This is a genomic window from Streptomyces humi, from assembly GCF_001005085.2.
GTDB lineage: Bacteria > Actinomycetota > Actinomycetes > Streptomycetales > Streptomycetaceae > Streptomyces > Streptomyces humi.
On sequence record NZ_LBMU02000070.1, the window covers coordinates 57,072 to 114,206 of the forward strand.

The 57,135-nt window shown below is 72.6% G+C and carries 48 protein-coding genes (2 of these 48 running past the window's edge); 27 read left to right on the top strand and 21 right to left on the bottom strand.

The window, feature by feature from the left end; genetic code table 11:
• The 7 genes from AAW13_RS28455 to AAW13_RS28485 form a co-directional block, all read left to right on the top strand.
• A protein-coding gene (locus AAW13_RS28455) for an exopolysaccharide biosynthesis polyprenyl glycosylphosphotransferase (protein WP_046731517.1) crosses the window boundary here: on the top strand, positions 1–1,095 show its 3' portion. Its footprint begins 327 nt before the window's first position; only the last 1,095 of its 1,422 coding nucleotides appear in the window; its start codon lies off the left edge, out of view; it ends in the stop codon at positions 1,093–1,095.
• Positions 1,096–1,097: 2 nt separating this feature from the next.
• Positions 1,098–2,390 (top strand): O-antigen ligase family protein, encoded by a 1,293-nt coding sequence (locus AAW13_RS28460; RefSeq protein WP_046731516.1) that lies wholly within the window; start codon positions 1,098–1,100, stop codon positions 2,388–2,390.
• 137 nt (positions 2,391–2,527) lie between these two features.
• Positions 2,528–4,156, top strand: coding sequence for a murein biosynthesis integral membrane protein MurJ (gene murJ, locus AAW13_RS28465; RefSeq protein ID WP_240528771.1), 1,629 nt, complete (start codon positions 2,528–2,530; stop codon positions 4,154–4,156).
• 49 nt (positions 4,157–4,205) lie between these two features.
• Positions 4,206–4,895: a polysaccharide deacetylase family protein gene (locus tag AAW13_RS28470; protein WP_046731515.1), complete on the top strand. Its 690-nt coding sequence runs from the start codon at positions 4,206–4,208 to the stop codon at positions 4,893–4,895.
• On the top strand, positions 4,896–6,035 hold the full coding sequence (locus AAW13_RS28475; RefSeq protein ID WP_046731514.1) for a glycosyltransferase: 1,140 nt from the start codon (positions 4,896–4,898) through the stop codon (positions 6,033–6,035).
• A complete protein-coding gene (locus AAW13_RS47045) occupies positions 6,032–6,673 on the top strand; it encodes a YveK family protein (protein WP_046731513.1) in 642 nt (213 codons plus the stop codon). The genes AAW13_RS28475 and AAW13_RS47045 overlap by 4 nt, the downstream gene beginning before the upstream one ends.
• On the top strand, positions 6,670–7,806 hold the full coding sequence (locus tag AAW13_RS28485; RefSeq protein ID WP_046731512.1) for a GNAT family N-acetyltransferase: 1,137 nt from the start codon (positions 6,670–6,672) through the stop codon (positions 7,804–7,806). Before AAW13_RS47045 ends, AAW13_RS28485 begins: the two co-directional genes overlap by 4 nt.
• Here the strand turns inward: AAW13_RS28485 and AAW13_RS28490 are convergent.
• Positions 7,803–9,185, bottom strand: a complete 1,383-nt coding sequence (locus AAW13_RS28490) for a glycoside hydrolase family 26 protein (RefSeq protein ID WP_046731511.1) — start codon at positions 9,183–9,185, stop codon at positions 7,803–7,805. The genes AAW13_RS28485 and AAW13_RS28490 overlap by 4 nt on opposite strands.
• A 123-nt stretch (positions 9,186–9,308) precedes the next feature.
• On the opposite strand from AAW13_RS28490, the gene AAW13_RS28495 reads away from it, so the two are divergent.
• Positions 9,309–10,640 carry a carboxylate--amine ligase gene (locus AAW13_RS28495; RefSeq protein WP_046731510.1) on the top strand — a complete coding sequence of 444 codons (1,332 nt, stop codon included), beginning with the start codon at positions 9,309–9,311 and terminating at the stop codon, positions 10,638–10,640.
• 214 nt (positions 10,641–10,854) lie between these two features.
• Here the strand turns inward: AAW13_RS28495 and AAW13_RS45100 are convergent, their stop codons facing one another.
• The 3 genes from AAW13_RS45100 to AAW13_RS28510 all read right to left on the bottom strand — a co-directional run bounded on the left by AAW13_RS45100 (position 10,855) and on the right by AAW13_RS28510 (position 13,125).
• On the bottom strand, positions 10,855–12,078 hold the full coding sequence (locus AAW13_RS45100) for an LPXTG cell wall anchor domain-containing protein (protein WP_240528766.1): 1,224 nt from the start codon (positions 12,076–12,078) through the stop codon (positions 10,855–10,857).
• A gap of 121 nt (positions 12,079–12,199) precedes the next feature.
• Positions 12,200–12,427, bottom strand: a complete 228-nt coding sequence (locus AAW13_RS28505) for a chaplin (protein ID WP_046731541.1) — start codon at positions 12,425–12,427, stop codon at positions 12,200–12,202.
• Between the two features lie 281 nt (positions 12,428–12,708).
• Positions 12,709–13,125 (bottom strand): rodlin, encoded by a 417-nt coding sequence (locus AAW13_RS28510; RefSeq protein ID WP_046731509.1) that lies wholly within the window; start codon positions 13,123–13,125, stop codon positions 12,709–12,711.
• Between the two features lie 267 nt (positions 13,126–13,392).
• Here AAW13_RS28510 and AAW13_RS28515 point away from each other — a divergent pair, with 267 nt between their 5' ends.
• On the top strand, positions 13,393–13,806 hold the full coding sequence (locus AAW13_RS28515; RefSeq protein WP_046731508.1) for a rodlin: 414 nt from the start codon (positions 13,393–13,395) through the stop codon (positions 13,804–13,806).
• 155 nt (positions 13,807–13,961) lie between these two features.
• Positions 13,962–14,372: a rodlin gene (locus AAW13_RS28520; protein ID WP_046731507.1), complete on the top strand. Its 411-nt coding sequence runs from the start codon at positions 13,962–13,964 to the stop codon at positions 14,370–14,372.
• Positions 14,373–14,473: 101 nt separating this feature from the next.
• Here AAW13_RS28520 and AAW13_RS28525 read toward each other — a convergent pair whose 3' ends face one another.
• From AAW13_RS28525 to iolC, 10 genes are all read right to left on the bottom strand, one after another.
• Positions 14,474–16,414 (bottom strand): AMP-dependent synthetase/ligase, encoded by a 1,941-nt coding sequence (locus AAW13_RS28525; RefSeq protein WP_046731506.1) that lies wholly within the window; start codon positions 16,412–16,414, stop codon positions 14,474–14,476.
• 81 nt (positions 16,415–16,495) lie between these two features.
• Positions 16,496–17,983, bottom strand: coding sequence for a vWA domain-containing protein (locus tag AAW13_RS28530; RefSeq protein ID WP_046731505.1), 1,488 nt, complete (start codon positions 17,981–17,983; stop codon positions 16,496–16,498).
• 168 nt (positions 17,984–18,151) lie between these two features.
• Positions 18,152–19,015, bottom strand: coding sequence for an ABC transporter permease (locus tag AAW13_RS28535; RefSeq protein WP_046731504.1), 864 nt, complete (start codon positions 19,013–19,015; stop codon positions 18,152–18,154).
• Positions 19,012–21,660 carry a CocE/NonD family hydrolase gene (locus tag AAW13_RS28540; RefSeq protein ID WP_046731503.1) on the bottom strand — a complete coding sequence of 883 codons (2,649 nt, stop codon included), beginning with the start codon at positions 21,658–21,660 and terminating at the stop codon, positions 19,012–19,014. Before AAW13_RS28540 ends, AAW13_RS28535 begins: the two co-directional genes overlap by 4 nt.
• 287 nt (positions 21,661–21,947) lie before the next feature.
• Positions 21,948–23,345 (bottom strand): APC family permease, encoded by a 1,398-nt coding sequence (locus AAW13_RS28545; protein ID WP_046731502.1) that lies wholly within the window; start codon positions 23,343–23,345, stop codon positions 21,948–21,950.
• Positions 23,346–23,675: 330 nt separating this feature from the next.
• Positions 23,676–25,178 carry a CoA-acylating methylmalonate-semialdehyde dehydrogenase gene (gene mmsA, locus AAW13_RS28550; protein ID WP_046731501.1) on the bottom strand — a complete coding sequence of 501 codons (1,503 nt, stop codon included), beginning with the start codon at positions 25,176–25,178 and terminating at the stop codon, positions 23,676–23,678.
• Positions 25,179–25,192: 14 nt separating this feature from the next.
• Complete coding sequence (gene iolD, locus AAW13_RS28555; RefSeq protein ID WP_046731500.1) at positions 25,193–27,064, bottom strand: 3D-(3,5/4)-trihydroxycyclohexane-1,2-dione acylhydrolase (decyclizing); 1,872 nt, start codon at positions 27,062–27,064, stop codon at positions 25,193–25,195.
• Entirely contained in the window at positions 27,061–27,876 is an 816-nt protein-coding gene (gene iolB, locus AAW13_RS28560; protein WP_046731499.1) for a 5-deoxy-glucuronate isomerase, read from the bottom strand. Before iolB ends, iolD begins: the two co-directional genes overlap by 4 nt.
• Before the next feature lie 7 nt (positions 27,877–27,883).
• Positions 27,884–28,765 carry a Cgl0159 family (beta/alpha)8-fold protein gene (locus AAW13_RS28565; RefSeq protein ID WP_046731540.1) on the bottom strand — a complete coding sequence of 294 codons (882 nt, stop codon included), beginning with the start codon at positions 28,763–28,765 and terminating at the stop codon, positions 27,884–27,886.
• Positions 28,766–28,830: 65 nt separating this feature from the next.
• Complete coding sequence (iolC, locus tag AAW13_RS28570; RefSeq protein WP_046731539.1) at positions 28,831–29,781, bottom strand: 5-dehydro-2-deoxygluconokinase; 951 nt, start codon at positions 29,779–29,781, stop codon at positions 28,831–28,833.
• Between the two features lie 370 nt (positions 29,782–30,151).
• Between iolC and AAW13_RS28575 the strand changes: the two genes are divergently transcribed.
• Entirely contained in the window at positions 30,152–30,349 is a 198-nt protein-coding gene (locus AAW13_RS28575) for a helix-turn-helix transcriptional regulator (protein WP_046731498.1), read from the top strand.
• Between the two features lie 16 nt (positions 30,350–30,365).
• On the opposite strand, the gene AAW13_RS28580 is transcribed toward AAW13_RS28575, so the two are convergent.
• Positions 30,366–31,409, bottom strand: coding sequence for a zinc-dependent alcohol dehydrogenase family protein (locus AAW13_RS28580; RefSeq protein WP_046731497.1), 1,044 nt, complete (start codon positions 31,407–31,409; stop codon positions 30,366–30,368).
• 33 nt (positions 31,410–31,442) lie between these two features.
• Positions 31,443–33,719, bottom strand: a complete 2,277-nt coding sequence (locus AAW13_RS28585) for an MMPL family transporter (RefSeq protein ID WP_046731496.1) — start codon at positions 33,717–33,719, stop codon at positions 31,443–31,445.
• Positions 33,720–33,900: 181 nt separating this feature from the next.
• Between AAW13_RS28585 and AAW13_RS28590 the strand changes: the two genes are divergently transcribed.
• The 4 genes from AAW13_RS28590 to AAW13_RS28605 all read left to right on the top strand — a co-directional run bounded on the left by AAW13_RS28590 (position 33,901) and on the right by AAW13_RS28605 (position 38,515).
• Complete coding sequence (locus AAW13_RS28590; protein ID WP_420855500.1) at positions 33,901–34,596, top strand: TetR/AcrR family transcriptional regulator; 696 nt, start codon at positions 33,901–33,903, stop codon at positions 34,594–34,596.
• 247 nt (positions 34,597–34,843) lie between these two features.
• Positions 34,844–35,794 (top strand): PrsW family intramembrane metalloprotease, encoded by a 951-nt coding sequence (locus tag AAW13_RS28595; protein ID WP_046731495.1) that lies wholly within the window; start codon positions 34,844–34,846, stop codon positions 35,792–35,794.
• A 73-nt stretch (positions 35,795–35,867) separates the two neighbouring features.
• On the top strand, positions 35,868–36,107 hold the full coding sequence (locus AAW13_RS28600) for a heavy-metal-associated domain-containing protein (RefSeq protein ID WP_046731494.1): 240 nt from the start codon (positions 35,868–35,870) through the stop codon (positions 36,105–36,107).
• 107 nt (positions 36,108–36,214) lie between these two features.
• Positions 36,215–38,515 carry a heavy metal translocating P-type ATPase gene (locus AAW13_RS28605; protein WP_046731493.1) on the top strand — a complete coding sequence of 767 codons (2,301 nt, stop codon included), beginning with the start codon at positions 36,215–36,217 and terminating at the stop codon, positions 38,513–38,515.
• A 593-nt stretch (positions 38,516–39,108) separates the two neighbouring features.
• On the opposite strand, the gene AAW13_RS28610 is transcribed toward AAW13_RS28605, so the two are convergent.
• Complete coding sequence (locus tag AAW13_RS28610) at positions 39,109–40,398, bottom strand: citrate synthase (protein WP_046731492.1); 1,290 nt, start codon at positions 40,396–40,398, stop codon at positions 39,109–39,111.
• A gap of 178 nt (positions 40,399–40,576) precedes the next feature.
• On the bottom strand, positions 40,577–42,859 hold the full coding sequence (recD2, locus tag AAW13_RS28615) for an SF1B family DNA helicase RecD2 (protein ID WP_046731491.1): 2,283 nt from the start codon (positions 42,857–42,859) through the stop codon (positions 40,577–40,579).
• A gap of 171 nt (positions 42,860–43,030) precedes the next feature.
• On the opposite strand from recD2, the gene AAW13_RS28620 reads away from it, so the two are divergent.
• Positions 43,031–43,864, top strand: a complete 834-nt coding sequence (locus AAW13_RS28620) for an isocitrate lyase/PEP mutase family protein (RefSeq protein ID WP_046731490.1) — start codon at positions 43,031–43,033, stop codon at positions 43,862–43,864.
• 369 nt (positions 43,865–44,233) lie between these two features.
• Here the strand turns inward: AAW13_RS28620 and AAW13_RS28625 are convergent, their stop codons facing one another.
• Positions 44,234–44,701, bottom strand: a complete 468-nt coding sequence (locus AAW13_RS28625; protein WP_046731489.1) for an HIT family protein — start codon at positions 44,699–44,701, stop codon at positions 44,234–44,236.
• A 16-nt stretch (positions 44,702–44,717) separates the two neighbouring features.
• On the opposite strand from AAW13_RS28625, the gene AAW13_RS46060 reads away from it, so the two are divergent.
• From AAW13_RS46060 to AAW13_RS28665, 9 genes are all read left to right on the top strand, one after another.
• The gene (locus tag AAW13_RS46060; RefSeq protein ID WP_167391740.1) at positions 44,718–44,891 is read left to right on the top strand and encodes a hypothetical protein; all 174 of its coding nucleotides are present in this window, start codon (positions 44,718–44,720) and stop codon (positions 44,889–44,891) included.
• 151 nt (positions 44,892–45,042) lie between these two features.
• Positions 45,043–45,828: a VOC family protein gene (locus tag AAW13_RS28630; RefSeq protein ID WP_046731488.1), complete on the top strand. Its 786-nt coding sequence runs from the start codon at positions 45,043–45,045 to the stop codon at positions 45,826–45,828.
• 115 nt (positions 45,829–45,943) lie between these two features.
• Positions 45,944–46,837, top strand: a complete 894-nt coding sequence (locus tag AAW13_RS28635) for a 4Fe-4S domain-containing protein (RefSeq protein ID WP_046731487.1) — start codon at positions 45,944–45,946, stop codon at positions 46,835–46,837.
• A 373-nt stretch (positions 46,838–47,210) separates the two neighbouring features.
• A complete protein-coding gene (locus tag AAW13_RS28640; RefSeq protein ID WP_046731650.1) occupies positions 47,211–48,236 on the top strand; it encodes a LacI family DNA-binding transcriptional regulator in 1,026 nt (341 codons plus the stop codon).
• Positions 48,233–49,756, top strand: a complete 1,524-nt coding sequence (locus AAW13_RS28645; protein ID WP_046731649.1) for a sugar ABC transporter ATP-binding protein — start codon at positions 48,233–48,235, stop codon at positions 49,754–49,756. Before AAW13_RS28640 ends, AAW13_RS28645 begins: the two co-directional genes overlap by 4 nt.
• Complete coding sequence (locus AAW13_RS28650) at positions 49,746–51,683, top strand: ABC transporter permease/substrate-binding protein (protein WP_046731648.1); 1,938 nt, start codon at positions 49,746–49,748, stop codon at positions 51,681–51,683. Before AAW13_RS28645 ends, AAW13_RS28650 begins: the two co-directional genes overlap by 11 nt.
• A 103-nt stretch (positions 51,684–51,786) precedes the next feature.
• Positions 51,787–52,689: a ribokinase gene (locus AAW13_RS28655; protein WP_046731647.1), complete on the top strand. Its 903-nt coding sequence runs from the start codon at positions 51,787–51,789 to the stop codon at positions 52,687–52,689.
• On the top strand, positions 52,686–53,075 hold the full coding sequence (gene rbsD / locus AAW13_RS28660; protein WP_046731646.1) for a D-ribose pyranase: 390 nt from the start codon (positions 52,686–52,688) through the stop codon (positions 53,073–53,075). The genes AAW13_RS28655 and rbsD overlap by 4 nt, the downstream gene beginning before the upstream one ends.
• 135 nt (positions 53,076–53,210) lie before the next feature.
• Entirely contained in the window at positions 53,211–54,269 is a 1,059-nt protein-coding gene (locus AAW13_RS28665; RefSeq protein WP_046731645.1) for a hypothetical protein, read from the top strand.
• 225 nt (positions 54,270–54,494) lie between these two features.
• Here AAW13_RS28665 and AAW13_RS28670 read toward each other — a convergent pair whose 3' ends face one another.
• Both AAW13_RS28670 and AAW13_RS28675 read right to left on the bottom strand, forming a co-directional pair.
• Positions 54,495–54,767: a Smr/MutS family protein gene (locus tag AAW13_RS28670; RefSeq protein ID WP_046731644.1), complete on the bottom strand. Its 273-nt coding sequence runs from the start codon at positions 54,765–54,767 to the stop codon at positions 54,495–54,497.
• 111 nt (positions 54,768–54,878) lie between these two features.
• Positions 54,879–55,199 carry a GYD domain-containing protein gene (locus AAW13_RS28675; protein ID WP_046731643.1) on the bottom strand — a complete coding sequence of 107 codons (321 nt, stop codon included), beginning with the start codon at positions 55,197–55,199 and terminating at the stop codon, positions 54,879–54,881.
• A 226-nt stretch (positions 55,200–55,425) separates the two neighbouring features.
• Between AAW13_RS28675 and AAW13_RS28680 the strand changes: the two genes are divergently transcribed.
• A complete protein-coding gene (locus AAW13_RS28680) occupies positions 55,426–56,352 on the top strand; it encodes an ABC transporter substrate-binding protein (protein ID WP_046731642.1) in 927 nt (308 codons plus the stop codon).
• On the top strand, positions 56,349–57,135 hold the 5' portion of the coding sequence (locus tag AAW13_RS28685; protein WP_052768650.1) for an ABC transporter permease. The gene runs 68 nt beyond the window's last position; the window shows 787 of its 855 coding nt (coding positions 1–787); its start codon is at positions 56,349–56,351; the stop codon falls past the right edge of the window. The genes AAW13_RS28680 and AAW13_RS28685 overlap by 4 nt, the downstream gene beginning before the upstream one ends.

A 57,135-nucleotide genomic window follows, 5' to 3' on the forward strand; every position in this document is an offset into this window, starting at 1 on the left:
GTGTGGCTGGGCCTGGCCGCCGTCGTCGCCGCCTGGGACCCGGGCCGTGCGCTGTCCGCGCGGGCCCTGCTGCTGGGCTTCGCCCTGCACGCGGCGGCAGCCGGCACGGGCCGTGGCCTGGTGCACTGGCGCCGTCGGGTCGCCCTGCTGCGCCGGCCGCGCGCCGCGCTGGTCATCGGCCCGGCCACGACCGCCCAGCGGGTCGCCGCCGCGGTACTGCGCCACCCGGACTGCGGGGTGCGTCCGGTCGGGGTCGTCGCCGGACACCCGGAGGGCGCCGGCGGCCTGCCCGTGCTCACCACGGGGCAGGAGGTCGAGCGGGCCCTCATCCAGAACGGGGTCCGGGCCGTTCTCACCGTCGACCCCGCCGTCCGCACCGAACAGGGCCCGCTGCTGCGGGCGCTGGCCGAGTCGGGCTGCGTGGTCTGGGAGGTCGACGCCGACTCGCCGGCGTACGAGATGCGCGACCAGCTCGCCGGGTTCTCCTGCCGCCGTCTGGAGATGGGCGCGCGCCGGCGCGGCAGCGTCGGCAAGCGGATCCTGGACGTCGCGGTGTCCGGGACCGCGCTCGTCCTGGTCAGCCCGTTGCTCCTGGTGTGCGCGGCGGTGCTGCGCCTCACCGACGGACCGGGTGTCGTCTTCCGGCAGGAGCGCATCGGCAAGGGCGGCCGGCCCTTCACCCTGCTGAAGCTGCGCACCCACCGCCCGGTCGACGAGCACGAGGCCGCGACCCGCTGGAGCGTCGCGGGCGAGGTCCGGATGAGCCGCTTCTGCCGCTTCCTGCGCCAGACCTCGCTCGACGAACTGCTCCAGCTGTGGAACGTGCTGTGGGGCGACATGAGCCTGGTCGGCCCGCGCCCCGAACGACCGTACTTCGTGGGTCAGTTCAGCCAGACCTACCCGGGCTACGCGGCCCGCCACCGGATGCAGACGGGGATCACCGGGCTCGCCCAGATCCACGGGCTGCGCGGTGACACCTCCATCGAGGACCGCGCCCGCTTCGACAACGCCTACATCGACGACTGGTCGCTGTGGCAGGACGTCTGCATCCTGCTGCGTACCGCGGCCTCGCTCGTGCGCTCGACGGGGAGCTGACGATGAGCTTCGCACTGTCGCCCGCCAGGCCGCTCCGGCTGCCGCCGGTGCTGGCCGCGGTCGCCGTCCTCGCGGTCCTCGCGCTGCCGCTCGCCCCGGGCGGCGCGGAGGGCGGCGCCGGACCGGCCGACGCGGTGTCCGCGCTGGTCGTGCTGTACGCCGCGCTGCGGGTGGTCCGGGAGCGGCGCCGCCCGCTGTCCGCCACCGCCGTGGTCGTCCTGGGCATGCCGGTCGTGGGGCTGGCCGTGGCCGCGATGGGCGCGGCCTCGCCGGGCGCGGGGCTGACCGGACTCGGCCGCTATCTCCAGGTGTTCGTCCTGGTGCCGGCCGCCGTGCTGCTGCTGGTCCGGGACCGGGCCGACTTCCGGCTGCTGGCCTGGTCGTTCGTGGGGCTCGCCGGCTGGCAGGGCGCGGTCGGGGTGCACCAGTACGTCACCGGGACCGGGGCGTCGTACCAGGGCGAGGAGATCCGCGCGGTCGGCACGTTCGGACCGCAGGACGTGATGGGCATGGCCACGGTGGTGGCCTTCGGCCTGGTGTGCGCGCTGGGCCTGACACTGGGGCGGGCGACGCCGGTACGGCACCGGGTGGTGGCGGGCGCCTGCGCGCTCGGGCTGCTCCTGCCGCTGGCCCTGTCCTTCAGCCGCGGGGCCTGGATCGCGACCGTGCTCACCTGCGGGGTGCAGTTGGCGCTGGCCGGGCTGCGCCGGGCGCTGAAGGTGGTCGCGGCCGCGGTCGCCGCGGGTGTGGTGCTGGTGGGCGGCCTCGGGGTCGGCACGGCGATGCTCCAGGAGCGGATCAACAGCATCGGGCAGGTCACGGACGCGCCCGACCAGTCGGTGACCGACCGGTACACGCTGTGGGCGGCGGCGACCGGGATGTGGCGTGAACACCCCGTCACCGGCGTCGGGTTGAAGAACTTCCCGGCGTACCGGGACGGGCACGCCTCGCTGGCGCTGTCCTCCGGGAGCGACACGGAGGGGGCGGGGGCCGCGTACCGGAAACAGCCGTTGCTGTCGCCGCACAACATGTACCTGCTGGTGCTGAGCGAGCAGGGGCTCCTCGGGCTGCTGGCACTGGCCGGCAGCTGGCTGGCGCTGCTGGTGTGCGGGCTGCGGGGCTGGTGGCGGGTCCGCCGGGACGGCCGCGGGCTCGACTGCGCGCTGGTCGGCTGCGGGCTGCTGGTCTGGCAGCTCGTGGACTTCGCGTACGCCGACATCGGGGGGCCGTCGACGGTGCTCACGGCCGTGGTGTTCGGGGCGGTGGCGTGGTGGGCGTTGGTGGGGGCGGCGTGATTCCGGGGGTGCGGGAGCCGGAGGGGCCGGGAGAGTTGGAGGAGGTGGAGGTCGACCGCAGGCCGGTGGAGTTGGAGGAGTTGGAGGTCGACCGCGGGCCGGGGGAGTTGGAGGAGTTGGAGGTCGACCGCGGGCCGGTGGGGGCTGATCGCGCCCGCGCGGCGGAGCCGCGGGTGTCGCCGCCCCGCGTCCCTGAGGGGGCGCCTCCCTCCCGGGGTTTCCTGGCGAAGGCCGCGTTCGGTACCGCCGTGCTCTCCATTCTCGGGTCGGTGCTCGGGCTCGTACGGGACCAGTCGCTCGCCCGGCTCTTCGGGGCCGGGCGGGACACGGACGCGTTTCTCGTCGCCTGGACCGTGCCCGAGTTCGCCGCCACCCTGCTCATCGAGGACGGGCTGGCCTTCGCGCTCATCCCCGCCTTCAGTCTGGCCCTGGCCCGCCGGGCGCAGGGGGCGTCCGGCGACCCCGTGCGGGCCCTGGTCGCCGGGACGCTGCCCAAGCTCTCCCTCGCCTTCGCGGGCGTCGGCGCCCTGCTCATCGGGGGCGCCCCGCAACTCGTCGAGGTACTCGCGCCCGGACTGGGCGACCCCGGGCTCGCCGTGGGCTGCACCCGGCTCACCGCGACCTGCGTGCTGACCTTCGGGCTGGCCGGGTACTGTAGCGCCGCGCTCCGCGCCCACCGGCGCTTCCTCGCCCCGGCCGCGATCTACGTCGCCTACAACACCGGCATCATCACCGCGATGTTCGCGCTCGGCGGCCACTGGGGCGTGCGGTCGGCCGCGTTCGGGGTCGCGGCCGGCGGCGTCCTGATGGTCGCCGTACAACTGCCCTCGCTGTTACGCCAGTTGCGGGTGAGGAGCACGCCGTCCGACGGAGCGGCCGGCGCCGGGGCGCAGCCGCTGGACGTCGTGCTGATGGCCACCGTGCTGCTGTTCGCGCTGTGCCGGCAGTCGCAGGTGCTGATCGAGCGGTTCCTCGCCTCGCACCTGGACTCCGGGTCCATCTCGTACCTCAACTACGCGCAGAAGGTCGCGCAGATCCCGATGACGATGTCGCTGATACTGTGCACGGTCACCTTCCCGGTGGTGGCCCGGGCACTGGCCGAGGGCGACACCGAGCGGGCCCGGCTCCGGGTGGAGCGGGACCTCGCGGTGGCCGCGGGCGTCGTGCTGCTCGGCACCGCCGTGGTCGTGGCCTGTGCGCCGCAGCTCATCCGGCTGCTGTTCCAGCGCGGGGCGTTCACGGCCGAGGACACCGCCGCGACCGCCGCGGTGATGCGGGTCTACGCGCTCGGGCTGCTCGGACAGACCATGGTCGGCGCGCTGGTCCGCTCCTACTTCTCGGCCGGCCGTGCCACCTGGTACCCGGTGGGCGCGATGATCGCCGGGATCGTCGTGACCACCTGGATCGGCGTGCTGGGCGTCGGCCGGTACGGCGTCACCGGCATCGCCGCCGGGAACGCCACCGGGATCACCGTCACCGCCTTGCTCCTGCTGGCCGGCACCGGCCCGCGCAGCGTCCCGATCCGCGCCCGGCGGGTGCTGGCGGAACTCAGCCGGCCGGTGCGGGCCGCCGTCGTCGCGACGGTGGTCGGGACCTTCGCCGCCGGGCGGCCGGCGGACCCGCTGACCGGCCTGGCCGCCGGGATCACGACCGTGACCCTCGTCTTCGTCCTGCTCGGCTGGGCCCTGGACGCCCAGGGCTTCGCCCCCGCACTCCGCTCCGTAGGCAACGTCACCCGAAGGCTCGCGCATGCCGTGTTCCACTGAGTCCGCAGAGCGGGCCGCAGGCCACACCGGCCCGGTCCCCTGGGTCGCCATGTACCACTCCGTGGGCGACCGTTCCGACGACCCGTACCGGATCACCGTCACCCCCGAACGGCTGGAGAAACAGCTGAGCTGGGTGCGCAGGCGTGGCCTGCGCGGGGTGTCGGTGGGCGAACTGCTGGCCGCCCGGGCGCGCGGCGCGGGGCGCCGGCTGGTGGGGCTGACCTTCGACGACGGGTACGCCGACTTCCTCGACCACGCGCTGCCGCTGCTCGACCGCTGGGGCTGCGGCGCGACCCTTTTCGTGCTGCCCGGCCGGCTCGGCGGCAACAACGCCTGGGATCCGCTCGGCCGGCGCAGACCGCTGCTCACCGCGGACGGGATCCGGCGGGCCGCGGCGGGCGGTGTGGAGATCGGTTCGCACGGGCTGACCCACGTCGACCTGACGCGGGCCGACGCGGACACGGTCCGGGCCGAGGTGGCCGGCAGCCGGGCGTTGCTGGAGGACCTGACCCAGTCCCCCGTGACCGGCTTCTGCTACCCCTACGGCGCCGTCGACCGGCGTGCCGTGGACGCGGTGCGGGACGCGGGATACGGCTACGCCTGCGCCATCGACCCCGGCGACCTGAACGGCGTGCACGCCCTGCCCCGCCTGCACATCGGCCAGAACGACAACGCCCTGCGCCTGTTCCTGAAGTACCGGCTGCACCGGCTGCGGCGCCGCCCGGTGGAGGGGGTGTGAATGAAGGCGCTGCACGTCATCACGGGGCTCGGGGTCGGCGGCGCGGAGCAGCAACTGCGGCTGCTCCTCCGCCACCTGCCGGTCCACTGTGATGTGGTCACGCTCACCAACCCCGGTCCGGTCGCGCACGGGCTGACCGCCGACGGGGTGCGGGTGGTCCATCTCGGGATGGCCGGGAACCGGGACCTGGCCGCGCTGCCCCGGCTGGTCCGGCTGATCCGCCGGGGCCGCTACGACCTCGTCCACACCCACCTGTACCGGGCCTGTCTGTACGGGCGGCTCGCCGCCCGTCTCGCGGGGGTCCGGGCCGTCGTCGCCACCGAGCACTCGCTCGGCGACTCACAGCTGGAAGGGCGTGAACTGACTCCCGGAGTAAGGGCGTTGTACCTCGCGGGCGAGCGGCTCGGCCGGTCCACCGTGGCCGTCACCCCCACCGTCGCCGAGCGGCTGCGCCGGTGGGGGGTGCCGGGGCCGCGGATCGAGGTCGTCCCGAACGGCATCGACCTGGAGCGCTTCCGCTTCGACCCGGCCGCCCGGCGGCGCACCCGGGCCCGCCTCGGGATCCCCGAGGACGCCTATGTCATCGGCGGGGTCGGACGGCTCGCGCCCGGCAAGCGGTTCGGGGTCGCGATCCGGGCGCTGGCCCAGCTCCCCGAGGACTGCCGGCTGCTGCTGGTGGGCGGGGGCCCGGAGGAGCACATCCTGCGCCGGGTCGCCGAGGCCGCCGGGGTCGCCGGCCGGGTGCTGTTCACCGGCGAACGCCCGTACGTCTCCGGCAGTCCTGAGGACCCCGACCTGCCCGCGCTCGCCGCCGCCATGGACGTCCTGGTCTCGCCGTCGGCCGAGGAGGCCTTCGGACTCGCGGTCGTCGAGGCGCTGGCCGCCGGACTGCCGGTGCTCTACACCTCCTGCCCCGCCGTCGAGGACCTGCCGCCCGCCGCCGCCCCGGGCGCCCGCCGGGTCCGGGGCGGGGCCGGTGCCTACGCCGAGGCGCTCGCCGCCGTCCGCGCCGCCGGACGTGGTCCGCGCACCGCGCCGGAGGCCGCCCGTCACTACTGCATCACCCGCAGCGCCGCCCAGCTCATGGACGTCTACGCGGCCGCACTCGCCACCTCATCCCAGGGAGTCAGTACGCCATGACCGAGAACCCCGTCCGAGCCCCCCGTCCCTTCGCCCGCAAGCTGCCGCCCTGGTCGGTGCTGGCGGCCGGGATCGTCGCCGGCGGCCTGCTGGGCGGCGCCTACGGCGTGGTCGAGCCGGCCACCTACACGGCGACCAGCTATGTCATCGCCGTCCCCACCGACCGGTCGGACACCGCCACCGCGCAGGGCTTCGCGCAGGCCTACGGCCGGGTCGCCACCCAGCTCGCGGTGCTCGGGGACGCGCAGCTGTGGGCCGGGGTGCCGGTGAACACCCTGCGGCAGAGCGTGCAGACGGAGACCTCGCCGGACGCGCCGATGGTCGCCGTCTCCGCGACCTCGCCGCACGCCCTTCAGGCCGCCGACATGGCGAACGCGGTCGCCCGCTCGCTCACCCAGCACGCCAACGACACCAAGGCCGACACCCACGTCGAACTCCTCCAGTTCTCCCGCGCCTCGAAGCCGACCTCGCCCACCTCGGCGTCCCCGAAGGTGACCGGTCTGGTGGGTGCGAGCGCGGGCGGGCTGCTGGCCGGCCTGGTGCTGCTGATGCGGCCCCGGCGCCGCCCGGAGGAGACCGCGCCGCAGGCCTCGGTGCCCGGTCCGGCCGTCGCCGCCGACGTACACGGCCAGCTGTGACGACGACGGCCCACCCGACGCTCGCCGCGCACACCACCGAACTCGTCACCGACGAGCGCGCCTTCGCCGCCCTGGCCCCCGCCTGGGGACGCCTCTACCAGCGGTGCGGCACGGCCACCCCGTTCCAGAGCCACGCCTGGCTGCACTCCTGGTGGCGCTCCTACGGCGTCCCGGGCCGGCTGCGGCTGATCCTGGTGCGGCACGGCGGTGAACTCGTCGGCGCGGCCCCGCTGATGCTGGTGCGCCGACCGCTGCCCGCGCTGGTGCCGCTGGGCGGGGCGATCTCGGACTACGCCGACGTGCTGCTCGCCGACGCCGACGACGGCCGGGCCGCGGCCGCCCTCACCGGGGAGCTGGCACGGGCGGCCCGGACGGCACTGATCGACTTCCGTGAGGTGCGGCCGGGCGGTGCGATGGAACGGGTCTACGACCGCTGGCGCGGGCCGTGCCGGAAGGTGCCCGACTCGCTGTGTCTGGAGCTGCCCGCCGTGTCGATGGACGAGCTGGTCACCCGGCTGCCGTCGAGCAAGGCCCAGCGGGTGCGCGCCAAGCTGCGCAAGCTGGGCTCGCTCGGGGTGCGCCGGGACGCCGTACCGCCGGAGGGCGTCGACGCGGCGCTCGGCCGGCTGCTCGACCTGCACCGGCTCCAGTGGCAGGGACGGAAGGTGACCACCGAGCACCTCCAGTCCCGGTTCCGGGAGCATCTGGTGCGCTCGGTCGGACCGATGGTGCGTTCCGGGGACGCGGTGGTCACCGAGTTCCGGCTCGACGACGAGGTGGTCGCCGTCGACCTCACCCTGCTGTCGCCGAGCCTGGCCGGCGGGTACCTCTACGGGGCGCATCCGGGACTGCGGGAGCGCAAGGCCGACGTGGCCGTGATGCTGCTGGACGCCTGTACCCAGCACACCGGCACCAGCGAGCGGGGCGCGCTGAGCCTGCTGCGCGGCGACGAGCCGTACAAGCATCACTGGCGCCCCCGGCCGGTCGTCAACCAGCGGCTGCTGCTGGCCCGGCGGCGCACCGCCCCGCTGCTGACGGCGGCACTGTGCGACGTCGCCGCCCGGCAGCGGGTCAAGGAGGTGCTGCGTCGTTGGAAGGAACACAGGGAACAGACGGAACACCGGCAGGACTAGTCCTCGTCGGACGACCACCAGTCGACGTCGAGGCAGAGCTCCCCGCCGAGCCAGTACTCGACCCAGTCGCCCAGGTCCATCGGCGCGCAGTCGGGCGCGGACACGGGGGTGGGCGTGGCGGTGGGCACGGGCGTCGGCGTCACCGCCGGCTTCGGGGTCGGGCTCAGGGCAGGGGCCGGGGTCGGGTTCGGCCTCGGGGTGCCGGTGCCCGGTGCGGGTGTGGGTGTGGGTGTCGGGGCCGGCGTGGTGGGTTCGGTTCTGCCGAACAGCTCGGAGCGGTAGACCCGCGACGAGCGCGGGTTGGCCGAGCACTGCCAGACCCCGTGCGGGCAGTAGTCGGTCACGGTGTTGTACAGCGGCTTGTGCTCGTCCATCCAGGCGAGCATCCGCCGCATGTACTCGGCGTTGTCACCGTTCCGGAAGAGGCCCCATTCCGGATAGGAAATGGGTTTTCCGTGGGCCTTCGCGAAATCCACGTGCTGCTGGAGTCCGTAGGGCTCCCGCACCTGTTCGTCGAAGGAGAGCCCGGACGGCTGGTCGTAGGAATCCATACCGATGACGTCGACCGTACGGTCCCCGGGATAACACTCCGTCCACGGGACGGCGTCCCGGCCCCGGCTCGGCGTGAAGTCGAACCGGAACCTCTGGCCCGGCACCGCGCGCATCGTGGTGACGATCCTGTTCCAGTACTTCTTCCACGCCTCCGGGTCGGGCCCGCAACGATGGGAGTAGGTGATGCCGTTCATCTCCCAGCCGAGCACGAGGACCGTGTCCGGCACCCGCAGCTCCACCAGCCGTTCGGCGAGGGCCCGGAAGTGCTGGTCGAACTCCCCGGCCGCGCCCTGCCGCAGCAGCGAGCGGACCTCGTCGTCCCCGAGACCGTCCTCGTTGTGTTCCTGCATGGGCACGTTCAGGACGAGCGTCCGGTCGGCCTTCTCCCGCCGCCAGTGTGCCCAGACGTCCAGGAAACCGGGGGCGCCCTCGATGTCGGACCAGCGGTCGCCGGGCAGGTAGGTGTGCGCGACCTTGAGCTCGGTGCCGCCCAGCCAGCCGCTCAGCTGCACCATGCGGGCCACCCCGAGCGGCCCGGAGTCGAGGAAGGCCCCGAAGGCCGGCGGAGCCGCCCCGGCGGGCTCGGCCGCGGACGGCGTGGGACGCGCCGGTACCGGCAGGGGAGCCGCCGACGGCGGGACGGACGTCGTGGGCGTGACGGCCGGGGTGGGCGTGGCGGCCGGTGTCGGGGGGACGACCCGCACCACGCCCGTGCCCGCGGCGAACCCGAGGCCGGCCGTCAGGGTCGCCGAGGCGACGACCGCCACCGCGACCACGGCCAGACGGGACGACCTGAACCCTGGCCGCTTTCTGTGCTGTGGAGCCATTCCTGCTCCTTTCTCCACCGGTACTGACACTCAGTCATATCAATATGAATTCCGCCAGTGCGGCTGCGGCTTTCGGGTGCCCCGAGCGTCCGCACGGGTGAACCGAATTGAAGGAAAAGGTCCGTGTCGCTGCTAGACATCCGAGTGCCCGCGGTTCTGCTGCGGATCGACCGGAATCCCTTTCACCACGGCACCCTGGGAGCCGTGCGCTCGCTCGGCAGGGCCGGGGTGGAGGTCCACGTGGTCGCCGACGCCACCGGAAGTCCGGTCCGCAGGTCGCGTTTCGTACGGCAGTTGCATCCGCCGCCGGCGCCGGACGCGTCCCCCGCCGAGATCGTGGCGGTGCTGCGCCGGGTGGCGGAGCGGATCGCCCGTCCGGCGGTGCTGATCCCGATGGACGACGCGAGCGCGATCGCGGTCGGCCGGTACCGCGAGGACCTCGCATCCGCGTACCTGCTGCCGCGGCAGCCCGGTGCGCTGCCCGAACGCGTCGCCGACAAGGCGGAGTTGGCCGCGGTGTGCGCGGCGGCCGGGATCCCGCACCCCGAGACGCTGGTCCCGGACGGCGCCGAGCAGGCGGCGGCCGCCGCGTGGCGGCTCGGGCTGCCGGTGGTCGCCAAGTGGAGCCGCCCCTGGCTGGTGCCGGCCGGGTCCGGGCTGCGCAGCACGGCCGTGGTGCGCTCGGCACGGGAGGCCCGGGAGCTGTTCGCGCGGACGGAGGAGGCGGGCAGCAGGCTGCTGCTCCAGGAGTTCCTGCCGCCGGGCCCGGACCGCGACTGGTTCTTCCACGGCTACGCCGACCGCACCGGCGCGGTGCGGGCGGGCGGGCCCGGCCGCAAGCAGCGGTCCTGGCCGCGCGACGCCGGACTGACCGCGGTGGGCCGGTGGACGCCCAACGACCAGGTCCAGGCGTCGGCCGAGCGGCTCGTCGGCGAACTGGGCTTCCGGGGCATCTTCGACCTGGACTTCCGGCGCTGCGGCAGCACCGGCCGCTACCACCTCCTCGACTTCAACCCCAGGCCGGGCGCCCAGTTCCGGCTCTTCGCCGACGGCACCGGCCTGGACGTCGTACGCGCCCAGCACCTGGACCTGACCCGCCGTCCGCTGCCGGCGGGGGTGCCACTGTCCGGGCGGGCGTTCGTGGTGGAGAACTACGCGCCGCTCAGCGCGCTGCGTCCGGCGCCGCGCGGCCGAGAACTGGCCTGGAGCGCGCCGGACGACCGGGGGCCGGGGCTGGCGATGTGGGCGCTGTGGGGCCGGCATGTGACGGACCGGCTGCTCGACCGGCTCCTGGACAGGCTGCGCCGCGCCACGGCGGCCCCGGTGCCGGATCCGCGCCCCGCAGTGGTCCGCCAGGCCGGGGAGCCCGCCGTGGCCGCCGCCCCGGCCGGGGAGCTCTCCGGGGTGTCCGGCCTGACCGACAGGTCCGACGACGGCACGGCGGGCAGCCGTTGATGTACGACCCCCGTACGACGCCGGTGACGGCGGCCGGCGGGGCGCCCGAGGCGAACCGGGGCTTCGGGTCGACCTGCCCTGTGCTGTTCACGGCCCGACCGGTCCCGGCGGCGGGCCGGGGCGTCCCGGCGGGGCGACGGGGGCGCACGCCGGGCGCGGTGGGAAGCTGACGGACGGGTGCCGGACGTTTGGGGCGTCCGGCACCCGTTCTCCGCTACGGGCGACGGGATGCGGCCCGGCCCCGGCGGAACAGGATCGCCCCACCCGCGATCAGCGCGGCGCTGACGGCCGAGGTCGCGATCATGGCCTCGCTGCCGGTGTGCGGCAGGGTGGGCCGGTGATGGTGGTGCCCATGGTGGTGGCCGTGGTGCGGCGGCTTCGGCGGCTGCGTGTAGGGAGGGGGCGACGTCGGCGGCTGCGTGGTGGGCGGCGGGGACGTCGGGGGTTTGGTGTGCGGGGGTTTGGTGTGCGGCGGTTTGGTGTGCGGAGGCGGGGACTCCTCGCCGTAGCCGGACGGGGTGTGGTCGCCGTACGCGGGCGGGGACTGCTGGCCGTGAGCGGGCGGGGTGTGCTCGCCGTAAGCGGGTGGGCTGTGGTCGCCGTAAGGAGGCGGGGTGTGGTCGCCGTACGCGGACGGGGACTCCTCGCCGTACGCGGACGGGGACTGGTCGCCGTAAGGGGGCGGGGCGTGGTCACCGTACGCGGACGGGGACTCCTCGCCGTACGCGGACGGGGACTCCTCGCCGTAGCCGGTGGGCGCCTTGTCGCCGTGGGCCGGGGGCGTCTCACGGTCGCCGGACGGCGGAGTGGTGCCGGACTCGCTGCCGGCGGACGCCTCGGCTCCGTGAACCGTGGCGCCGTCGCCCGGGCCGCCGTGGCCCGAGTCGTCCTGGCCGGCCTCCGCGCGGGCGGCCTCCTGGTGCACGGCCTGGACATGGTCGGCCACCTCGTGGGCGGCTTCGGCGGGGGCGGCCTCGGTCCGGTCGGCCGCCTCGGGGGCTGCCGCCTCGGGGGCTGCTGCCTCGGGGGCCGCCACCTCGTGAGCGGCCTCCGCCGGGGCGGCCACTTCGGGAGCCGCCGCCTCGGGAGCTGCTTCCGCCGGGGCGGCCGCCTCGGGAGCCGCGACTTCAGGAGCCGGGGCTTCAGGAGCCGGGGCTTCGGGCGCCGGGGCTTCGGGCGCCGGGGCTTCGGGGGCTGCCGCCTCGGGGGCGCGGTCGGTGGTGTGGTCGTCCGAACCCGAGCCGTTCGCACAGGAGTTGCCGCAGGCGTCGGCCGGAACACTCGCCGGGTCACGGGCGTCGCTACCGGACACGACACCCGGCTGGCCGGCTGCGGCCCCGGTCGCGTCCGTGCCGGCGAGCGCGGGACTGCCGTACAGGGACAGAATGCTCGTCGCGGCGGCGGCCGCGAGCATTCCCCTGCTGAGGGTCTGTCGCAATCTCGTTGTCTTCCTGCTTGAAGAAGTGGGAAAGCCGGCCTCGGAACGCGGATGCAAAGGATCGACGGTCCGAGGCCGGCCATGACACAGCCGGGGGGCTGGTGCGGTGTGTGTGACGCCGTCAGTCGTTGGCGCAGGCGTTGGCGAGCGCCGGGTCCAGCAGCGCGATGACGTCGACGGTGTCGCCGCAGACCTCGACCGGGACGTGGACCGGGACCTCGATCACGTTGCCGGAGACGGCGCCCGGGGAGTTGGTGGCGGCACCCTGCGCACCCGCGTCGGCGAAGGCCGGGACGGCACCGCCCAGCGCCAGGATCACGCCGGCGACCACAGCAGCGGTCTTCTTCATGAACTTTCCCTTCTCTGCGGTCATGCCCGTGTGTCGGCCGAAGCCGAGCGAGCACAGCATGAACGGCTCGCACCATGACCGGCAGGCTGTAGAACGAGGAATAGACAGCCGGAGAAACTATGGAACGCGCGCCGTCGGTTAATTCACTCGAACGCCTTCACAGAATTGACACAAAGAGCGGAAACGCTTCTTCTGACAGCGGGAATTATCCGGACACGACGAAAGCCCGCCCGGGCGGCGCATGAACGCGCACCGCCCGGACGGGCTTTTCGGGACCGGGGTCACTGGTTGGCGACGCCGTTGGCCGCGAGGACCGCGATGTCGTCCAGCACGTGCGACGCCGGCTCGTCACCCTTGGCCTGGGTGGAGTTCTCGGCGCACTGCTGGTTCTGCGGCGCGGACAGGACCGGGATGTCCTGGGCCACCCCGACGGCCGCGATGAGACCGAGGATCCCCTGGGCGTTCGCCTTCACCGGGAGGCCGACACAGAGCTTGTTGAGCGAGCTCTGGACCAGGGTGGCCTGCGGGCTCATCTTGCCCTTGGTCACCTGGTTGCCGAACGTCTCGCGGGCGCCGTTGCCACTGGCGGAGGTGGTGCCGTGGTCGTTCCCGGTGGCAAGCGCCTGGGGGGCTGCCGCCGCCGACACACCTACGACGGACACGGCGACCGCCGCCGCGGCCATTGCCTTCTTCAGCATTTCGCTTTTCCTTTCCTGGCTCCAGGCCAAGACGGACGTTCCTGCCCGGCATCAACCGCTCGCAACCCGAATGGTTGCGGCGCGATCCGGCACGTCACCCGTTCGGACCGCCCCCCTCCCGCAATTCCCCGGGAATCCGGGCCCGGCGCCGCATCGGGGGATTACCGTCCGGTGGGCCATTGGAGTGAAGCGGAGCAACCAAACGGAACACGCGCAGTTGACCAGTGCGCTCCGGTGGACGGGGTGTCCTCAGAAGGGAACTGACAAGTGATCAAGAAGGTTCTGGCCGCCGCCGCTGTCGCCGCCTCCGTCGTCGGCGTCTCCGCTGCCGCCGCCGCGCCGGCCCTGGCCACCGGCAACGACCACGGCACCACCTCCTTCAGTGGCAACGACGCCCAGCAGGCGTTCGGCAACTCCGCCACGTTCGGCAACATGAGCCCCCAGATGGCGCTCATCCAGGGCTCCTTCAACAAGCCCTGCATCGGCCTCCCGGCGAAGCTGAACCTCCAGGGGCTGGCCGGCCTGGGCGCCGTCGGCGTCCTCCAGGACGTGCCGATCCTGTCCGCGCCGCAGAACCAGCAGTGCGTGGAGAACTCCACCCAGGCCAAGGGCGACGAGCCGCTGTCGCACATCCTGGACGACATCTCGGCGCTGTCCGCGAACGGCACCGGCAACAAGTAAGTCCGGAAGCTCTCCGGGCCCCTGCGCGAGGGCGCCAGTCGAATGATCGCACTGCGCTACGCCAATCGGGGCAAACCACGCAACCCAGGCGGGTCCGCGGCCGTTGACGATCACGCAGCTCCTCCCCGGAGTCCGCCTTTCGAAAGGGAACCAACATGAAGAAGCTGTGGGCAACCGCGGCTGTCGCCGTCACCGTCGCCGGATTCGCCGCCACGGCCGCCCCCCAGGCCCTGGCCACCGGCAACGACAACGGCACCACCTCCCTCAGCGGCAACGACGCCAAGTCGGAGTTCGGCAACTCGGCCACGTTCGGCGACATGAGCCCGCAGCTCTCGCTGGTCCAGGGCTCGCTGAACAAGCCGTGCATCGGTCTCCCGGCGAAGGCGAACCTCCAGGGTCTGGTCGGTGCGGTCGCCGTCGGCGTCGCCCAGGACGTGCCGATCCTGTCCGCGCCGCAGAACCAGCAGTGCGTGGAGAACTCCACCCAGGCCAAGGGCGACGAGCCGCTGTCGCACATCCTGGACGACATCGCTGCCCTCTCGGCGAACGGCACCGGCAACAAGTAGGTCCGGAAGCCCAGCGGGCGGCGGGTCACCGGTTCTCCGGTGGCCCGCCGCCTTCGTCGTGCCGGTCACTCCCCCGGTCACTCCCCCGGTCATCCCCCCGGTCACTTCCGGTACAGCGCCTCGATCTCGGCCCTGTAGCGGGCGGTCACCGCGTGCCGTCTGACCTTCAGGGACGGCGTGAGCAGGCCGTTGTCCTCGCTGAACTCGCCCTCGACGAGCGCGAAGGAGCGGATCGACTCGGCCCGGGAGACGGCCTGGTTGGCGTGGTCGACGGCCTTCTGCACCTCGGCCCGCATCCGGTCGTCGCGCACCAGCTCGGCGAGCGGGGTGTCCGGCGGCAGCTTCCGTACGGACAGCCAGTGGGCGACCGCCTCCGGATCGAGGGTGATCAGCGCGGCGACGAAGGGCCGGTTGTCGCCGACCACCAGGCACTGCCCGACGGGCGCCCGGCTGCGCAGCCGGTCCTCCAGGACGGCCGGCGAGACGTTCTTGCCGCCGGAGGTGACCAGGATGTCCTTCTTCCGGCCGGTGATGGTGAGATAGCCGTCGGCGTCGAGCGATCCGAGGTCGCCGGTCGCGAACCAGCCGTCCGCCGCCAGCACTTCTGCGGTGGCGGCCGGATCGTTCCAGTACGCCCCGAAGACCACCGGCCCCTTGATCAGCACCTCGCCGTCGTCGGCGATCCGGACGGCCGTGCCGGGCACGGGCTGTCCGACGGTGCCGGGACGGGGCGCCAGCGGCGGCACGACGGTGGCGGCGGCACTGGTCTCGGTCAGGCCGTAACCCTCGTAGACGACGATCCCGGCGGCCTGGAAGAAGAGGTTGAGGTCTCGGTCGAGCGGGGAACCGCCGCTGATCGCGTACCGCATCCGGCCGCCGAGTTCCTTGCGGATACGGCGGTAGACCAGCAGGTCGTAGAGCGCCCAGGCGGCGTACAGTCCGGGTCCGGGGCCCTTGGCCCCGCGGCCGTCCTTCCCGCTGCGGCCGCCCGTGCCGAGGAACTTCTCCAGGTAGGCCTCGGCGAAGCGCACGCCGATCCGCTCGGCGCGGTCGAAGGAGGCGGCCCGGCCGATCCTCTCGGCGGTGGCCCGGCCCGTGTCGTGGATCTTCTCGAAGAGATACGGCACCCCGACCAGGAACGTCGGCCTGAACTCCCTGAGCGCGGGCCGCAGTTCGTCCGGCTTCACGCTCGGGAAGTGGCCCATCTCGATGCGGCCCATCAGACAGGCGATCTGGAGGGTGCGGCCCAGGATGTGGGCGAGCGGGAGGAACAGCAGAGTGGACGCGGTGCGGCCGGTGACCGCCTGGAAGACGGGGTGCAGCAGTTCGACCGTGTTGGCGGCCTCGGCGTGCAGGTTGGCGTGGGTGAGGACACAGCCCTTGGGACGGCCGGTGGTGCCGGAGGTGTAGCAGACGGTGGCGACCGTGTCGGGGGTGAGGGCGGCACGACGCTTGGCGACCTCCTCGGCGGGGACGTCCCGGCCGAGGGCGCTGAGCTCGGTGACGGCGCCCGCGTCGAGTTCCCAGATCCGGGGGGTCCCCGGGTGGGCGGCGGTGCCGGCGACGACGGTGGCCGTGTGCTGCGGGGTCTCGGTGACGACGTGCCGGGCACCGGAGTCCCGGACGATCCAGTCGACCTGGGCCGCGGCCGAGGTGGGGTACACGGGGACGGTCACGCCGCCCGCCGCCCAGACGGCGAAGTCGAGGACCGTCCACTCGTAGCGGGTGCGGGACATGACGGCCACGCGGTCGCCTGCGGCGACGCCTGCGGCGATCAGCCCCTTGGCGACGGAGGTCACCTGAGCGGCGAAGTCCTGCGCGGTGACCGGGCCGCCGGGGCGCCGTAGAGCCGTGGCGTCGGGATTCTCGGTGGCGTTGGTGTAGGGGAGGTCCGCGAGGGAGCCGGTGGTGAGGGGTGGGGCCAGGGGTTCCCGGTGCACCTCCCGTACGACTCCCTCCGCGTCCCTGGTGACCCGGACCCTGCCGCGGTCGGCCAAGTCGGTGCGTTGTCTTGCCCGTCTGAGGTCCTTGCGTACGCCCATGGGGCGTCAACTTACTCGTAAGTAAGGTCGGGTCAACGGGCTGGGCGGCTTCAGTTCCGGGCGCGGCCCTGACAGGGCGTTTCAGCCGGCCTCCTGGATGGCCCTCGCGAGGTCCGCCACGTCCTTGTCCTCCGTCACCTTGGCCAAAGTCGCGGCCCTGGCCTGAAGCCTGCCCAGACTCTGGCTGCCCGGGATGTCGTAGTCCCCGCCCGCCAGTGCGTCCGCGAAGTAGGCCGCCACCGCTGTCACCTGGAAGCGGGGGGACGCCGACCAGACGCTGTCGTGCAGGGCCGCCGTCTCCATCGAGCCCGTGTTCTCGTGCGGGGTGCGGGTGTCGGGGTCCAGCCAGCGCACCGTGGCGGTGGCCAGGTGGCCGTCCGTGCCGGGGTTGGTGCGGACGGCGTAGAGCGCGGTGACCGTGTGGCCGGGACCTGTCTCGCCGCCGTCGACCTGGTCGTTGCGGAAGTCCTCGTCGGCGACCTTGCGGTCCTGGTAGCCGATCAGGCGGAACTCGGCGACCGTGTGCGGGTCGAAGGCGACCTGGGCCTTGGCGTCCCGGGCCACCAGGTCGATGTTCTCCGGCAGTTGCCGGCAGAAGACGTCGGTCGCGGTGGCGGTGTCCGAGACGTACGCCGTGTGCCCGTCGCCCTTGTCGGCCAGGCGTTCCATCAGCGCGTCGCCGTAGTCGCTGCCGACTCCCACGCCGAACAGGGTGATGCCGTACTCGCGGCGGTCGCCGTCGATGCGCCGGAGGATGGCGTCCGGGTCCGTCTCGCCGTCGTTGGCGAGGGCGTCGGAGATCAGCACGACGCGGTTGGTGGCGTCCTTGCGCAGGCCCTCGACGGCGGTGGCGTAGCCGGTCTCCACGCCCTCGCCGAGGTTGGTCGAGTAGCGGGCCCGCAGCCGGTCCACGGCGCGGTGGATCTCGGTGCGGTGGCCGCCGAGGCGGGTCATCGGCAGGACCGTCTCCGCGTGTTCGCTGAAGGTGACGATCGCCACCGAGTCGTCGTCGCGCAGCCGGTCGGTCATCGTGTCCAGGGACTTCTTGGCGAGGTCGAGGCGGCCGGGCTCGTCCATGGAGCCGGAGACGTCGATGACGAACGTCAGGGCGGCCGGGGGGCGTTCGGTGCCGTCGGCAGGGCGGGTGGTGAGGCCGACGCGGACCAGGGACCAGTCCGGCCGGCTGGTGCGGGCGCCGTCGACGGTGACCGAGAAGCCGTTGTGCTCGGGGGCGCGGTAGTCCTGGCGGAAGCTGTTGACGAACTCCTCGGGCCGGATGGTGGAGGGGTCGGGACGGCCGCCGTCGGCGAGGATCCGGCGGGCGTAGCCGTAGGAGGCGGTGTCGACGTCGAGGGCGAAGGTGGAGAGGTGGCCGGAGGACGGGGCGGTGCCGGACGAGGTGGGTCCGTCGCCCCGCGCCTGGGAGGGGGCCGGGAGACCCTTGCTGTGGCTCGGGCCGTTGGCGTGGTCCTCGCCGGCGCCGCACGCCGTCAGCAGCAGCGCGCCCGCGGCGGCGACGGCGAGCAGTGACCCGCAGGTCTGTCGGCGGGTCCGGTGTCGGTCCGTCATGAGTACCCCCTGTGCCGGTCGGAGTCGACTTCCTGGCTTGTCGTCGACTCTGACGGCGCAGGCGCCCGGAACGTGCGCTCCGATGCGTTGCGGATGGATCTCGAACGGGCCACGGACCAGGGCTTTCGAGTCCGGAGGGAGATCGTCCGGTGATCTGGGGGAAACCCCCTAGGACACCACGTCCTTGCGGGCGAACCCCCGGAAGGCCAGGGCGAACAGGACCAGGGCGTACGTCACGGAGACCGCGGTGCCCTGGATCATGCCGGACCACTCGGGGTGCGGCTGTACGGCGTCCGCCCAGGCGAACTGCCAGTGCGCGGGCAGGAAGTCGCGCCAGTGGCCGAGGGCGGTGACCGCGTCCAGGACGTTGCCGACGATGGTCAGGCCGACGGCGCCGCCGACCGCGCCGAGCGGTGCGTCGGTCTTCGTGGACAGCCAGAACGCCAGCCCGGCGGTGACCAGTTGGGACAGGAAGATGTACGCGACCACGACCGCGAGGCGCTGGCCCGCGGTGGCGGTGTCCAGCGCGCCGCCGGTGGGGATCTGGAGCGGCCCCCAGCCGTAGGCGGCGGTGCCGACGGCCAGGGCGACCAGCGGCAGCAGGATCATCGCGGCGAGGCTGAGGCCGAGCGCGACGACCAGCTTGGACCAGAGCAGCCGGGCCCTCGGCACGGGCGCGGCGAGCAGGTAACGCAGGGAGGACCAGCCGGCCTCGGAGGCGACCGTGTCCCCGCAGAACAGGGCGACCGGGATGACCAGCAGGAAGCCCGCCGAGACGAACAGGTTGACCGCGGCGAAGTTGGCGCCCGACGCGGTGGCTGTGTCCAGGAGGGTGACCTGGCCGTTCTCCCGGCCCGGTTGCCCGCCGATCGCGAACGCTATGAGCAGCACGAACGGCAGTACGGCCAGGATGCCACCCATGACCAGCGTCCGGCGCCGCTTGAACTGGCGGACCAGTTCGACGCGCAGGGGCAGGGTGCGGCCCGCCCGGTAGCCGGAGGCGACCGCGGCGTTCTCGGTGACGGTGCTCATGCGGAACCTCCGATCAGGGTCAGGAAGGCGTCTTCGAGCCGGCGGTGCGGGCCAACCGAGGCCACCTGGACGTCGAGCCGTACGAGTTCGGCGACCAGGTGCGGGGCGCTGCCGCCGGGCTCCATGCGGACGAGCAGACCGTCGTCGGTGCGGGTCACCGTGGCGACGCCGGGCAGCGCGGCGACCTTCTCCACGACGGGTTCCTCCACGGGGGTGCCGGTGCCGACCAGGAGGGTGTCCCCGGAGCCGACGATCTCGGCGACCGGGCCGGCCTGTATCAGCCGGCCGCGGTCCATCACCACTAGGTGGGTGCAGGACTGCTCGACCTCGGCGAGGAGGTGGCTGGAGACGATCACCGTCCGGCCGGCGGCCGCGTAGCGGATCATCACCTCGCGCATCTCACGGATCTGCGGCGGGTCGAGGCCGTTGGTCGGTTCGTCGAGGATGAGCAGGTCCGGCAGGCCGAGCATGGCCTGGGCGATGGCGAGGCGTTGGCGCATGCCCTGGGAGTACGTGCGGACCGCGCGGGCCAGTGCGTCGCCGAGGCCCGCGATCTCCAGGGCCTCCTCCAGGTGGGCGTCCTCGGGCGGGCGGCCGGTGGCCTGCCAGTACAGCTCCAGGTTCTCCCGGCCGGACAGGTGCGGCAGGAAGCCCGCGCCCTCCACGAAGGCGCCGACCCGGGAGAGCACGGGCGCGCCGGGGCGGACGGCGTGTCCGAAGACCCGGATCTCGCCGCCGTCCGGCTTGATCAGGCCCATCAGCATGCGCAGTGTGGTGGTCTTGCCCGCGCCGTTGGGGCCGAGGAGGCCGAGGACCTGGCCCTGTTCGACGCGGAAGGACAGCTCCCGTACCGCGTACCGGTCGGTGGAGCGTGCGTAGCGCTTGCTCAGGTCCGTTATCTGGAGCGGGACTTCGGCGAGTGCCGGGGCGGGGGGCTGGGTGGCGGTCCGGCGGCGGCCGGTGAGCAGCAGGGCCAGGGCGGCCAGCGCGCCGGCCAGCGGCAGCCACCACACCCAGGCGGGCAGCGGTGCGGCGGCCGTGTCCACCTGGGGTGCCGTCGGCACGCTCAGGGGGCTCTTGAGGGAGACGGTGTAGGTGGCCGGGGCGGTCGGGGAGGCGTAGCCGAGGTCGGTGGAGGCGAGGACGAGGCGCAGCCGGTGGCCCTTCTGGACCTCGTGGTCGATGGCCGGGAGGGTGATGGTGACGTCCTTGCCGGCCTTGGCGCCCGTGACCCGGACCGGGGCGACCAGCTGGGCGGGCAGCACCTGCTGGGTGCCGTCGGGGCCGACGTCGTACACCTTGCCGAAGAGGACGGCGTCGTCGCTGGTCGAGGTGAGGTGGACGGTGGCCGTGGGGGTGCCGGTGATCTGCACGTTGTCGGCGACCGGTGCCGAGTCGAAACGGGCGTACTGGCCGGGGAAGTCCAGGGATACGCCGACGCCGAGGGAGGAGAGCTGGGCGAGTCCGCCGCCGCCGAGGCCGGGCAGCGCGGAGACGCCGGGCGGGCTGGCGCCGGCCGGGTTCTGGACGCGCTGGGTGCCGCCCTTGAGGGCGATGTCGCGCCGGTCGCCCGTCAGGCCCGGGTAGCTGTCGGCGGTCGCGCCGCGCAGCTGGGCCGTGCCGTTGGTGGAGTCGACGCCGCCCGTGCGGGTGATCCGGAAGGCCGGGCCGGTGTCGGTGGCCTTGTCGCCCTTCAGGTACCGGTCGAACCAGGAGGTCACGCGGGCCTCGACGCGGCCGGTCTCCAGGTCGCCGCCGTCGTGGCCGCCGGCGATCCAGTCGACGTCGACGGGGGCGCCGTTGGCCTTGACGGCCTTCGCCGCCGCGTCCGACTGGGAGAGGGTGAACAGGGAGTCGGTCTGGCCCTGGAAGAGCAGGGTCGGCACCTTGATGCGGCTCGCGACGGCCGACGGGGAGCGTTCTTCGAGGAGCCTGACCGCGGCGGCGTCCGGCTTGCCCGCCTCGGCGACCCGGTCGTACATCGCGCACAGCTCGGGCTGGAACCGCGCGCAGCCGCCGCCGGTGTTGAAGAAGATGCCGGCCCAGAGCTTCTTGAAGACGCCGTCCGGGAACAGGGCGTCCGCGAGGTTCCAGTACGTGATCGACGGGGCGATGGCGTCGACGCGGTCGTCGTGTCCGGCGGTGAGGAGGGAGATCGCGCCGCCGTAGGAGCCGCCGGCCATGCCGACGCGGGGGTCGCCGGGTTTGTCCAGCTGTACCTGGGGCTGCTTCGCCAGCCAGTCGATGAGCCGGGAGACGTCGGCGACCTCGCCCTTCGGGTCGTTGAGGCCGATCTTTCCGGTGGACCTGCCGAAGCCGCGGGCGGACCAGGTGAGGACCGCGTAGCCGTCGCGGGCGAGGTCCTCGGCCTCGGCGCGCATGTCGTCCTTGCTGCCGCCGAAGCCGTGGGCGAGGAGGACCGCGGGGCGCCGGCCGGTGCCGGCGGTGGTGAAGAACGAGGTGTCCAGACGCACCCCGTCCACCGCCATGACCTTGTCGGCCCGGTGCACCGCCGGTGTGTCGTCGGTGGCGGCGACGGCCGTCCATGTGCCGGTGCCGACCAGCACCACGACGGCGGCCGCGGCGGGCAGTAGCCGTCGCGGCCGCCGGAGCAGGGCTCGCCAGGCGGGCAGTCGAAGATCCATGCCTCAACGGTACGGCGCGGGACCGACAACGGATGCCGACGATGGGCTGAACAGCGGGCCATCCCCGAGGAGTACGGGCCCGCACCGCGTACTTCAGGCGCGGTACGCCGGGTCGGTCACGGGGCCGGACGCGCGGCGGCGGGAGCCTGCGGGCCGGTGGGGGTTGCTCGCGCGGTTCCCCGCGCCCCTGGGGCGGGCGGTGCACCCGGCGTTCACGACGCGCCGCAGTCCTCGCGCCCCTGGGGCGGGCGGTGTGCACGGCGTTCAGGACGTGCCGCAGGCTCTTTTCAGGGCTGGGCGTCTTCCGGGATCGAGACGACCCAGTGGGTGTTCTTGCGGGGGCGGAGGTAGAAGGCCCAGTAGAGGGTGGCCGCCGCGGTGATGCCGCCGGTCCACAGGAGGTAGGTGGTCTCCTGCTGGGTGAGGATGTACGCCAGGACCACGATGAGGAGGACCGGCATCGCGGGCCAGAGCGGCATCCGCCAGGCGGGGGTGTGCTTGTGGTGGCCCCGGCGGGACAGCAGCGCGGCGATCGCGACCAGCAGGTACATGCCGGTCACCGACACGCCCGTCACGCCGTACAGGGTGTCCAGGTTGACGAAGCAGAGCAGGGCGCCGGGGACGCCGACGGCGAGGGTGGCCACCCAGGGGGAGCCGAAGCGGCCGAGGCGGGAGAGGGCGTTGTTGACCGGGGCCGGCCAGGCCTTGTCGCGGGCCGAGGCGAACAGGACCCGGGAGTTCTGGATGACCATGACGATGCCCGCGTTGATGATCGCGAGGGCCACGCAGAGGCTGACGAACGTGCCGACCGCGGAGTTGGACCAGGCGGTGACCATGGCGCTGATGTCGCCGCCGGTGAGCGCCTTGAGGTCGGTCGCGCCCATGGTGATCGCGGCGACCGGGACGAGGATGATCACCGTGGAGATGGCGAGCGTGGCCAGGACGGTACGGGCGACGTTGCGGCGCGGGTTCTCCAGTTCCTCGGAGAGGTAGACCGCGGTCGAGAAGCCCTGGGTGACGAAGAGGGCGATGGCGAGGCCGGAGACGACGAGCATCGCGGTGACGGTGGTGGCGTGCCCGCCCGTGTCCGCCACCTGCATCGAGGTGAGGCTGCCCACGCCCCGGTGGCTGTGGGAGAAGCCGAGGACCGCCACCACGCCCGCCGCGATGACCTCCAGGACCAGGAAGATGCCGGTGATCCAGGCGTTGGCGCGCAGGTCCAGGAGGCCGGCGAGGGTCGCGAGGAGCATCACGCCGGCGCCGGTCATGGCCGGGTCGAGGTGGACGATCGGCGCCAGGTAGTCGGCCGTGCCCATCGAGATCACCGGGGGCACGATCATCACGACGAGCAGGGACAGCACGAAGACCAGCCAGCCGGCCAGGCGGCCCGCCATCGTGGAGACCATCGCGTACTCGCCGCCGGCGCTCGGGATGAGGGTGCCGAGCTCGGAGTAACAGAAGGCCACGGCGATACAGAGGAGGGAGCCGATGGCGATGGTGAGGGCGGTGGCGGTGCCGAGGGATCCGAACAGGTCGGGGACGACCACGAAGAGCGTGGAGGCCGGGGTGACGCAGGAGAGGGTCAGTAGGGTGCCGCCTACCACTCCGATGGAGCGCTTGAGCGTCTTGGGACTGTCGGGCGCCTCTGCTACGGCGTTCTCGACAGGGCGGAGCGTGTCGGTCATGCGGCGGTTCCGATCGGCTTGTGCGGATGCCTCCGGCGGTTGGGCTGCGCTGCATGGAACCCCGACGAAAACCGTGGCGTCAATGGCTGTTTACCTTCGGATTCCGCACTCGTAAAGTGAGCGAGGTCGCATCACTTTCGTAGGGTCGAACACCTCTATGGAGCAATCACAAAGACCGTTCGCCACATGACCTTGCTTTCCAAGGTCGAGAACACAAAGAACTTAAGTCACCCGTTTCATCCCGTCGGAACGGGAACCGAAGGTGAACCGCCAAAAAAAGTCGGGGCCGTCCGGAATCCAGACGGCCCCGACGAGGTCGGTCGGTGACACTCAGTGGTTGCGCGGGAAGCCCAGGTCGACGCCCGCGGGGGCGTCCGCCGGGTCGGGCCAGCGGGTGGTGACGACCTTGCCGCGGGTGTAGAAATGCGTGCCGTCGTTGCCGTAGATGTGGTGGTCGCCGAAGAGCGAGTCCTTCCAGCCACCGAAGGAGTGGTAGCCCACCGGCACCGGGATCGGCACGTTCACGCCGACCATGCCGGCCTCGATCTCCAGCTGGAAGCGGCGGGCCGCGCCGCCGTCCCGGGTGAAGATCGCGGTGCCGTTGCCGAACGGCGAGCCGTTGATGAGGGCGACGCCCTCCTCGTAGGTGTCCACGCGCAGCACGCACAGGACCGGGCCGAAGATCTCGTCGGTGTACGCCTTCGCGGTCGTCGGCACCCGGTCCAGCAGCGAGATGCCGATCCAGTGACCGTCCTCGAAGCCCTCGACCGTGTAGCCGGTGCCGTCGAGGACGACCTCCGAGCCCTCGGCCGCCGCGCCGGTCACGTAGGAGGCCACCTTGTCCCGGTGCACGGCCGTGATGAGCGGGCCCATCTCGGACGTCGGGTCGTTGCCGGGGCCGATCTTGATCTTCTCGGCGCGCTCGCGGATCTTCGCCACCAGCTCGTCGCCGATCGCGCCGACCGCCACGACCGCCGAGATCGCCATGCAGCGCTCTCCGGCCGAGCCGTAGGCCGCGGAGACGGCCGCGTCGGCCGCCGCGTCCAGGTCGGCGTCCGGGAGGACCAGCATGTGGTTCTTGGCGCCGCCGAGCGCCTGCACCCGCTTGCCGTTGGCGGAGGCGGTGGTGTGGATGTAGCGGGCGATCGGGGTGGAGCCGACGAAGGAGACCGCCTTGACGTCGGGGTGCTCCAGGAGGCGGTCGACGGCCACCTTGTCACCGTGCACGACGTTGAAGACGCCGTCCGGCAGACCGGCCTCGGCCAGCAGCTCGGCGATCTTGACCGAGGCCGACGGGTCCTTCTCGGACGGCTTCAGCACGAACGTGTTGCCGCACGCGATGGCGATCGGGAACATCCACATCGGGACCATCGCCGGGAAGTTGAACGGCGTGATGCCCGCGACGACGCCCAGCGGCTGGCGGATCGAGGAGACGTCCACCCGGCTGGCGACCTGCGTCGACAGCTCGCCCTTCAGCTGCACGTTGATACCGCAGGCCAGGTCGACGATCTCCAGGCCGCGGGCGACCTCGCCGAGCGCGTCGGAGTGCACCTTGCCGTGCTCGGCGGTGATCAGCTCCGCGATGGCGTCCCGGTTGGCGTCGAGCAGCGCGCGGAACCGGAAGAGGATCTCGGTGCGCTTGGCCAGCGAGGACTGCCCCCAGCTCAGGTAGGCGTCCTTGGCGGTGGCGACCGCCGCGTCGACCTCGTCGACCGAGGCGAACGCGACCTTCGTGGTGACCGCGCCGGTGGCCGGGTCGGTGACCGGCCCGAAGTTGCCCGACGTGCCCTCGACGGACTTGCCGCCGATCCAGTGGTTGACGATCTTCGTCATGACCGGTTACTCCTTCACAGATGGCGGCGTCGGGTCGAGACGTGCCGTTCGTAGAGCTCACGTGCCTTGACCGCGGCGGATCGGGTCGCGGTCGCGGCCACAGGTACATCCCACCAGGCCTGCGCCGGAGGCGGGCCCGACACAGTGTCTGCCGTTTCCGTCTCCACGTAGACACATGTGGGAGCGTCGGCGGCCCGCGCCTCGGCGAGCGCCGCGCGCAGGTCCTCCACGGTCTTCGCGCGCAGCACCCGCATCCCGAGGCTGGCGGCGTTGGCGGCCAGGTCCACGGGCAGCGGGGCGCCGGTGAGCGTGCCGCACTCGGAGGGGAAGCGGTAGGCGGTGCCGAACCGCTCGCCGCCCACCGACTCGGAGAGCCCGCCGATGGAGGCGTAGCCGTGGTTCTGCACCAGCAGCACCTTGATGGCTATCCCCTCCTGTACGGCGGTGACGATCTCGGTCGGCATCATCAGATACGTGCCGTCGCCGACCAGCGCCCACACGTGGCGCTCCGGCGCGGCCAGCTTCACCCCGATGGCGGCCGGGATCTCGTAGCCCATGCACGAGTAGCCGTACTCCAGGTGGTACTGGTCGTGCGACCGTGCCCGCCACATCCGGTGCAGATCGCCGGGGAGGGAGCCGGCCGCGTTGACGACGACGTCGCTCTCGTCGACGAGGGCGTCGAGGACACCGAGGACCTGGGGCTGGGTCGGCCGGACGTCGGGTTCGTCGGCCTCGTAGCAGGCGTCGACGCGCTGCTCCCAGCGCTCCTTGTCCTCGGTGTACTCGGTGACGTACGAGTCGGCCACCCGGTGGCCGTGCAGGGCCTCGCGCAGCTCCGTGAGGGCACTGCGGGCGTCGGCCACCACGGGCAGTCCGGCCAGCTTGTGGCCGTCGTGGGCGGCGATGTTGAGGTTGAGGAAGCGGACGTCCGGGTTCTCGAAGAGGGTGCCGGAGGCGGTGGTGAAGTCGGTGTAGCGGGTGCCGACGCCGATCACCAGGTCGGCGGTGCGGGCGAGTTCGTCGGCGGTGGCGGTGCCGGTGTGTCCGACGCCGCCGACGTCCTGCGGGTGGTCCCAGCGGAGCGAGCCCTTGCCGGCCTGGGTGGCGGCGACGGGGATGCGGGTGGCCTCGGCGAACTCGGCGAGGGCGGCCTCGGCGCGGCTGTGGTGGACCCCGCCGCCGGCGATGACCAGGGGCCTGCGCGCGTCCCTGACCGCCGTCACGGCCGCCGCGAGTTCGACGGGGTCGGCGCCCGGCCGTCGTACGGTCCACACCCGCTCGGCGAAGAACTCCTCCGGCCAGTCGTACGCCTCGGCCTGCACGTCCTGCGGGAGGGCGAGGGTGACGGCGCCGGTCTCGACGGGGTCGGTGAGGACCCGCATCGCGGCGAGGGCGGAGGGGATCAGCTGCTCGGGGCGGGTGATCCGGTCGAAGAACCTCGACACCGGGCGGAGGGTGTCGTTGACCGAGACGTCGGCGGCGTGCGGGACCTCGAGCTGCTGGAGGACCGGGTCGGCGGGGCGGGCGGCGAAGACGTCGCCGGGCAGGAGCAGGACCGGGAGGTGGTTGATCGTGGCGAGGGCGGCGCCGGTGACCAGGTTGGTGGCGCCGGGGCCGATGGAGGTGGTGACGGCGTGCGTGGCGAGCCGGTTCGACTGACGCGCGTAGCCCACTGCCGCGTGCACCATGGCCTGTTCGTTACGGCCCTGGTGGTACGGCATCTCGTCCGCGTGCTCCAGCAGCGCCTGACCGAGCCCGGCCACGTTGCCGTGGCCGAAGATGCCCCAGGTGGCGCCGATCAGGCGGCGGCGCTCGCCGTCCCGTTCGGTGAACTGGACGGCGAGGAAGCGGACAAGCGCTTGCGCGACGGTCAACCGAATCGTCATCGGTAACCCTCCGTGTGGTCCGGATGGAAGCAGATCCGCCACTCCCGCGTCGCACCCGGCCCCGCCATGACGTTCAGGTAGTACATGTCGTGCCCGGGCTGCGCGATCGACGGGCCGTGCCATCCGTCGGGAACGAGCACGGCGTCGCCGGAGCGGACCTCGGCGAGGACGTCCGTACCGCCCTCACGGGAGGGGAATACGCGCTGATACCCGATACCGTTCGGTCCGTCGATCTCGAAGTAGTAGATCTCCTCCAGCTCCGACTCCTCACCGGGCCGGTGCTCGTCGTGCTTGTGCGGCGGGTACGAGGACCAGTTGCCGCCGGGCGTGATCACCTCCACGGCGATCAGCTTGTCGCAGTCGAAGGCGGTCGCGGAGGCGAAGTTGCGCACCTGCCGGGCGCTGCCGCCGCTGCCGCGGTCTTCGACGGGGACCTCCGGCGCGGGGCCGTAGCGGGCGGGGAGTTGTCGCTCGCACTTCGCTCCTGCCAGGGCGAAGCGGCCTCCCGCGCCGGAGGCGATCTGGACCTGGGCGTCCCGGGGCACGTACGCGAAGTCCGAGACTCCGCTGAACACGCTCTCCCGGCCCAGGATCTGGAACTCGTTTCCCTCTGTTCGCACCGTACAACCGCCGTGCAGCGGAAGCACGATCCACTCACTGTCCCCGGTGGTGAACAAATGCGTTCCACCAGGGGCCAGTTCGACGATCCGCAGGCTGCTGTGCGCCCACCCGGCCCGCTTGGGGTCGATGTCGAGCGTGTACTGGGCGTTCGCGGTCGAACCCTTGCTCAGGTGCAGCTCGCTGGTCGTCATCAGGCCCTCACAGCAGTCCTACGGCGGTGTCGACGGCGGCGGCCACGTCGCCGTCCGCCGGGTACAGCAGTGAACGGCCGACCACCAGGCCGCGCACGGTGGGGAGTCGCAGGGCACTGCGCCACTTCTCGTAGGCGCCGTCCTGGTCGTCGCCCACTTCCCCGCCGAGGAGCACGGCCGGGAGCGTGGACGTCTCCATCACCTCGGCCATGTCGTCGGGGTCGTCGGTGACCGGCACCTTCAGCCAGGTGTAGGCCGAACTCCCGCCGAGACCCGAGGCGATGGCGATGGACCTGGTGACCGCCTCCGGGGACAGGTCGTTCTTGACCTTGCCCTCGGGGGTGCGACGGCTGATGAACGGTTCGACGAACACCGGGAGTCGGCGCGCGGCCATGTCGTCGATGGCCCGGGCCGTGGACTCCAGGGTGGTCAGGGACCCCGGGTCGTCGTAGTCGATGCGCAGCAGCAGCTTGCCGGCGTCGAACCCGAGGCGCTGGATGTCCTCGGCGCGGTGGCCGGTGAACCGGTCGTCGAGCTCGAAGGCGGCGCCCTGGAGCCCGCCGCGGTTCATCGAACCCATGACGACCTTGCCGTCGAGGGCGCCGAGCAGGAGCAGGTCGTCCAGGATGTCGGCGGTGGCGAGGACGCCGTCGACGCCGGGCCGGGACAGCGCCAGGCAGAGGCGTTCCAGCAGCTCGGCCCGGTTGGCCATGGCCAGCCGGTCGCCGCCGACACCGAGGGCGCCGCGGGCCGGATGGTCGGCGGCCACGATCATCAGCTTGCCGTCCTCGTTGAGGAGCGGGCGGCGGGAACGCCGGGCGGCCGCCTCGGCGATGGCCTCGGGGTGGTGGGTGCGGGTGTGCACGAGGGCGGAGATGTCCACCTTCACCTGCGGGGCGGGGGCACCGGCACCGGCACCGTCGGCGGAATGCGCGCCCGCGACGCGGCCGGCCCTCACAGCACCGCTCCGGCGGCGAGCGCGGCGTCGATCTCTTCCGGCGTCGGCATCGCGGAGGAGCACTCCAGGCGGGAGGCGACGATGGCGCCGGCCGCGTTGGCGTGCCGCATGATCTTCTCCAGGTCCCAGCCCGCGAGGAGGCCGTGGCAGAGGGCGCCGCCGAAGGCGTCACCGGCGCCGAGGCCGTTGAGGACGTCGACCGGCAGTGGCGGGACCTCGGCGGAGTCGCCGTCGCGGCTGACGGCGAGGACGCCCTTGGGTCCCTGCTTGACGACGGCGATCTCGACACCGGCGTCGAGGAGGGCCTGGGCGGCGGCCCTGGGCTCGCGCACGCCGGTCGCCACCTCCACCTCGTCGAGGTTGCCGACGGCGACCGTGGTGTGCTTGAGCGCCTCGGCGTAGAACGGCCGGGCGGCGTCCGGGTCCTGCCAGAACATGGGGCGCCAGTCGAGGTCGAAGACGGTCGTACCGGCCTTGGCGCGGTGGGCGAGGGCCGCGAGGGTCGCCGTACGGCTGGGCTCCTCGCTCAGACCGGTGCCGGTGATCCAGAAGATCCGGGCGTCCCGGACGGCGTCCAGGTCCAGTTCGTGGGCGTCGATCTCCAGGTCCGGGGCCTTGGGCTGCCGGTAGAAGTACAGCGGGAAGTCGTCCGGCGGGAAGATCTCGCAGAAGGTGACCGGGGTGTTCAGGCCGGGGACCGAGGTGACCCAGCGGTCGTCCACGCCGAAGCCGCGCAGCGCCTCGTGCAGGTAGGCGCCGAAGGCGTCCTCGCCGGTGCGGGTGATGACGGCGGTGCTGCGGCCGAGACGGGCGGCGGCCACGGCCACGTTCGTCGCCGACCCGCCGAGGAACTTGCCGAAGGACGACACCTGGGCGAGCGGGACACCGGTCTGGAGCGGATAGAGGTCCACCCCGATCCGCCCCATGGTGATCAGGTCGTACGCCATCGGCATCCCTTCGTCACGGCTCTCCCGTGGTTTGTAGCCCTGGTCGGGAGGTCGTGTCAATGGTTTGTCCGGACATTCGGACGACAGTATGGGAGAGGTACCCCCGGACGGGGCCCGGGTACCCCCGTGTCAACCCGCCCCGCTGACGAGCCGGCGCGCACCTTTGCCCCAGCTCTGTCACAACCACCGCTCTTGTGTCACACATGTCACGCATACGCGGGTTGTCGGTCACACCAGGTCGACAGCCGCTTGCTCACCGTCACGCTCCGTCGTTCACCGGGCACAGGCTTTGTGATCGCCAGCGCAGCGCCCGGCTCCCCCGACGACCGACTCCGGTCGCCCCCGCGGTGCGCGCAGGGAGGTGCGTCCCATGACCGACCGAAGGCTCTGGTCGTACAAGGAGATCGCTGCGCACATCCGCGTGCAGCCCGACACCGTCCGCTCGTACCGAAAACACGGACTGCTCCCGCCGCCCGACCATGTCGAGGGCGGCAAGCCCTACTGGTACGCCGACACGGTCCGCGCCTGGGTGGCCTCCCGCCCGGGCAACCGGGGCCGCAGGGACTGAGAGCACGTCAGGCCCGTCAGGCCCACGGCTCGATGACCGTCACCCCCGCGGGCCCGGCCGTGTCCATCTCCGCGAGGGCCTGTGGGGTCTGGTCCAGGGTGATGGTCCTGGTGACCAGGGAGTCGGGGTGGAGGGTGCGGGTGCGGACGAGTTCGAGCATGGCGGGATAGGCGTGGGCCGGCATGCCGTGGCTGCCCCGCAGTTCGAGCTCCAGGGCGATCGCCCGGGCCAGGGGCACCGGCGTGGTGCCGTCCGGGGACGGCAGGAGGCCCACCTGGACGTGACGGCCGCGGCGGCGCAGGGAGTTGACGGAGGCGGCGGCGGTGGCCGGGGAGCCGAGGGCGTCCAGGGAGAGGTGGGCGCCGCCGGAGGTGAGGTCGCGGACCGTCGCCGCCGGGTCGGCGGTGTCCGACGCGTCCACCCGGTGGGCCGCGCCGAACCTCCCCGCCAGGTCCAGCGCCCGGGGTGAGACGTCGACCGCCACGACCCGTGCTCCGCAGGCGGCCGCGATCATCACGGCCGACAGGCCGACGCCGCCGCAGCCGTACACCGCCACCCACTCCCCCGCCGCGACCCTGCCCTGCTGCACCACCGCCCGGAAGGCGGTGGCGAAGCGGCAGCCCAGGGACGCGGCCGTCGCGTACGACATGTCCTGCGGGATCGCCACCAGGTTCACGTCGGCGTGGTCCAGCGCGACGTACTGGGCGAAGGAGCCCCAGTGGGTGAAGCCGGGCTGGGTCTGGCGTTCGCAGACCTGCTGGTCGCCGGCCGCGCAGGACGGGCAGCTGCCGCAGGCGCAGACGAAGGGGACGGTGACCCGGTCGCCGGGGTGCCAGCCGGTCACCCCGGCGCCGACCGCCTCGACGACGCCGGCCAGTTCGTGGCCGGGTACGTGCGGGAGCGTGATGTCCGGGTCGTGGCCCATCCAGCCGTGCCAGTCGGACCGGCACAGGCCGGTGGCCTCCACGCGGACGATCACGCCGTGGGGGGCCGGGCGGGGGTCGGGGACGTCCCGGACTTCGGCGGGGGTGCCGTGGTGGTCGAAGACGACGGCTCGCATACGCGCGCGCTCCTTTCGGGGGCTGCGCGAAGGCTAGACGCCGCGGGGGCCTTTCTGTAGCGCCGGTTCCGGTTCGTCGTGGCTGGTCGCGCGGTTCCCCACGCCTCCTCCGGGCGCGTCCGACCGGGGCGCTTGCGGGTCGCCCTCGCTCAGGCCGAAGCGTTCGTGGAAGCGGCGCAGAGGGGTCGGGGCCCACCAGGTGGCCCTGCCCGTCAGGCGCATGATGGCCGGGACCAGGAGGCTGCGGACCACCATCGCGTCCATCAGGACCGCCAGGGCGATGCCGAGGCCCAGCATCTTGGTGTTGGTGACCCTGGAGGTGCCGATGGCCACCATCACCACCGCCAGGATGACCGCCGCCGCGGTGATCAGGCCGCCCGTGCGCTGGAGTCCGAGGCGCACCGAGCGCTCGTGGTCGCCAGTTCGGTCGTACTCCTCCTTGATGCGGGAGAGCAGGAACACGCCGTAGTCCATGGAGAGGCCGAACGCCACGCAGAACATCAGGACCGGGAGCGTGGTCTCTATGGAGCCGGGGCTGGTGAAGCCCAGCAGGCCCGAGAGGTGGCCGTCCTGGAAGACCCAGACGACCGCGCCGAACATCGCCGTCAGGCTGAGCGCGTTCAGCAGGACCGCCTGGAGCGGGATCAGGACGCTGCCCGTGAGGAGGAAGACCAGGAACAGGGTGACGACCGCTATGAACACCGCCGCCCACGGCAGGCGTTGCGCTATCGCGTGCTTGGAGTCGACCAGTACGGCCGCGGTGCCGGTCACCTTCGTGTCGAAGGGGGTGCGCAGTGCGCGCAGGTCGCCGACCAGGCGCTGCGCCCCGTCGCCGACGGCCTCTCCCCCGGGCTGCACCGTGAAGTACGCGGAGTCGCCCTTGACCAGGGGGCCGGTGACCCGGGCCACCTCCGGGAGGGCCGCCACCCGCCGCTCGTAGGCCGCGTACTGGGCCCGCGTGGCCCGGCCCTCGGCCAGGACCTCCAGGTCGCCGCCGGGGTTGCCCGGGAAGCCCTGCCTGATGTGCTGCTGGACGACGTGGGACTCGGCGGTGGCGGGGAGCTGGCGATCGTCGGCGGTGCCGAACTTCACGCCCGTGAAGGGCAGTCCCAGGACGATGAGCAGGGCCGTGGTGGCCACCGCGAAGAGGGGGGCGCGGCGCATGACGAGCGTCGCGGTGCGGGCCCAGGCCGTGCCCTCCGCGCCGGACGGCCGGGGCGGTCGCGCGCCCCCGCGGAACATCCGGCGCAGGTCGAGGGAGTTGACCCGGTGCCCCAGCAGGACCAGTGCCGCAGGCAACAGGATCAGGGCGGCCGCCGCGGCGAGGAGCACCACCGCCATGCCCGCGTAGGCGAAGGAGCGCAGGAAGTACTGGGGGAAGACCAGCATGGCCGCCAGCGAGACCGCGACGGTGAGGGCCGAGAAGAGCACCGTGCGGCCCGCCGTGCGCAGGGTGGTGCCCACCGCGGTCAACGGGTCGGCGCCCGTGGCCAGTTCCTCGCGGAAGCGGCGGACGATGAAGAGGGCGTAGTCGATGGCCAGGCCCAGGCCCAGGGCCGTGGTCAGGTTCATCGCGAAGACGGAGACGTCCGTGAAGGAGGTCAGGGCGCGCAGCACCGCGTTGGTGCCGAGGATGGCCACGATGCCGATGCCCAGGGGGAGCAGGGCCGCGATCGCGCTGCCGAAGACCATCACCAGCAGGACGAGCGTGATGGGCAGGGCGATCAGCTCGGCACGGGCCAGGTCCTCCTTGATGATCGTCTGCATGTCGTGGCGCACCGCCACCATGCCGCCGACCCTGACCGTCACCGGTCCGTGCGCGCCCCGGTAGTGCGGGGCGATGCGGTCCAGGGTGTCGGCGGCCGCCTTCTCGTCGCCGGTGATGCGGGCCGCTATCAGTGCCTCGTGGCCGTTGCCCGCCCGCAGGGCGGGTGACCCGGTCCCCCAGTACGAACCGACGCCCGTGACGCCCTTCTCCTCGGCCAGGCGGGCGGCCAGGGACTTCGCCTCCGCCGCCACCGCCGGGCTGTCCACCGGGGCGCCGTGGGTGTCCACCAGAAGCAGCAGGTTCGGCTGGGAGTCGGGGAACTCCCGCTCCAGCGCCTTCGTCGCGTACGTGGACTCCGCGGCCGGGTCCTCCCAGCCGCCGCTGCCCAGCCGGTCCGCGACCCCGCTGCCGGCCAGCACGGCCAGTGCGGTGACCACCAGGGCGAGCAGCAGGGAGAGCCGGGGCCGGGCGGTCACGAACCGCGTCCAGCCACCGGGCCGCGCCCCGCCCTCGGGCGTGGTGGGCTTGTCGACTTCGGTCATCCTGCGGTGTCCCCTTCACCGGGACCACTGCCCGCCGAGTACGCATCCGGTCCGCGCGCACGGCAGCATGGGTCGGTCATTGCCACTTAGACTGGCAAACACGAGTAGTCGCTCGCGTTTCACCAGAATGCGAGCGGTCGCTCGTGTTTGTCAATCGCGTTCGGAGAGCTGGGGACAACTCGTGCCCGACAAGCCCGACCAGTCACAGAAGCCCGGCGCCGGGACCACCGCGCCCGACGCCACGGGCAAGGAGCAGCCGCGCCGGCGGCAGGCGCGCGGCGAGCGGCGCATCCAGCAGCTGCTCGAAGCCGCCGCCTCGGTCTTCTGCGCCACGGGCTACTCGGCCGCCAGCACCAACGCCATCGCCCGCGAGGCCGGCGTCTCCCCCGGCACGCTCTACCAGTTCTTCCCGAACAAGGAGGCGATCGCGATCGAGCTGGGCGACCGGCTCGTCCACGAACTGCGGGACACCTACGGCGAGGCGCTGGCACCGGTCGCCCCCGGCACCCCGCTCGCGGAGGCGGTCGGCGCCGCCGTGGACCGTTTCGTCGCCTTCAACACCGAGCGCCCGGTGTTCTTCACGCTGATGCACGGCCCGGACATGCCCGGCGGCATCGCCGAGGCCCACGACGCCCTGCACGCGACCCTGGTCGGCCGGGTGGCGGACCTGCTCGTCTCGCTGCTGCCATCCGACACGGACCAGGCGCGCGTCACGCGCACGGCCCACGTCTGCCTCAGCATCTACAAGGCCGGGCTGGAGCTGGTGCTGGGCCACCAGGGCGCCGAACGCCAGGCGTACGTACAGGAGATCAAGGACGTGCTCACCCGCTACCTGGAACCCCTCGTGGGCGACCGCCTCGGAGACCCCGCCCCCTGACCGGCCCCTCCCGGCACCCCCTCCTGGCGGCCACTCCCGGCACCCCCTCCCGGCGGCCACTCCCGGCACCCCCTCCCGGCGACCACTCCCGCGCCCCCTCCCGGCGGCCACTCCCGGCGGCCACTCCCCCGAAGCTCCCGGACTGCGACAAATCCCGCATCTGCCTAAAGTGCGGGTAAACCAGCCCGATCCGGCGAGCGCCACCGCGTCCGCAGGAGCACCGCGCAGGAGCACAAGGGGACCCGCCGTGACGCACTCTCCGTCTCCCGGCCGGCCGCAGGCCCGCATCCCGGGCCCGCAGCAGCCGCCACCGCCGTACCCGCGCATCCGCACCGGCCTGTGGAGGCGCTCCCTCGGCGGCGGGCTCGCCCTGTGGGCGCTGACCGCGGTGGTCACGTACGCGACCCGGAACACCGCGCCGCTGCCGACGCTGATCCTGCTCGGCGGCTTCCTGGTACCGGTCGTGTTCGTCCTGTGGGCGTACGAGCGGCACGGCCGCGACCTCGGGGTCAGCGCGGTCCTCGGCTGCTTCCTGGCCGGCGGCGCGCTCGGGGTGCTGGGCGCCTCGGTGACGGAGTCCGGTCTCGTCCGCCCGTCCTGGGGGATGTTCGTCTCGGTCGGCCTGATCGAGGAGGCGGCGAAGCTCGGCGCGCTGGTGTTCGCGCTGCGCCGGCTCCCCGGGATCCGCGGCATGCGCGCCGGACTGGTGCTCGGGGCGGCCGTCGGCTTCGGCTTCGCGGCACTGGAGAGCACCGGGTACGCCCTCACCGCGGCCCTCTCCACGCAGGGCGCCGGCCTGCGGGCGCTGATCGAGACGGAACTACTGCGCGGGGCACTCGCCCCCTTCGGGCACGGCCTGTCGACGGCGATCGCGGGCGGTGTCCTGCTCACGTCCCGCCGCCCGAACGGCCGCTTCCGGCTGACCGCCCCGGTCGCCGGCACCTTCCTCGGCGCCTCCCTGCTGCACGCCCTGTGGGACTCCACCCACGGGGTGGCGATCTGGCTGGTGGCCCGGCTCACGGGTACCGGAGGGGGGAGGGAGCTGTTCGCCGAGGGGTACATCCCGCGGCCGACCGCCGCCCAGGAGCACCTTTTCGCGCTTTTCTCGATCGGCCTGCTGGTGCTCGTCTCGCTGCTCGGCATCGCCTGGGTGGGCTCGCTGGCGCGCCGGGACCCCTCTTGGAGAAATACCCCCTAGGGGTATAGTGTGGGGAGAGTGGGGTTCTCTCCTGGGCCCCACCGGCCCCACCCGCCTCGACGAGGAGAACGACATGACCGCCCAGACCGACACTTCGGGCTCCGTGACCGCCGTCTACAAGGTGACGGGCATGAGCTGCGGGCACTGTGAAGGTTCCGTCTCCGCCGAGATCTCCGGACTCGCCGGGGTCAGCTCGGTGACGGCCGTCGCGGCCAGCGGTGAGGTCACGGTCGTCTCCGCGGCCCCGCTCGACGAGGAGGCGGTCCGCGCCGCCGTCGACGAGGCGGGCTTCGAGCTCGTCGGCCGCGTCTGAGCGACCCGAGCAGCAGTACGCACGACGGAAGCGCATCTCGCCGCCGGGCCGCGCCGACCAGCTCATACTGGATCCGTACGGTCCGGTCCGATGTCTGGAGTCCGGACATGACCACCAGCACCACCCCCGCGTCCACCGCGGACACACCCATAGCCCCAGCGCCGTCGGCCGACGCGTCCGAGGTCGAGCTGCTCATCGGCGGCATGACGTGCGCCTCCTGCGCCGCCCGGGTCGAGAAGAAGCTCAACCGCATGGACGGCGTCACCGCCACCGTGAACTACGCGACCGAGAAGGCGAAGGTCACATACCCCCAGGGGGTTCAGGTCTCGGACCTGATCGCCACCGTCGTGAAGACCGGGTACACGGCCGAGGAGCCGGCCCCCCCGAGGCCGGAACAGCCGTCCCGGCCGGGACCGGCCCAACCGGAGCCGGACCCCACGGCCGGCCGGGACCCCGAACTCGCCGCGCTCCGCCAACGCCTGCTCGTCTCCGCGCTGCTCGCCGCCCCGGTCGTGCTGCTCGCCATGGTCCCGGCGCTCCAGTTCGACAACTGGCAGTGGCTCTCGCTGGTACTGGCCGCGCCCGTGGTCGTCTGGGGCGGCCTGCCGTTCCACCGGGCCGCCTGGACGAACGCCCGGCACGGCGCGGCCACCATGGACACGCTGGTCTCGCTCGGCACACTGGCCGCCTTCGGCTGGTCCCTGTGGGCGCTGTTCCTCGGCGACGCGGGTATGGCCGGCATGCACGACGAGTTCCGGTTCACGGTCTCCCGGACGGACGGCTCCTCCACCGTCTACCTGGAGGTCGCCGCCGGGGTGGTCGCGCTGATCCTGCTCGGCCGCTACCTGGAGGCGCGCTCCAAGCGGCGGGCGGGAGCGGCGCTGAGGGCCCTGATGGAGCTGGGCGCCAAGGACGTGGCGGTGCTCCGGGACGGCCGTGAGGTACGGGTCCCGGTGACGTCCCTGGCGGTCGGCGACCGGTTCGTCGTACGGCCCGGGGAGAAGATCGCCACCGACGGGACCGTGGTCAAGGGGGTCTCGGCGGTCGACGCCTCGATGCTGACCGGCGAGTCGGTGCCGGTGGACGTGAGCGCCGGCGACACCGTCACGGGCGCGACCGTCAACGCGGGCGGACGGCTGGTGGTGACGGCCACCCGGGTCGGCGCGGACACCCAGCTGGCGCGGATGGCCCGGCTGGTGGAGGACGCCCAGAACGGCAAGGCCGAGGTGCAGCGGCTCGCCGACCGGATCTCCGCGGTGTTCGTGCCCGTCGTCATCCTGATCGCGCTCGCCACCTTCGGCGGGTGGCTCGGCGTCACCGGCGACCCGGCCGCCGCGTTCACGGCCGCGGTCGCCGTACTGATCATCGCCTGCCCGTGCGCGCTGGGCCTGGCCACGCCGACCGCGCTGATGGTCGGCACCGGCCGGGGCGCTCAGCTCGGCATCCTCATCAGGGGGCCCGAGGTGCTGGAGTCCACGCGCCGGGTCGACACCGTCGTGCTCGACAAGACCGGGACGGTGACCACCGGGCGGATGACCCTCCAGGAGGTGTACACGGCCGACGGCGTCGACGAGGACGAGGTGCTGCGGCTCGCGGGCGCCCTCGAACACGCCTCCGAGCACCCGGTCGCCAGGGCGATCACCGCCGGAGCCGAGGAGCGGCTGGGGGAACTGCCCGGGGTCGAGCACTTCGAGAACGTTCCCGGCCGGGGCGTACGCGGCCGGGTGGCGGGCCACGAGGTGGCCGTGGGGCGCCTCTTCGAGACCGTTCCCGAGGAGCTGGACCGGGCCCGCTCCCGGGCCGAGCGGGAGGGGCGTACGGCCGTCCTGGCCGGCTGGGACGGGGTGGCACGCGGTGTCGTCGCGGTCGCCGACGCGGTCAAGGAGTCCAGCCCCGAGGCGGTGCGCGCGCTGCGCGCGCTCGGGCTGACGCCGGTGCTGCTGACCGGGGACAACCGGGCGGTGGCCGGGACGGTGGCACGGGCGGTCGGGATCGACCCGGAGCACGTGTTCGCCGAGGTGCTGCCCGAGGACAAGGTGGCGGTCGTACGACGGCTGCGGGACGAGGGGCGGACGGTCGCCATGGTCGGCGACGGGGTCAACGACGCGGCGGCGCTCGCCACCGCCGACCTGGGGCTGGCGATGGGCACCGGGACCGACGCGGCGATCGAGGCCGCCGACCTGACCCTGGTCCGCGGGGACCTGCGGGTGGCCGCGGACGCGATCCGGCTGTCCCGGCGGACCCTCGCCACCATCAAGGGCAACCTCGTGTGGGCCTTCGGCTACAACGTGGCCGCGCTCCCGCTCGCCGCCGCCGGACTGCTGAACCCGATGATCGCGGGGGCCGCGATGGCCTTCTCCTCCGTGTTCGTGGTGACCAACAGCCTGCGCCTGCGCACCTTCCGGTGAAAGTTACCGAGGGTTCGCCGCCCTGGATGTAGAAGTCCCCCTAGAGTCCGACGCGCACCTCACATAAGCTCTTCACAAGGCTCGTGCATCATCCTTACGCTTGAGCTCCGATCGCTGTATCGGGGCTCTTGCGCATCTAACGGACATATGCAAGAGACGCAGATCACAGTGATGTGAACGTAACCATCGAAGGGGTTCGAAGGTCTAAGTTGGCGATGTCGGAGAAGCGTCTTGGGGGGCGCTGACCTGGCATCTGGGGATGTCTTGGGGGACTTCCTCAGAGATGCGTTGCCGGGGCACGTACGACGGGAAGCTTTGAGCGGCCCTCCCGTGCCGTACGGGTCCCGGCAGATCGCACCGCATCACTGGTAGCACGACAAGGAGTACGGCGGGCGGTGCCCGTCGTGCTCAACGCAGCGATTCAGGCGCTGCCGCACCGAGCGCCCGGCCGGATCCCGTGGGGGGAATCCGCACCGGGACACGGGAAGGCGCCCTGGTCGCCGGCCCGTGGGGGGACCGGTGCTCCAGGGCGCCTTCTGCTATGCACGTACAGCGGGGGCGCCGTACCGGACGGCACCCCCGGGCGGAACGTGTCAGCGCTCCTCGACCGGGACGAAGTCGCGCTCGACGACGCCCGTGTAGATCTGGCGCGGGCGGCCGATACGGGAACCCGGCTCCTTGATCATTTCCTGCCACTGGGCGATCCAGCCGGGCAGCCGGCCGAGGGCGAACAGGACCGTGAACATCTCGGTCGGGAAGCCCATCGCGCGGTAGATCAGGCCGGTGTAGAAGTCGACGTTCGGGTAGAGGCTGCGCGAGACGAAGTAGTCGTCCGAGAGCGCGTGCTCCTCCAGCTTCAGGGCGATGTCCAGCAGTTCGTCGGACTTGCCGAGGGCGGAGAGCACGTCGTGCGCGGCGGCCTTGATGATCTTGGCGCGCGGGTCGAAGTTCTTGTAGACCCGGTGGCCGAAGCCCATCAGGCGGACGCCGTCCTCCTTGTTCTTCACCTTGCGGATGAAGGTGTCGACGTCGCCGCCGGTCGCCTGGATGCCCTCCAGCATCTCCAGGACGGACTGGTTGGCACCGCCGTGCAGGGGGCCCCAGAGTGCGGAGATGCCGGCGGAGATCGACGCGAACATGTTCGCCTGGGACGAGCCGACCAGACGGACCGTCGACGTCGAACAGTTCTGCTCGTGGTCCGCGTGCAGGATCAGCAGCTTGTCCAGGGCCGAGACGACGACCGGGTCGAGCTCGTAGTCCTGGGCCGGCACCGAGAACGTCATGCGCAGGAAGTTCTCCACGTAGGAGAGGTCGTTGCGCGGGTAGACGAAGGGGTGGCCGACCGACTTCTTGTACGCGTACGCGGCGATCGTCGGAAGCTTGGCGAGCAGACGGATGGTGGAGAGGTCGCGCTGCTTCGCGTCGAACGGGTTGTGGCTGTCCTGGTAGAAGGTGGACAGCGCCGAGACGACCGACGACAGCATGGCCATCGGGTGCGCGTCGCGCGGGAAGCCCCGGTAGAAGTTCTTGACGTCCTCGTGCAGCAGGGTGTGCCGCGTGATCTCGTTCTTGAACGTGGTGAGCTCGTCCACGGTCGGCAGCTCACCGTTGATCAGCAGGTAGGCCACCTCGAGGAAGGTGGAGCGCTCCGCCAGCTGCTCGATCGGGTAGCCGCGGTACCGGAGGATGCCGGCCTCGCCGTCGAGGTAGGTGACGGCGGATTTATAGGCAGCGGTGTTGCCGTAGCCGCTGTCCAGGGTCACGAGACCGGTCTGGGCGCGGAGCTTCCCGATGTCGAAGCCCTTGTCGCCGACGGTGCTGTCGACCACCGGGTAGGTGTACTCGCCGTCGCCGTACCGCAGTACTACAGAGTTGTCGCTCACGTCTTCCCTCACCGACGTAGTGCCTCATCTTCGAGGTGCCCTGACTGTCTCTACCATCCCCCATTTGGCTCAGGAGAGTGCACTCGGGGTCGACCATTGGGCCTATCGACGGCACTCAGTGCCGCCAACCTGCTCATCCTGCCCCCTCGTCCTCCCATCTGGAAGTGCCTTGTGACCTTCACGACTCATTTGATCGATCATTTTTTGTGATGCGTGGCGTCGAGAGCCTGAAGTCGAGTGCCGTACACCGCCGACCTGCCGACACGGTGCGCACCGCCTGCCCGATCGCCTTGCGCGAACCGACCAGGACGACCAGCCGCTTGGCCCGGGTGACCGCCGTGTAGAGCAGGTTCCGCTGGAGCATCATCCACGCTCCCGTGGTGACCGGAATCACCACCGCGGGATATTCACTCCCCTGTGAACGGTGGATCGTCACCGCGTAGGCATGGGCCAGTTCGTCCAGTTCGTCGAATTCGTACGGCACCTCCTCGTCCTCGTCGGTCAGCACCGTCAGGCGCTGGTCGACCGGGTCCAGCGAGGTGACCACACCCACGGTGCCGTTGAAGACGCCGTTGCTGCCCTTCTCGTAGTTGTTGCGGATCTGGGTGACCTTGTCCCCGACCCGGAAGACCCGCCCGCCGAACCGCTTCTCGGCGAGGTCGGGGCGGGCCGGTGTGATGGCCTGCTGGAGGAGGCCGTTGAGCACACCGGCCCCGGCGGGCCCGCGGTGCATCGGCGCGAGCACCTGCACGTCGCGCCGCGGATCGAGCCCGAACCTGGCCGGCACGCGGCGGGCGGCGACGTCGACGGCGAGCTTCCCGGCCTCCTCCGTCTCGTCCTCCACGAAGAGGAAGAAGTCCTTCATGCCCTCGGTGACGGGCTGCTGCCCGGCGTTGATCCGGTGCGCGTTGGTCACCACCCCCGACTGCTGGGCCTGCCGGAAGACCCGGGTGAGCCGGACGGCCGGGATCGGGCCGCCGTCGGCGAGCAGGTCCCGCAGCACCTCCCCCGCCCCGACGCTGGGCAGCTGGTCGACGTCCCCGACGAAGAGGAGATGAGCACCGGGGGGTACGGCCTTCACCAGCTTGTTGGCGAGCAACAGGTCCAGCATGGACGCCTCGTCGACCACCACCAGGTCGGCGTCGAGCGGGCGGTCCCGGTCGTAGGCCGCGTCCCCGCCGGGCTTCAGCTCGAGCAGCCGGTGCACGGTCGACGCGTCGGCGCCGGTCAGTTCGGCGAGCCGCTTGGCGGCACGGCCGGTGGGGGCGGCCAGCACCACCTTGGCCTTCTTCGCCCGCGCCAGCTCCACGATCGACCGGACGGTGAACGACTTGCCGCAGCCGGGGCCGCCGGTGAGGACAGCCACCTTCTCGGTCAACGCCAGCCGGACGGCGGCCTCCTGCTCGGGGGCGAGCTCGGTCCCCGTACGGTCCTTCAGCCAGCCCAGCGCCTTGTCCCAGGCGACGTCCCGGAACGCCGGCATCCGGTCCTCGCCGGTGCGCAGCAGCCGCAACAGCTGGGAGGCGAGGGCGACTTCGGCACGGTGGAAGGGGACGAGGTAGACGGCGGTGACGGGATCGGCGTCCGGGCCGGGGACCCTCTCCCGTACGACACCCGGGTCCTCCCCGTCGTCCGGCTGCGCCGCCAGTTCGGCGAGGCAGTCGATGACGAGCCCGGTGTCGACCTGGAGCAGCTTGACCGCGTCCGCGATGAGCCGCTCCTCCGGGAGGTAGCAGTGCCCCTGGTCGGCGGACTGGGACAGCGCGTACTGGAGCCCCGCCTTCACCCGCTCCGGACTGTCATGGGGAATCCCGACGGACTGGGCGATCTTGTCGGCGGTGAGGAACCCGATGCCCCAGACGTCGGCGGCGAGCCGGTAGGGCTGGTTCTTCACGACGGAGATCGAGGCGTCCCCGTACTTCTTGTAGATCCGCACCGCGATCGACGTGGACACCTCGACGGTCTGGAGGAAGAGCATCACCTCCTTGATCGCCTTCTGCTCCTCCCAGGCGTCGGCGATCTTCTTCGTCCGCTTCGGTCCGAGTCCGGGCACCTCGACCAGCCGCTTCGGTTCCTCCTCGATGATCCGGAGGGTGTCGACGCCGAAGTGCTGGGTGATGCGGTCGGCGAACACCGGTCCGATGCCCTTGACCAGTCCGGAACCCAGATAACGCCGGATGCCCTGGACGGTGGCCGGCAGCACGGTCGTGTAGTTCTCGACGGTGAACTGCTTGCCGTACTGCGGGTGCGAGCCCCAGCGGCCCTCCATCCGCAGCGACTCCCCCACCTGGGCGCCGAGCAGCGCGCCGACGACCGTGAGGAGGTCGCCGACGCCTCTGCCGGTGTCGACGCGGGCGACGGTGTAGCCGTTGTCCTCGTTGGCGTACGTGATGCGTTCGAGCACGCCTTCGACGGTGGCGAGCCGCCGTTCGCCTGTGGGGGTCCCCGCCTGCTGAGCCATGGACCGACGGTACCGGTGGGGACTGACACCGGAGAGGCGGCCGGGGACGGACGGGGGCGGGCTGGGGCGGACAGGGGCGGGGCTGGGACGGAGAGGGGCGGGGCCGGGGTGTCACCTACGTGTCGGATTCCTGCCAGCCGGGGCCGGGCAGCGGGTGGTTGAGTGATCCGCATGACGCTGCATCACCTGCTCCGTGACCAGGCCCTCGCCTTCCGCGCCCGGCACGTCCCCGGACGTCCGCTCGTCCTGCCGAACGCCTGGGACGTCACCAGCGCCCGCCTCGTCGAGGACGCGGGAGCCGCCGCGGTGGCGACCACGAGCGCGGGGCTGGCCTGGGCCCTCGGCGCGGCGGACGGCGACCGGCTGGACCGGGACCGGGCCCTCGGTGCCGTCGCGCGCATCGCCGGGGCGGTCCGGGTGCCGGTGACCGCCGACATCGAGAGCGGCTACGCGCCGGACGCCGCGGGTGTCGGGGACACGGTCCGCGCGGTGCTCGCGGCGGGCGCGGTCGGCGTCAACATCGAGGACGCGCGGTACGACGGTGCCGAGGGCCCGCTGCGGCCGGTCGCCGAACAGGCCGAGCGCATCGCCGCGGCCCGCGCGGCCGCGGACACGGCGGGCGTGCCACTGTTCGTGAACGCCCGCATCGACACGTTCCTCTCGGGCACCGGCGGGGTGGCGGAGACCCTCGAACGAGCCGCCGCGTTCCTCGACGCGGGCGCCGACGGGATCTTCGTCCCCGGCGCAGTCGCCCCGGACACCGTGAAGGCGCTGGTCGCGGGGGTCGACGGCCCGCTCAACGTCATGGCGGGCCCCGGGGCACCCCCGGTCGCCGAGCTCGCCGCGCTCGGCGTCGCCCGCGTCAGCGTCGGTTCGGCCATCGCCCAGGCCGCCCACGCCGTGATCCGCCGAGCCACCCGGGAACTCCTGGACACGGGCACCTACACGGCACTGACCGAAAGCCTCGACTACGGCGAACTGAACGCACTGCTGGGCGGGGCCTAGACACAGGGCCGGCTCTCCAGCACCCCGGGGCCGGCTCTTCAGCACCCCGGGGCCGGCTCTCCAGCACCCCGGGGCCGGCCGCGAAGACGAGGACGGGAAAGGCGAGGGCGGCCCGGGCGGGGGCTTCGGAGTCCCGGACGGTTGTGCGGGCGGCGGTGGGGACGGGGGCGGTGGCTGTCCTCGCGTGCACTGGTCACCGCCCGGGACTCGGATCCGTAAGGTGGCAGCCGCTGTCGAGATCCGGCGACCGAGGGAAGCACGCGTGGTGCGAGCCGGCCTCGGCCGGAGGTGTCCGCAGGTGAGACCGTCCCGCCGGTCGGACCCCTGCGCGAGGGCACGCGGAATGCACGCCCCCGAAGGTCCCGTCCGTCAAACGCCTGCCGGACCGGAGCGCAGGGCCTCCCTCAGCCGCTGACAGACCCGTTCCACCTCGGCCGCCCTCGGGAAGCACCCCGCCTCCCCCATGGCCACCTGCAACGTGGGACCGAAGGCGTCGAACCGCGCCATGTCCTCGCTGCCGACGGGCTGCACGACGAAGTGGATGTGGCCGGGGACTCCGCCGGCATGCGACCACAGGCACACGTACACCTGCTCGGGGGTCGTCACCTCGGTGACCGCGGCGCTCACCTTCCGCAACAGCGGACCCAGTTCCGCGGACTCCTGTGGCGTCAGGTCGGCCACGTGCAGCAGATGCCGGGCCGGCTTGACCACGAGGGTGCCCAGGCCCAGGGGGCCGACGCAGTGCTCGACGACCCAGAACTCCGTGCGCAGGACGGTCCCGCCCGGCAGCGGAGCCCGGCCCGCCATGAGAGCGCACGCAAGACACTCACCGCTCATGGGCAACCTCCCCTGAATGAGCGCTCATTGGACCACGGCACACTGGCCCACGGACGCAGGTCTCGCCGCTCTGCTGGGTGGCGCCGTCGGCTCTCTCGCCACCCTCGCCGCCGCGCGCGAGCGCGTGCTCTACCGGACGGTGCGGGACTTCCGGCTCGCCGACCGCGGAGCCCTCGGCCACACGGACTGACGATGTGCACGGCGATGTCCGTGGGTTCACCGCGCGGGCGGGTCGGGTCCGTGGTGGGTTGTCGGGATCTCGGTCGTTCCGGTGGCGGGAAATCGTCGATACGGTGATGGTGGGCGGCGGGGGACTTCTTCGCGCGCAGGGAGAGCTTCAGATGCCCGAGATCACCACTCCGTACGCGACCGGCACCCCGTGCTGGGTCGATCTGATGGCGAAGGACCAGCAGGCGGCGCTGGACTTCTACCGGGACCTGTTCGGCTGGCAGGGCGAGGTCGGCGCGGCCGAGTTCGGCGGGTACGCGGTCTGCACGCTGCACGGCAAGCCGGTGGCCGGTATCGGCCCGGCGATGGCGCCCGACGGCGAGCCCGAGCCGCCGACCGTGTGGACCACCTACCTGGCCAGCACCGACGCGGAGGCCACCCAGGACACCATCGTCTCGGCGGGCGGCACCCTGCTGGCCCCGGTGATGGACGTCGGCACGCTCGGCCGGATGCTGATCGCCGCCGACCCGCAGGGCGCGGTGTTCGGGGTGTGGCAGCCGGGCGAGTTCCACGGCGCGGGCCTGGCCAACGAGCCGGGCACGCTGATCTGGAACGAGCTGAACACCAGCGACCTGCCCGCCGCCACCGGCTTCTACGGACAGTCCTTCGGCATCGAGATCCAGCCGATGGCGGGCGCGGAGGGCGACTACTGGTCGCTGAACGTGGGCGGCCGGGGTGTGGGCGGCGCCGCCCGGCTCGGCGACGACCGGCCCGGCACCCCGCCGCACTGGCTGACGTACTTCGCGGTGGACGACGTGGACTCCACCGTGGACGCGCTGGTCAAGCGGAACGGCACGGTGCTCGCGCCGCCGTTCGACATGATGGCCGGCCGGATGTCGGTGGTCGCCGACCCGCAGGGCGCGGTCTTCGCGATCCTCGCGCCGAAGTCGATGGCCTGACGCGCAGAGCAGGCCGGCGCCGAAAGCGACAGGTCCGGCGCCCCTTCCGGTTTCCGTGCCACCGGCGATACCCCTGGAGACGACCGGCGGTACGGGGACGGAAGGGGACGGGGTCATGGGTGGAGACGAACGGGTGGCGCCCGGCTGGCGGGTGGACGGGCGCTGCACGAACTGCGACGTCGCCCGGCAACTCGCGCCGGGGCTGATCGGCGAGGTGGACGGTCGTTCCGTCGTACTGCGCCAGCCGCGCGACGCCGTGGAGGCCGAGCGCCTGCATGCCGCCGCGCACGCCTGTCCCACCCGGTCCGTGCGTCCCCCGGGCGGGCGGCTCGATGCGGGGCGGGACCCGTTCCCGCTGGCCCTGGACGACACGGTGGCGGTGTGCGGGCACAACTCCCCGCTCACCGCCGGCGCCAACTCCTTTCTCCTGCGGCGTCCTGACGGCACGTCGATGATGATCGACACTCCGCGCTGGAGTCCGGCCCTCGCCGCGCGCCACGAGGCACCGGGCCCGGTCACGGACGTCCTGCTCACCCACCGCGACCACGCGGCGCACGGCCGCCGGTACGCCGACCGGTTCGGCGCCCGGCTCTGGATCCACGAGGGCGACCTCGACGCCGCCCCGGACGCCGACCGGGTGCTGCGCGGCACCGCCCCGGCCGAGATCGCGGACGGCGTCCTCGCCCTCCCGTTCGCCGGCCACACCCGCGGCAGCGTGCTCTACCTCGCCGACGACCGGTACTGCTTCAGCGGCGACAGCTTCTACTGGTCCCGCACGACGGCCGACATCGAGGTCGCCGACAGCGTCACCTGGTACTCGATCCGGGAGCTGGCCGCCTCCCTGAGCCGGGCCGCCGCCGACCGGCCGCGCTTCGAGTGGCTGCTGCCGGGTCACGGCGACCGCCGCCGGCTCCCCGCCGACGACATGGCCGCCCGCCTGCGGCGACTGGCGGCGCGCACCCAGGCACTGCGTCCCCGCCCGGTGGACTTCACCGCGGTGCGCTGGTGACGCCCAGCACCCGCCGCCCGACTCCCACCCACCCCGGCCCCCGGCCTCCCTGACCCCGGCACCCGGCTACCGCCGACCCCCGCCACCCGGCTCCCGACCCCCGCCACCCGGCTCCCGGCTCCCGGCTCCCGGCTCCCGGCTAGCCTCGTCGCCCGGCCTGGGCCGACCCCGGCTTCCCTGACCCCGCCACCCGGCTCCCGCCGACCCTGGCGGCCGGCATCCCTGAGCCCCGCGGTGTGATCAGTCACGATTCGGTTTCGGCCGTCTCCGCCCCCTTGCCCCATCCCCGTGTAATCGATTCCAATCCTCGGTACACGCATCCGTGTAATCGATTCCACGCGGTGCACGAGTTCCACGAGGAGGTGGAGCGGCGATGGCGAGCATCAAGGACGTCGCTGCCGCGGCCGGGGTTTCCGTCGCCACGGTGTCGCGCGTCCTGAACGACCATCCGTCGGTCAGCGACGACGCCCGTACCCGGGTACTGGCCGCCGTCGCGGCGCTGGGCTACCGCCCGAACGCCGTCGCCCGTTCCCTGCGCACCGACCAGACCCGCACCCTCGGCCTGGTCATCAGCGACGTGCTCAACCCGTACTTCACCGAGCTGGCCCGCTCCGTGGAGGAGGCGGCCCGCGCCCTCGGCTACAGCGTCATCATCGGCAACGCCGACGAACGGCCCGAGCTCCAGGACCACCACGTGCGGACCCTGCTCGACCGGCGGATCGACGGGCTGCTGGTCTCCCCCACCGACGGCGGTTCGCCGCTGATGCTGGAGGCGGCCAGGGGCGGCACGCCGATGGTCTTCGTCGACCGGTGGATCCCGGGCGTCGACGTGCCGGTGGTCCGCTCGGACGGCCGGGCCGCCGTCCGGGACCTGGTGGCGCACCTGCACGGGCTGGGGCACCGGCGGCTGGCGATCATCGCGGGACCGGCGGCCACCACCACCGGCAGCGAGCGGGTACGGGCCTTCCGGGAGGCCCTCGCCGAGTACGGCGTCCCACTCCCCGAGGCCTACATAGGCCAGGGCGACTTCCAGGCCGAGAGCGGCCGGCGGGTCACCGAGGGTTTCCTCGACCTGCCCGAGCCGCCCGAGGTGATCTTCGCCGCCGACAACCTGATGGCGCTGGGCGCGCTGGACGCGGTCCGGGCGCGCGGGCTGCGGGTGCCGGACGACGTGGCACTGGCCGCGTTCGACGACATCCCGTGGTTCGTGCACACCGACCCGCCCGTCACGGCCGTCGCGCAGCCGACCGGCGAGCTGGGGCGCGCCGCGGTGCGCGCGCTGGTCGACCGTATCGAGGGGCGGCCTCCGCAGTCCGTGACCCTCCCCGCCCGGCTCGTCGTACGCCGTTCGTGCGGCGAGAACCCGGACCAGAACGTTCAGAACAGGAGCCAGTCGTGAGCAACCAGGACGAGTTGCTGCGCATCGAGGGCATAAGGAAGACCTTCCCCGGCGTGGTCGCGCTCGACAGCGTCGACTTCGACCTGCGCCGCGGCGAGGTGCACGTACTCCTCGGTGAGAACGGCGCGGGCAAGAGCACCCTCATCAAGATGCTCTCCGGTGCCTACACGCCCGACGCGGGGCGGATCCTGGCCGACGGCGAGGAGGTGCGCATCCACGGTGCGCAGGACTCCGAGCGGCTCGGGATCGCGACGATCTACCAGGAGTTCAACCTCGTACCGGATCTCACGGTCGCCGAGAACATCTTCCTGGGCCGGCAGCCGCGCCGCTTCGGGGTGATCGACCGCAAGCGGATGGAGGCCGACGCCGAGGTCCTGCTGGGGCGGGTCGGGGTCGACGTGTCGCCCCGGGCGCGGGTGCGCGAACTCGGTATCGCCCGTCTCCAGATGGTCGAGATCGCCAAGGCGCTCAGCCTGGACGCGCGGGTGCTCATCATGGACGAGCCGACCGCGGTGCTCACCTCCGACGAGGTGGAGAAGCTCTTCACGATCGTGCGCCGGCTGCGCGCGGACGGCGTCGGGATCGTCTTCATCACGCACCACCTGGAGGAGATCGCCGCCCTGGGAGACCGGGTGACGGTGATCCGCGACGGCAAGAGCGTGGGCCAGGTGCCCGCCGCCACCCCCGAGGACGAGCTGGTCCGGCTGATGGTCGGGCGGTCCATCGAGCAGCAGTACCCGCGCGAGCGGGCCGAGACCGGCGCCGCGCTGCTCTCCGTGGAGGGGCTGACCCGGGACGGTGTCTTCCACGACGTGAGCTTCGAGGTGCACGCCGGCGAGGTCGTCGGCGTCGCGGGCCTGGTGGGCGCCGGACGTACGGAGGTGGTGCGCGCCGTGTTCGGCGCCGACCCCTACGACAAGGGGGCCGTCCGGGTCTCCGGTACGACGCTGAAGCGGCACGACGTGAACGCGGCCATGTCCGCCGGGATCGGGCTCGTCCCCGAGGACCGCAAGGGGCAGGGCCTGGTCCTGGACGCCTCCGTCGAGGAGAACCTCGGCCTGGTGACCTTGCGGAAGGCCACCCGGGCCGGGATCGTCGATCTCAGGGCGCAGCATGCCGCCGCCGAGCGGATCGCCGGGCAGCTGGGCGTCCGGATGGCGGGCCTCGGCCAGCACGTGCGCACGTTGTCCGGTGGCAACCAGCAGAAGGTCGTCATCGGCAAGTGGCTGCTCGCCGACACCAAGGTGCTGATCCTCGACGAGCCCACCCGCGGCATCGACGTCGGCGCCAAGGTCGAGATCTACCAACTGATCAATGAGCTGACGGCCGCCGGGGCCGCCGTACTGATGATCTCCAGCGATCTGCCCGAGGTGCTCGGTATGAGCGACCGGGTGCTGGTGATGGCCCAGGGCCGGCTCGCGGGCGAGCTGACCGCGGAAGAGGCCACCCAGGACGCCGTGATGGCGCTCGCCGTCAGCAACCCCACCATGACCGACAAGGAGGCCGCTCGTGGCCACTGACACGCTCAAGAGCACCACTACGGGCGCCGGTGGCGTACGCCGGCTGCTCCTCGACAACGGCGCGCTCACCGCGCTGATCGTCCTCGTCATCGCCATGTCGGCGCTGTCCGGTGACTTCCTGACCACCGACAACCTGCTGAACGTCGGCGTCCAGGCGGCCGTGACGGCCATCCTCGCCTTCGGCGTGACCTTCGTGATCGTGTCGGCCGGCATCGACCTGTCGGTCGGCTCGGTGGCGGCCCTGTCGGCGACCGTGCTGGCCTGGAGCGCGACCCAGAACGGGGTACCGGTCGTCATCGCGGTGGTGCTCGCGGTCCTCACCGGTGTCGCGGCCGGGCTCGTGAACGGCTTCCTCATCGCGTACGGCAGGCTGCCGTCGTTCATCGCGACGCTCGCGATGCTGTCGGTGGCGCGCGGTCTGTCGCTGGTGATCTCCGGGGGCTCCCCGATCGCGTTCCCCGACTCGGTCTCGCACCTCGGTGACACGCTCGGCGGCTGGCTGCCGGTGCCGGTGCTCGTCATGGTCGTGATGGGGCTGATCGCGGCCTTCGTGCTGGGCCGGACCTACATCGGCCGTTCCATGTACGCCATCGGCGGCAACGAGGAGGCCGCCCGGCTGTCCGGACTGCGGGTCTCGCGGCAGAAGCTCGCCATCTACGCGCTGTCCGGGCTGTTCGCGGCCGTCGCGGGCATCGTGCTGGCGGCCCGGCTGTCGTCCGCGCAGCCGCAGGCCGCCAACGGCTACGAGCTGGACGCGATCGCCGCGGTCGTCATCGGCGGCGCCTCGCTGGCCGGCGGCACGGGCAAGGCGTCCGGGACGCTGATCGGCGCGCTGATCCTCGCGGTGCTGCGCAACGGCCTCAACCTGCTCAACGTCTCCGCGTTCTGGCAGCAGGTCGTCATCGGTGTCGTCATCGCGCTGGCGGTGCTCCTCGACACCATGCGCCGCAAGGCCGGGGCCACCCCGGCGGCGCCCCGGATCGGCGGGAGCAAGGGGAAGCAGGCCGGGACGTACGCGCTCGCGGTGGTCATCACCGTGGCGCTGGCGGCCGCGACCTCCCTGCTGCACACGGGCTCCGCCTCCGGCACGCCGAAGGTCGGGCTGTCGCTGTCCACCCTGAACAACCCGTTCTTCGTGCAGATCCGGTCCGGCGCCGAGGCCGAGGCGAAGAAGCTGGGCGTGGACCTGACCGTCACGGACGCCCAGAACGACGCCTCGCAGCAGGCCAACCAGCTTCAGAACTTCACCAGTTCCGGGCTCGGCGCGATCATCGTCAACCCGGTGGACTCGGACGCGGCGAGCAACTCCGTGAAGGCCGCCGACAAGGCGGACATCCCCGTCATCGCGGTCGACCGGGGCGTCAACGACGCCAAGACCGACACGCTGGTCGCCTCCGACAACGTCAGGGGCGGTGAGCTGGCCGCCCAGACGATCGCGGACAAGCTCAACGGCCACGGCAAGATCGTGATCCTCCAGGGCCAGGCCGGCACCTCGGCCGCCCGGGAGCGGGCGCAGGGCTTCGCCAACGGGCTCAAGGCCTACCCCGGTATCCAGGTGGTGGCGCAGCAGCCGGCCGACTTCGACCGCACCAAGGGCCTCGACGTGATGTCGAACCTGCTCCAGGCCCACCCGGACATCCAGGGTGTCGTCGCCGCCAACGACGAGATGGCGCTCGGCGCGATCAAGGCGCTGGGTTCCAAGGCCGGTACGTCGGTCTCGGTGGTCGGCTTCGACGGCACCCCGGACGGCCTGACCGCGGTCAAGAACGGCACGCTGTACGCCTCGGTCGCGCAGCAGCCCTCGCAGCTCGGGAAGATCGCCGTGGACAGCGCGCTCAAGGCGATTCAGGACAAGAGGATCGACCCGACGATCAAGGTGCCGGTGAAGGTGATCACGAAGGCCAACGTGGCGGGCTTCACGGGCTGAGGCACCGACGAGTCACCGCTGAGGCACTGCCGAGACGGCCGGGGCGTTCACTTCGGTGTGCGGCCCGGCCGCCTCGTCGCTCATTCGCATAGGGAGTCATGTGATGTACGACTACGACCTCCTGGTCGTGGGATCGGCCAACGCCGACCTGGTCATCGAGGTCGAACGGCGGCCGGCCGCCGGTGAGACGGTGCTCGGCGGCGACCTCGCCACGCACCCCGGCGGCAAGGGCGCCAACCAGGCGGTCGCCGCCGCCCGGCTCGGCGCCCGTACCGCCCTGCTGGCCCGGGTCGGCGACGACGCGCACGGCAGGCTGCTGCTCGACTCGCAGCGGGCGGCCGGGGCGGACACGGCCGGCGTGCTGGTCGGCGGGGCGCCGACGGGCGTCGCGCTGATCACCGTGGACCCCTCCGGTGACAACAGCATCGTGGTGTCCCCCGGCGCCAACGGGCGTCTCACGCCTGCCGACGTACAGGCCGCGGCCGGCCTCCTGGGCGCCTCCCGGGTGGTCTCCGCACAGCTGGAGATCCCGCTGGAGACGGTGGTGGAGGTGGTACGGAGCATGGCGCCCGGCAGCCGTTTCGTGCTCAACCCGTCCCCGCCGCTGCCGCTGCCCGCCGAGGTGCTGGCGGCCTGCGACCCGCTGATCGTCAACGAGCACGAGGCGAAGGTGATCCTCGGTGAGACGGGCGCGGACGGGGAGCCGGCCGACTGGGCCCGGCTGCTGCTCGCGAAGGGTCCGAGGTCGGTGGTGGTGACGCTGGGCGCGGACGGCGCGCTGGTGGCCGACGGCGACGGCGTGACGGCGGTGCCGTCCGTGCAGGTGGCCGCGGTGGACACCACGGGCGCCGGGGACGCGTTCACGGCTGCCCTCGCGGTACGGCTGGGCGCCGGCGCGGCGCTGCCGGAGGCGGCGGCGTACGCGGCCCGGGTCGGGGCGGCGGCGGTGACCCGGCGGGGTGCGCAGGAGTCGTACCCGACGGCGGCGGAGGTCGAGGCGCTGTGAGGAAGGCGGGCATTCTCAACCGTCATCTCGCCGGTGCGCTGGCCGAGTTGGGACACGGGCACGGGGTGCTGGTCTGCGACGCCGGGATGCCGATCCCGCACGGGCCACGGGTCGTGGACCTCGCCTTCCGGGCCGGGGTGCCGTCCTTCGCCGAGGTGCTGGAGGGGCTGCTGGAGGAGCTGGTCGTGGAGGGCGCGACGGCGGCGACGGAGATCCGCGAGGCCAATCCGGCCGCGGCCGCCCTCCTGGACGGCCACTTCCCCGGCCTGGCCCTGGTCCCGCACGAACACCTGAAGGAACTGTCGGCGGACGCCCGGCTGGTCGTCCGCACGGGCGAGGCCCGGCCGTACGCGAACGTACTGCTGCGCTGCGGGGTGTTCTTCTAGGAGGGGTGCCCTTCCTGGCGTGGGGTGCGGTGCCCCGGCGGCCGTCGAATATCGGTGGATCCTCCGTTGCGGTCAGGGCAGAATCCACCGCATCCGGGATCCGGGATCCGGGATCCGGGGCGAGGGGGAGCCTGTTTGGACGTGTTCGCGTGTGCCGGGTGCGGTACGGAGCTGACGGCGCCGGTGTCCCGGGTCGCCCTCCCCGTCCACACGCACCACGGGGGGTGGGAGCAACTCCACCCGCCGCTGATGGAGCCCGCGACCTACGCCGTCGACCCCGAGCCCACCGGACCGCCCTGGCGCCCGTGGAACGAGGTCGGAGCGGACGCGGCTGCCCGGCAGGGCGTGTTCGCGCCGGTGTACTCCGTCTCCTTCGGGGCGCGGAACCGGATCGTCATCGCCCCTGGGGACTCCCGGTCCATGGTCCTGATCCCCGACAGGTGCGAAGGCTACTGCCGGGGTGTGGACGGCCGGGCCGGTCCCAACCTGGCGTGCGTGGGATGCGGGCGGGCCGTGGCGACCCGTATGGACGACTGCGGCATGTGGCAGACGGTGTGGCTCGAGCCCGCCGCGGTCGTACGCCGCCCCTCGGGGCTCCCGGCCGGCCCGCCTCCCGACTGGGACGATCTGGAACGCGCCGAGCACCGCGTCCCGCCCGTCGAACCCGACGGGTCGTGGAGCCGTCGCTGGGAGGCGGCGGTCGGAGTCGCACTGGCCCATCTCGTGGCGGTCACCGAGGACCGCCCGGTGAACCTCCCTGACGGCCCCGTCGCCGAGTTGCTCGGCCACGCCGTCGGCCGGTACCTCCCCGCCGGGCCCGGAGCCCGGTCCGTGGGGCTGGCCGGCCCGGGGATCCACCTGCCCCGGCCCCGTCCCGACATCCTCCTCGTCCCCCGCCATCCCCTCACGGGGGCGCCCTGGCGTCCGCCGGGCGACGAGGAGGCTGTGGTGCCGCTGGACAGCGGGGTCTGGGCCTACCTCGCCCATCCGGGCGAAACCTCACCGATCCCCGCGACCGGAGGCCTGCCGGAGGGCGTCCTACGGGACGACTACCCCCTGCCGCCACGTCCCTGGTGCCCCCTGACGCCTCACCACGGCGCCTTCGGGTACACCCTGGTCCGGCTCCCCGCCGTACGCGCGCCCCGGCTGCACCGGTATCACGACGCGTCCCACAGAGCCCTGCACCCGAGGTAGACGAAAACGAGGCGGCGTGGGCGGCGACGTCCGCCGCGGGCGCCGCCTACCTGCCCACCTCGGCCGAGGCCACGCAGGTCAAGCACGTCCTCGGAGCCGGCGCCCAGGCGGCCGGAGCGGCCGGACTCGTCGTGGTGGACGCGCTCCCGCGCTTCCCTGCGGCGCCGAGTGGCGGCGGACGGGTGGGTGAGCTGGTCCGCGGGCCGGACGCCGGCCTTCGCTCGCTCAGGGAGCAGCGGGGCGTGACCCGGGCGCGGCCATGCGAACGATGACCCGGCCGCTGTTGCCCGTGGGGGTTTCCACCGCGTGGTACAGCTTCTTGATGTGCTTCTGCGCGAGGAACGCCAGCACCCGCTGCTTCAGCTGACCCGATCCTTTGCCCGGAATGAACTCGACGACGTCCTCGCCGGTGTGCGCCGCCCTGAAGAGGGTCTGTCGCAGCGTCAGCTCGATGTCACGGTTGTTCTTGAAGATCGGATGCAGATCCACGGTGATCACTCTTGTCCGCCCCCAGAAGTCGGGATGATCACGGCCACGATCCGGACCACCGCACGCCAACCTACCGTGGCGGCCACGACTCCGCCGCGTCTCCCGGGGCTCCGCGCCGGCCTACGCGCCGGGCGGGCGGAAGTCGACCTGTCTGCGGGTGGCCTCGTCGATCTCCTCGAGGGTGAGGAGGGGGGTGGCCCGGGTGTGGAGGGCGCCGCTGGCCTTGACGCCGAGGCTGACGGCGGCCATGGAGACCGGGTCGGGGAAGTCGAGGACGCACACGAAGTCGTCCTCCCCGAAGGAGAAGTACATGGCCTCGACCGTGCCGCCGAGGCCGGCGACCACCTGCTCCACGGCGGCGCGGCGGCCGGCTCCGCCTTCCCTGAGCAAACCCTTCGCGCCCTCGGACGTGTAGGTGGCCTGGATGAGGAACTTCGGCATAGGGGCGCTCCCTGCACGTGACGTGTCGGCTCCGGGTGTCCTTCCCGCCGTCGCGTTCGCCGCCTTGCGGCGGACGGCCGGATTCACCCGTACGGCACATCGTCGGGAACCCGAAAGCCGGTCCCGGACTGTAGAGATCATGACAATAACGGGTAGTGATGCCGACATGCCTTTACGTCGGTCACTCCGGTTACGTCGATCACGTTCGGGAACGACACGCACCGCCGTGCTCCTCGCCGCCGCGGCGCTGGTCCTGGCGGGCTGTGACAGCGGCGGCGGCGCGCACGACGGCGACGGGCGGCAGCAGCTGACCGTGGCGGCGCTGCCGCTCACCGACTCCGCCGCCCTCTATCTGGCCCGGGACCGCGGGCTGTTCGCCAAGGAGGGTCTGGACGTCCGCATCCAGCCCGTGCAGCAGAGCATCCAGGCGTTGCCCGCGTTGCTCAAGGGACAGGTCGACGTCATCGCGAGCGCGAACTACGTCACCTACCTCCAGGCGTACGAGAAGGGCACCCTGGACCTGCGGATCCTCGCCGAGGGCGTGCGGATCGCGCCGCACATGATGGATGTCCTCGTGCCCAAGGACTCCGCCCTGAAGTCGCCCGCGGACCTCGCCGGCAAGAAGGTCGCCGTCGCCGTCCTGAACAACATCCAGTCCCTCACCCTGAACGCGATCCTCGACGCCCGGCACGCCGGCCGGCCCGTCTACCGGCAGATCCTGTTCCCGCAGATGGGCCCGGCCCTGCAACGGGACCAGGTGGACGCCGTGCACGCGGTCGAGCCCTTCGACACGGCCATCCGGGGCGACCTGGGCGCCCGGGTGCTGCTCGACGGCGGTTCGGGACCGGCGAAGGGCCTGCCCGCCAGCGGGTACGTCACCACGGCCGCCTTCGTGAAGAAGAACCCGAAGGCGGCGGCGGGCTTCCGGCGTGCCGTCGAGGCCGCGTCCGCACTCGCCGCCGAGGACCCGTCGGCGGTGCGCACCGAACTGCCCGAGTACACCAAGGTGACGGCGGACCAGGCCGGGTCGATCCACCTGCCGGCCTATCCGCCGACCGCCGATCCGGCCGCCCTGCGCCGGCTCGTCCGGCTCATGCGGACGCAGGGGCTGCTGACGAAGGACATCGACCCGGCACCCCTGCTGGTGAAATGACCCGGCGCGACCCCACCCGGCGCCGGGAACTGCTGCTGGGCCTGCTCGGCGCGGCGGCGGCCTTCGGGATCTGCGAGGCGGTGTCCCGGGCCGGGCTCGTCCGGCGCAGCTACCTGCCGCCCGCCTCCGAAGTCGTCGTACGCGCCGTCCGGCTGGCGGGCGACCGGGCCTTCCTCGACGGCATCGGGGTCACCCTGCGGGCCTGGGCGCTCGGCCTCGGGCTCGCCTGCGCGCTCGCCGTGCCGCTGGGACTGCTGCTGGGCACGGTGCCGGTGGTCGAGGCCGCCACCCGGGCCGTGCTGGAGTTCCTGCGGCCGCTGCCGTCCGTCGCGCTGATCCCGCTGGTGTCGCTGCTGCTCGGGTCGGGCACCGAGACCGAGGTGACCCTGATCGCGTACGCCTCGCTGTGGCCGGTGCTGTTCAACACCGTGTACGGCCTCGGCGAGACCGACCCGCTGGCCAGGGACACCCTGCGCGCCTTCGGGTTCGGCCGGCTGGCGGTGCTGCTGCGGGCGGACCTGCCGGCCACCGCCCCGTTCATCGCCGCCGGCGTGCGGATCTCGGCCTCGGTCGCCCTGATCCTCGCCGTCGCGACGGAGCTCCTCTCCGGCTTCGGCCAGGGCCTCGGCATCTTCATCGCACAGGCTCAGACCAGCACCGACGGCACCCGCGACGTGCTGGCCGGGGTGGTGTGGGCGGGCGCCCTGGGGCTCGCGGTCAACGGCATCCTGGCCGGCGCCGAACACCGGTTGTTCGCCTGGGCGCGGGAACCCCGGCCGGAGG

What these genes read in the sequence shown, in the direction of transcription:
- AAW13_RS28460 (WP_046731516.1), top strand. Translation starts at nt 1,098, where the DNA reads ATGAGCTTCGCACTGTCGCCCGCCAGGCCGCTCCGGCTGCCGCCGGTG.
- AAW13_RS28470 (WP_046731515.1), top strand. Translation starts at nt 4,206, where the DNA reads ATGTACCACTCCGTGGGCGACCGTTCCGACGACCCGTACCGGATCACC.
- AAW13_RS28475 (WP_046731514.1), top strand. Translation starts at nt 4,896, where the DNA reads ATGAAGGCGCTGCACGTCATCACGGGGCTCGGGGTCGGCGGCGCGGAG.
- AAW13_RS47045 (WP_046731513.1), top strand. Translation starts at nt 6,032, where the DNA reads ATGACCGAGAACCCCGTCCGAGCCCCCCGTCCCTTCGCCCGCAAGCTG.
- AAW13_RS28490 (WP_046731511.1), bottom strand. Translation starts at nt 9,185, where the DNA reads ATGGCTCCACAGCACAGAAAGCGGCCAGGGTTCAGGTCGTCCCGTCTG.
- AAW13_RS28505 (WP_046731541.1), bottom strand. Translation starts at nt 12,427, where the DNA reads ATGAAGAAGACCGCTGCTGTGGTCGCCGGCGTGATCCTGGCGCTGGGC.
- AAW13_RS28510 (WP_046731509.1), bottom strand. Translation starts at nt 13,125, where the DNA reads ATGCTGAAGAAGGCAATGGCCGCGGCGGCGGTCGCCGTGTCCGTCGTA.
- AAW13_RS28520 (WP_046731507.1), top strand. Translation starts at nt 13,962, where the DNA reads ATGAAGAAGCTGTGGGCAACCGCGGCTGTCGCCGTCACCGTCGCCGGA.
- AAW13_RS28525 (WP_046731506.1), bottom strand. Translation starts at nt 16,414, where the DNA reads ATGGGCGTACGCAAGGACCTCAGACGGGCAAGACAACGCACCGACTTG.
- AAW13_RS28530 (WP_046731505.1), bottom strand. Translation starts at nt 17,983, where the DNA reads ATGACGGACCGACACCGGACCCGCCGACAGACCTGCGGGTCACTGCTC.
- AAW13_RS28535 (WP_046731504.1), bottom strand. Translation starts at nt 19,015, where the DNA reads ATGAGCACCGTCACCGAGAACGCCGCGGTCGCCTCCGGCTACCGGGCG.
- AAW13_RS28540 (WP_046731503.1), bottom strand. Translation starts at nt 21,660, where the DNA reads ATGGATCTTCGACTGCCCGCCTGGCGAGCCCTGCTCCGGCGGCCGCGA.
- AAW13_RS28545 (WP_046731502.1), bottom strand. Translation starts at nt 23,345, where the DNA reads ATGACCGACACGCTCCGCCCTGTCGAGAACGCCGTAGCAGAGGCGCCC.
- mmsA (WP_046731501.1), bottom strand. Translation starts at nt 25,178, where the DNA reads ATGACGAAGATCGTCAACCACTGGATCGGCGGCAAGTCCGTCGAGGGC.
- iolD (WP_046731500.1), bottom strand. Translation starts at nt 27,064, where the DNA reads ATGACGATTCGGTTGACCGTCGCGCAAGCGCTTGTCCGCTTCCTCGCC.
- iolB (WP_046731499.1), bottom strand. Translation starts at nt 27,876, where the DNA reads ATGACGACCAGCGAGCTGCACCTGAGCAAGGGTTCGACCGCGAACGCC.
- iolC (WP_046731539.1), bottom strand. Translation starts at nt 29,781, where the DNA reads ATGGCGTACGACCTGATCACCATGGGGCGGATCGGGGTGGACCTCTAT.
- AAW13_RS28575 (WP_046731498.1), top strand. Translation starts at nt 30,152, where the DNA reads ATGACCGACCGAAGGCTCTGGTCGTACAAGGAGATCGCTGCGCACATC.
- AAW13_RS28580 (WP_046731497.1), bottom strand. Translation starts at nt 31,409, where the DNA reads ATGCGAGCCGTCGTCTTCGACCACCACGGCACCCCCGCCGAAGTCCGG.
- AAW13_RS28585 (WP_046731496.1), bottom strand. Translation starts at nt 33,719, where the DNA reads ATGACCGAAGTCGACAAGCCCACCACGCCCGAGGGCGGGGCGCGGCCC.
- AAW13_RS28600 (WP_046731494.1), top strand. Translation starts at nt 35,868, where the DNA reads ATGACCGCCCAGACCGACACTTCGGGCTCCGTGACCGCCGTCTACAAG.
- AAW13_RS28605 (WP_046731493.1), top strand. Translation starts at nt 36,215, where the DNA reads ATGACCACCAGCACCACCCCCGCGTCCACCGCGGACACACCCATAGCC.
- recD2 (WP_046731491.1), bottom strand. Translation starts at nt 42,859, where the DNA reads ATGGCTCAGCAGGCGGGGACCCCCACAGGCGAACGGCGGCTCGCCACC.
- AAW13_RS28620 (WP_046731490.1), top strand. Translation starts at nt 43,031, where the DNA reads ATGACGCTGCATCACCTGCTCCGTGACCAGGCCCTCGCCTTCCGCGCC.
- AAW13_RS28625 (WP_046731489.1), bottom strand. Translation starts at nt 44,701, where the DNA reads ATGAGCGGTGAGTGTCTTGCGTGCGCTCTCATGGCGGGCCGGGCTCCG.
- AAW13_RS46060 (WP_167391740.1), top strand. Translation starts at nt 44,718, where the DNA reads ATGAGCGCTCATTGGACCACGGCACACTGGCCCACGGACGCAGGTCTC.
- AAW13_RS28630 (WP_046731488.1), top strand. Translation starts at nt 45,043, where the DNA reads ATGCCCGAGATCACCACTCCGTACGCGACCGGCACCCCGTGCTGGGTC.
- AAW13_RS28635 (WP_046731487.1), top strand. Translation starts at nt 45,944, where the DNA reads ATGGGTGGAGACGAACGGGTGGCGCCCGGCTGGCGGGTGGACGGGCGC.
- AAW13_RS28640 (WP_046731650.1), top strand. Translation starts at nt 47,211, where the DNA reads ATGGCGAGCATCAAGGACGTCGCTGCCGCGGCCGGGGTTTCCGTCGCC.
- AAW13_RS28655 (WP_046731647.1), top strand. Translation starts at nt 51,787, where the DNA reads ATGTACGACTACGACCTCCTGGTCGTGGGATCGGCCAACGCCGACCTG.
- AAW13_RS28675 (WP_046731643.1), bottom strand. Translation starts at nt 55,199, where the DNA reads ATGCCGAAGTTCCTCATCCAGGCCACCTACACGTCCGAGGGCGCGAAG.